The following is a 57,671-nucleotide window of genomic DNA, read 5'->3' as shown; positions in this document are numbered from 1 at the left end:
ATGGTTTTTATAACGCTTTGATACTTAAACTTAAATTTCATCGTTTGAATATCAAATACTAAAATATGAAATCCTTTTATATCTTGTTTCTTTTTGTTGGGTTTTCTTCGTTTGTAATTGAAAAAGATTTTGCCGAAAAACTTTCGGATGCAGCCATTTCAATTACGAAGGACAAAGTTACATATGACCCAAAATATGTTTCAATTCCGTATCCAAATGGCGATGTTCCCAAGGACAGAGGCGTTTGTACGGATGTTGTGATTCGTTCCTACCGGAAATTGGGCATTGATTTGCAGAAAGAGGTTCATGAGGACATGAAAAAGAATTTTTCACTTTACCCTAAAACATGGGGATTGCGAAAAACGGACACCAATATTGACCACCGAAGGGTTCCGAATTTGCAAGTGTTTTTTATCAGAAAAGGAAAAAGTCTACCGGTTTCAAATAAAGCATCCGATTATAAAACAGGTGATTTGGTGACTTGGATGATTAACGATAAGTTGCCTCATATAGGGATTGTGACCAACAGAAAATCCCTCCCCGACGCTTCTGGAGAAAAAAGAAATCTCATCGTTCATAATGTTGGAGCCGGACAGGTTTTGGAGGATTGTCTTTTTCGATATAAGATTACAGGACATTACAAATACAGTCGATGATTATTTCTTTTTGATGTTCTTTAGCATTTTAGAAAAACGACTTGCTGTTTTATCTTGATCATCTACATAATTGTAGGCATTACCATAACCGTATTTGAAGTTATTCATGTCAACATCATTTAAGAGCAATATTATATCTTTGAATCTCTTGTCCTTTTTCAATTTTTCAGCAACTTCAAGTAATCGTTTGTCTAAATAATCTGCCCTAACAACGTATAAACATAAATCGGCAACTGTATTTAAAAGTAATGTATCTGAAACCAAACCTACTGGAGCTGAATCAATAATAACATAATCGTATTTTTCCTTTAGCTGTGTTATCAAGTCGTTTAGACGGTTGTTTTTGATAATATCTATAAAGTTGGGCAGGATCAAACCTGAATTGATTACATCCAAATGTTCAATTCCGTCAATCTTGTTGATGATGTCATCCAAAACCAACTGATCATCTTTGATGTAATGAGTTACACCAAACTTTGAAGTTATTTTAAAATATTCGTCGAGTTTTGGCACTCTTAAATCTAAACCTATAAGTACTACTTTGTGACCAGAAAATGCAAGATTTGCCGCTAAATTTGAAGACACGAATGATTTTCCCTCACCACTAATTGTTGAGGTAATCAATATTGATTTGCATTTTTTTGTATCATTCAAAAGAAACTCCAAATTGGCAACTAATAATCGGAAAGACTCTCCAACAGTAGTTCTATCATTTTTCTTCAATATTATTCTTTCACTATTTTCGCCTCTGGCAATATTTCCTAAGATTGGAATATTAATCAGTTTCTCTAATTGCTTGCTATCTTTTATCTTTGTGTCTAAGACATTTTTGATATAGATAAACAAGAAAGGTATAATGAATCCAATTACTATACAAATTAACAGAATCATTGGTTTGACTGGCGAAACAGCTTTTTTAGCAGTATAGGCATGGTTAATGACTTTTGCAGAAGGGAGTGCTGAAACTGCTGATATTGTTGCTTCTTCTCTTTTTTGAAGTAAAAACAAAAACAAGGCTTCTTTGGTTTGTTGCTGTCTAAAAATATCACGATATTCTCTTTCTTGACGCGGGATATTTCCAATTTTAGAGTTGACGATGTTGTCTTGCTTTTTAAAGTTGTTTAAGGTGATGGTCAATGATGATTTTTGATTTTTAAGCCCCTCAACGATAACTCCTCTTATATCTTCTAGTGTATTGGTAAGTGTAATAACTTCAGGATTAAATTCAGTTGAAACTTTCAGGTAATTTCGCTTTAGTGAAAAAAGTTGATTATGTTTTTCTATATTCAAAACAATGTTAGGTTCCTGGAGTCCAATGTTTGAAGGGATCAATTCATCAGGATTATTATCCAGATAATCTCTCATATACTTAACCAAGCTCAACTGTATTTGGGTTTCATTGATTTTTTTTTCAATTTCTGATTGCCCTAAAATATATTGTTTGGCTTCAGAACTGATATCGGTTAATTTATTTTCAGTTTTAAACTCTTCAACATTTTTTTCTAATTTGGTTAAATCTTCATTTAACACAACAATCCTGTTGTTGATGAACTCGGCTGTCTTTAAGGCAATCCTGTTTTTGTCGTTGATAGCATCATTTATGTAATGAAGCACTATTTTATTGAGGACATCTTCTGATTTTTCGGGTAGATTAGATTTTAATTTTATTAAAATTGAATTTGCGGTTTTACTTATAGGCTCCACTATCAAATCATTTCTTAACACATCTACAACTTCATCAAAATCTTTGATTTCCATTTTAAAATAGCTGCTCTTATACTTTGAAAGCATCAACAAGTTAGGAATTAAAACCATTTTATGGTTGTCCAGATTGAAGCTCTGACCGAATTTCAAATTGGATTCTTTTCCAGATTCGTCAATTAAAACGAAGTTATTCTGGTCTTGAATCTCTATATAGAAAATAAGGTTTTCAATTGACATAGAGTCATTGCTCTTTATCATTAATTCAAAAGGTTTCTGCTTATAAACCTCAACAAATCTTTTGGTAATTTCTGTTCTATTATAATACTTTACATTTAGCTTTAACTCATTGACAACACTCGAAACTACAGGAATAGATTTTATAATTTGAATTTCATCATCGATAAAGCTATTATTTGAACCAAATCCCATATCTGGCATTAGAGTTAAATCAGACAAAACCCCTCCTTTATCTTTCTTTAGAAGAATTGTAGTTGTGGTATCAAATTGGGGTTCGGTATAGCGAATGTAAAAAAATCCAAATATTAGAAAAAGTAGTATACTTAATATAAACCATTTATAGTGAATAGTATATTTTTCAATACTTTCCTTCAAGCTTACATTGCTTTCGGTCTTTGTATTATCTTCAAAAAAGTCCTGATAATCTGTCATATTATATTCTTAACGAAGGTAAGTCGTTTTAAGGTTAAACTCTAGCCTTACTTATTTTACTAAATATTCGAAATATTGCTAATAGCCAAAAGTATAAACATTAATTTTAAGAAAAAAGTAATTTATCTATTAATTACAAGGTATAATAACAAATTAGTGTGCAAATAAAAAAAGCTGTCTTTTCAGACAGCTTTTTAAAAACTTAACGTTAAAATTTATTTTTTAACAACTTTCAAATTATGAACTTTATCACCTTGAATTAGTTGAACGTTGTAGATACCTGCCGCCAATTGATGGCCAAGTCCTGATCGTACTAATTCATTAGAATTAAGTGTTTTTCTTTCAAGAAGTTTTCCACTCATGTCATAGATGTGTATATCTGTAACGGTGTTTGAAACAAGGTTCAAACCTAAACTAAATCCATCAGTAAATGGATTAGGGAAAGCTTTAATTACTAGTTTCTCGGTAGTTTCCGCGGCTGGTCTAGCTCCCAAAGATGGAGTTGTAACTGTACAAGCTGTACCGTATGCAGACCACACATCTCCTATTAAAGAAGCCACTTCAACTTGATAGGCAGTTCCTGGAAGGATTTCCATATCCAAAGCAGAAAGATAGAATCTCATATTTGAAGTTCCTACATATTCTTCCATATTTGCACCTTGAGTTACTTTAAATTTGTAAGCCGTTGCATTTGCAACGTATTGTGCATACATGTTAGCATTTTCAGCTAAAGTAACACCACAGTAAGCATCTCTCAACTTTGTAGTTGGCAATCCTGCTGGTGTAGTAATGCTACAAGTAGCGCCATAAGGACCGAATACTCCACCCACTTCTACTGCAACATCTACAGTAAAAGTAGTTGCTAATGGATAGCTTGCAAGCATAGACATATAGAATTTTGAATCTGGTCTGTCAATTGTTTGCACATTTGCTCCTTCAGTAATTCTAAATCTATATTGAGTCGCACCATTTACATAATCTGCATAGATATTGTCATTAACAGATGCTAATGTAATTCCGCAATAAGCCGTTCTTAATTTTGAAGTTGGAGCTGCAGGAGTAGTAACAGTACATATTGCACCATAAGCTCCCCATGTTCCATTTACAAATACAGCAACATCTACATCATACGTTGTTCCTGCCATAACGCTTGGCAACATTGACATTACAAATCTTGAATCAGGCCTGTCATACGTTTGAACATTCGCTCCATTAGTAACTCTAAATCTGTATTGAGTCGCACCATTTACATAATCAGCATAAAGGTTACTTCCCATAGAAGCTAAGGTAATATCACAAAATGCTGTTCTTAATTTACTTGTTGGTAAAGCTGGCGTAGTTAAATTACAAGCTGGTCCAAAATCAGAATAAACCCCGTTTAATTCTACTTGAGCTTTAATTGAGTAGACTGTATTTCCTGCAAAATTTGCTAGAGTATTCATATAGAAGAATCTTTCAGTAGCTTCTGTAAACTCTTCTACCATTGTGGTCATATTAGTAACACTAAAGCGATATTTTGTTGCTTGAGGAACCCATGTGAAATATACTTTTGAAGTAATTTCAGGCAAGTTTCCACCACATAAATAATGCATTTCGGTAACAGGAGATGCTGTCAAAGTTATCGGACAAGATGTTCCATAAACTCCATATGTTCCTGCTGTTCTTACTCTAACTGAAACGTTATAAGTTGTACCATAGACAATATTAGCTTGACCAAAGTCAGCAAATGTTACATTAGGATCAACTGAAATTGCAGTATAAGTATTTGTTCCATCTGTAATTTGGAACGTATATTCTTGTGCACCTGCTGTTGGAACCGCAGAAAATTCATCATAGAATGCTTCTAATATAGTTGTTCCACAATCTGCTGCATCAATAGTAGTAGTTGGCAATTGAGAAATTGCTAAATCAAACGATCCTCTTGCACCTGCACTGGTTGAGAATACTCTAACAAAATACTCAGTATCAGCAGTTAATGTACTTAATACTAAGTCATTACCAGTCAAACTTGAAGCCCCAACCTGCGTTAAAGCACCACAAACTCCAGAGTAGACAGCAAAACCTACAGCAACTGGAGCAGTAAATGTTGTTTCAAATAATAATGTTGTATTGCTTCCTGAATTGAATGAATACCAGCTATCATAATAAGTGGCAAAACCACTACCTGATGTTGGCACTGCAACTCCTAAACTTGCAGATGAACAAGTGTTGTTTGCTGTCAAAGGTGTTCCTATAGCAACTGCTTCTGGAGCCGAACATTCATCATTGAGAGTTGCTGGAGTACATAATGGAGCACAAGTAAGGGTCAATATGAAGTTTCCAGTTGCACTAAGATTAGTTCCTGATTGGTACCCATGAACAAAAACATAATAATCTGTTCCAGCTACTGCATTAAAATTCACTTCTGATCTCAATCCACTTGCTGCACATGCAGCATCATCATTACCTGCTACACAAGTAAATGTGCCACATGAACCAGAATAAACTGTTAATCGAGAGTCATAACCAACAGCGTTGCAGGTTGTTATAGTAACGCTACTATTATCTCCTATATATTTATACCATACTCCTCTTTCCGTTGCATTTGTTCCAGTAGCACCACAGTCTTGGTAGTTACTATCTACAGTTGAACCTGTGGTAGATCCTGCTACAGTTTGTACACTTCCTGAACAAGAAGGAAGTGTAATTGCATTAGCACAATCATCATTATTTATTGGTCCTGTAAATTCCTTAGGATTATCTGTTGCAGTTGCAACATTGTAATAATTCACAACTGGTCCAGTACATCTTGCATACTCATAAACTCTTGCGTAATAAGTGCCACTTGTCAATCCTGTTACAGTTACACTAGATCCTGTACCATCATAAACGATTTGCTCTCCTGATGTATATACAGTTCCTGCTACAGTTACTGAAGCTGAATCTACTGGATCTGTAAATGAATTTGTTGTATTAACAACAACATATCTTCTACCTCCATTTCCGTTAGTCCATGTTAAGGTAGTACTTGTAAGACCGCTTGTAGCAACGATAGCTGATGCTTGTGTTGTTGGAACTACTGGCCCTTTTACTTCTGAAACTGTTGAATAACCCGATAACCCTGAAGGTGTACAAGTAATTTTTAAACGATATTGAATATCAGTTCCTGCAAATACAGGTGGTGTATAACTTATTGTTGTAGCACCAGTTCCACCAGTTGCGTTAACAAAAGTATCACCTCCATCAGTTGATTCTTCCCATTGATACGTAAAACCTGTAGCTCCTGTCGAAGAACCTGTTACTGTCCTTACACCTGGAGCAGCTCCTGTACACACACTTGACAATGCAGGCGAAACTGTTCCACCAGTAGGAGTATCTGTACAAGGAAGTGGCGGTGTGAATGTGAATTTTTTTCCAACTAGATTAGTAAGCGTTGATATAGTATTATTAGCGGTAGTACTCGAAACTGTTGCAGTTGCTGAATTAGTAACGCTCAAAAATGAACTCATATCGTTTATTCCTATTGAAGCAGAAAGTGCCCCTGCACTAGCCATAGAACCATAAACAAATTCTATAACATTTGTTGTCTCATATATTCTCAATTTATAAGAAGCCTTGTTAGTTGCAGAAGTAGCTCCACTACCCCCAACATTTATTAAATGCCAACCAACTTCTAAGATTTGATTAGGGGTTGTCCCTGAAAGAGCATAACTAACTGGCCCTCCATTAGCATGATTATCATCCCAAAATGGAGCAATTAAAGGCCTTAATGCTGCAGTATTACTTAACGAATTAGTCCATCCAGAAGAAATCGCAGTTCCCCCTAATCTGATCATTCCATTAGTTGTTACGCTAAAGGTAGTGTAATCAACACCTCCAAAATTAAACGTAAAACCAATTGGCAATGCCAAATGTGTACCATCATCACCTGTAGCCGTTGTTACAGTTCCTCCCACTGCCACATAAGTTTCAGTTGATTCTGCAAATGAATATGCACTGGTTTGTGCATTCGAAACGCTTCCTATAAAAAGGAAAAATACTGGCAATAAAACCGACAAAAGCTGATATCGCCAACAATTTTTGGCAAGACCACTTTTTTTAGAATAAAAACCCTCTTGGCTTTTATTCGAATTGTAATTCTTAATCATGTTAATAAATTTTTAGATTGACAGCTAATGTATAATTTAATTTATTATTAACAAAGTATTAATAAATAATTATACAACCATACTTAAAAAAATTAATTATTCTGAATTAATTTCTCTTAAAAACAGTCACTACATAATTTGTGATTTATTAGTATTTTCAATACTTTACAACAAATAAGAGCCTAAAAAAATAGCACAAAAACAAACTTAATTACTTCTTGCTTTTTTTATAACAATATTAAAAACTACTTTCAAAAAGTATTTTATATCCGTTTCTATAGGATTTTTAATATACATTTTTAGATAATTTTCTTCTGAAATCATTATTTCGTCTAAAGTTTTTGGCAAATCCGCATAAAAAGGAGGAAGCAGACCTGGTTTTGTGTTTTTTCGAAGTTCTTGTAACTCAACTTTATAGAGACTTAAATAATGTGGACTCAAGGGACGTACTCCAATGAATTTGATTTCGCCTTTAAAGAGGTTAATAATCATTGGGAGTTCATCAATCCAATATTTACGGAGGATTTTGCCTGGAGTTGATATTCTAAAGTCATCGTTTAATTTACCGCCTTCTTTTAAATTGTTCTTTTCAAAAACATATTGTTGCAAATATTCAGCATAGGGATGCATGGTTCTAAATTTGTAGACTTTTATTGGTTTTCCATTTTTCCCCACTCTATTTAATTTTATCAGTAATCCGTATGTTGGATTTAGATTAAAGCATGGTTCGGCAATTTTTCTTGAAACAAAATAAAGCTTGTTATTGATAACTTCTTCTTTAACAATTTCAAATCCACAGGAATAAAGCCTTCCTAATACTTCCGGTCTGGATATTACCCTTCCTTTCCCTTTGGTAAGAAAAAAATATAAATTTTGAGTGAGTTTCATTTTTGGCGAAACCCGTGTTAGCAATACATCAAAAAAGTAATAGATATAATTGAATGGCTTTGGAAACTTTTTTAGAAGTCGTTTTTTTCTAACAGCATAGGTTTCCACACTGTCAATGAACAATCCCCCAACGGGAAGTTTTTTGTTTACGGATTCAAAATATTTATTGATCCAACGAAAATCATTTACTCTTTTTAGATTGATTATTGTGTTATAGGTACCAACATTTAATGAATCAATATTGAATCTCGTATTAGTAGATGTAATAAAGGTTTGGTCCGAGAACTCAACATTTTGGTTGAGAAACTCGAAAACTTCTTCGCCTACCTGGCTTACGATTAATTCCTTATTGGTATTTAAAACAATATTATTAGTCATTCAAAAGCAGTTGTAAAATTTTTTCAGCAGCAGTACCATCTCCATATAAATTAGCAGCCTGGATATTTTGATTTTTATCAAACCAATAATAGCTTTCTATGATCATCTCAAAATTGGCATCACAAAGACGAGCCGCTCCACTTTCTACGATTTCAACCCATTCCGTTTCTTGCCTTAAAATAATGCACGGTTTGCTGAAAAAGAAAGCTTCCTTTTGAACACCTCCTGAATCTGTAATTATAAGCTTTGCATTTTTTTCGAGTGCTATCATTTCCAAAAAGGAAACTGGTTCAATAATTATAAGATTTTTATTTTCATCCAACTCCTTACTAAAACTTTCATCTAACAAAACCTTCCTCTGTTTCAAAGTTCTGGGATGAAGTGGCAAAACAATTTTCACGTTCTCTTGTCTACTAATATGATGCAGGCTTTTAAAAATTTGCTTCAGCCTCTCCTTATCGTCTGTGTTGTTATTCCTGTGAATTGTGGCAAGGACATATTTATTTTTTTCAAGATCCAAAATTTCAAGAACATTCGAGCTTTCTGCAATTTCAGAAAAGTATAAGCTGTTGTCCAGCATAACATCTCCAAGATTGAATATCCCAGGATTGTCTATTGTGAAGGGTGGATTACTTTCTAAATTAAAACCTTCTCTTTTTAAATTATCTACACCGGTTTGAGTGGGAGGAAAAAGATAAGTCGAAACATGATCGCTGACAATCCTGTTGATTTCTTCAGGCATGCTTTTATTGAAAGACCTCAACCCAGCTTCTATATGAACTACCTGAACATGCATTTTTGAAGCGGAAATAGCCCCTGCCAAAGTTGAATTGGTATCTCCATAAATAACCATGAAATTTGGCTTTTCTGTTTCAAGAATTTCTTCTATACCGCTGATCATTTTTCCTGTTTGATTGCCGTGCTTGCCCGATCCGATATTTAAATTATAATCGGGTTTTGGAATTTGCAGTTCTTCAAAAAAAACTTCCGACATGTTTGCATCGTAATGCTGTCCTGTATGAACAATGACTTCCTTTATTTTTGTCTGGAATTTATTTTTTATTGACCTGCTGATTGCAGCCGCTTTTATGATTTGAGGCCTGGCTCCTATGATGGTTAGAATCTTAATCATTTTGAATGAATTTATTTTGAAAATCGCTTTTAGATTTAAATTCAAGATCGCTTTTAGGAAAATTCGTTATATACCAAAGAATAAAATCATTTACATTAATTTTTTCCGAAAGGAGCTTTTGCTTTCTTTGCTTATAGATGATTTCATTATTATCGTTAGAAACAATTTCATCGATCTTTTCCAGTAGGCCAATTTCATTATCCGGCTTGATACCAAATGTGAGATTATAGTTGTGCTCCAATTCTTCCAAAACTGAAATCCTATTGACAAAACTGCTTACTCGAATATTTGGTGTTCCTAGAATAGCACTTTCAACTGCCATACTCTGACTGTCTCCGATGAAAAGACTGCAATAGGAAAGAATATGATGGATGTCTAAAGGATCTATTTTTAATTTATACTCTGAATATTTTTCATCTAAAAAACCTTCCGAAGAAATCAAAACTTGTCCTTTTACTCTAAGCTTTTTTATGATTTTATCCAATACATCTTCGGATATTCCTTTGGCATTAACATCATGATGTGCTCCTAGATTTGACAATCTCAATATAAAATATTTCTCTTTTAAATTATATTTTTGTACAATTTGATAATCCGGTTGAAAAACATTTGGATGAAGATAGGAGAGTTTTTGATAGCCATGATATTTCACCCCTTTTTTCTCCCATTTTCCTAATTTGCAAACCACAGGAGTTATTATTCTATCTGCAAATGGATGTGCCAGATAATTTAAGATTGGCACAACATCAATATCATCCTCAATAAAAAACAATGATTTTATTCCCATCAACTTTCCAATATGAGTGATTTCTGTTGATGTCCCCACTAGTAAATCTGGTTTGAATTTCCTGCAAATCCTCCAGAGCCTAACATCTTGTTTTAAAAGCCCCAATGCAATAGACAATAGATTATTGTTCCTGCCTTCGGGCAAAATATTTACGTAATCTATTTTCTCATCATCAAGCAAGTTGAGAAGAATATCCTTTTTTGTGGCAATTACTAAAACCTCATTATCCAATTGCGTCTTTTTAATTATATTTTTAAAAAGATGGAATTGTGCAGGATGATGCAAATAAAAAATGATTCTCATATTTTAATCTTCTAATAATTCTTCCAAGTTTTTAAGAATTTTTGCCGGGACCCCACCTACCAAAGTTCTAGGAGGAACATCTTTTGTAACTACAGATCCCGTTGCAACAACTGCCTCATCACCAATAGTAACACCTGGAATGATGGTTACGTTTGGCATAATCCACACTCCTTTTCCTATTATTGTTTTTGATATCGATCTTGGATAAAGCTTTTTCAGTCTTGTTTCTGTTGGTATGTTGGCGTGTGCCGTAATGATTGTTCTGTCGCCAATGGCACTATGGTCCCCAATGTGAATCTGATCTGTAAAAACTCGATCAAAAATAACTTCGTGACCAATGTATACTCCCTTCCCAATATGAACACCTCTCCATCTGTGGATATGGGTTCTCCATGATTTAATTGGACAAATAAAAGCGAGCTTGTCTAAATAAAACCGGATGAGAAATGTAAATCCATATTGTATTTTACCGAAAAAACTGTTCTTATTATAAAACTCAAGGACTTCTTTAGCAGGCATATCTTATTTTTTTAATGTTGAATAATATTCTTTACAAGTGGCAAACTTTATATTCTTTTGACTGAAGAAAATCAATTCTTGTTCAAGAATTGGAAGACCTTTTTCGCCTAAATTCTTGACTTTTAGTTTATGTCTCAATACATCTCCCAAATAATATGAAATGATGTTATTGGTTCTTTTATCAATTTTTTTTCCATCGTATTCCTCATCAATAAACTCATTTGGATGTGTCAAAAAATTGATTGGCCTTTCATTGATTTTAGACTCCAAATACAATAAATTTCTTGTCATCCTGTTGAGTGGTGGGGCAATTCTCATAAAAGTACCGATGTAGGGAAACCCAAATGCCGAAATAGGAATTTCTAAAATTTCTCCATCTCCTTTCTTGAAAATATTATTTTGCTCTGTAAAATAGGGCATTCTTGGAGCAAACAACCAATTCAATTTTTTCAATCCGCCGAAGGACATGAACATATCTAGCCTTTGAGAAGAAACTGAACTATCTATCTTGAATCCAGTTTCGAACAAAGCCCGGGTTGTATTCTTTTGAACCCTTGCAGCTGGTGCTCGAAACGAAATAATTTCATCTCCTATAATATCTTCAATAATGTTTTTTGAAGTTGTGAGGTGTTCAATTTGCTTTTCATAACTCAAAACATCAAAGGCATTTTCAACTTTGTGCGAAAGTCCATGCGAACCAATTTCATGCCCTCTTTCATAAGCCATTTTTACCACTTCGGGCTTTAATTTGGCAATATAACCCGTATAAAAAAAAGTGGCCTTGACATTGTATTTTTCATACAAATCCAATAATCTTGGCATTCCTTGATTCAAGACATATTCTGCCGTTTCATCCCTTAATTTGTGATTTAGGATGGAAGTCGTTTCAACATCATTCGTAAACAATACATTAATCATACTATATTATTTTTCATTTCTGGCTTCCATCTCAAAGAAACTCATTGGTTTTTGCTTGTAGATTCTAGAAATCAACGGTTTTCCATATTTTAAAATCTTTTGAATCATTACAAAATTATTCGGATAGTCCAAGAATGATTTGTTGGGCGAATTCCAAATCTTGAGAAATTCTTCTTGAGAGATATCTAATTTTTTCAAGACATAATTTTTGGTATCCTCTAACTTTTCAGGCGTTTCAAAAGGCTTGCTAATTTGCTCCAAAGCTTGTTCCCTGGTAATTGCATTACTTGCAACTTGGGCCGAAAGATGAATCAAGCGTTTGTCTATTCCGAATTTTTGAGGCAACCAATAGGACATCGCGAATTTTGTGAAAATATTTTCATGATGATGTCCTCCGTAATCCTGCCAATCATAAATCTCCATCAACAATTCCTTGGCTTCTTGTTTTTTATAATCGATATAATAATAAGGTCGGACTTCTTTTATCTTTTTTATATATCCATAATAAACCAAATTAATATTATTTAGGAAAGGAAAAGTCTTGAGCTTTATGCCGCTTCCAAATATTTTATGAACATGTTTCAGTTGCTTATAATCAGAATAGGTCCATTCGCGCGGTTGCTTTCCTTCTGACCTAAAATCATTTCCTCGTAAAATAAATTTTATATTTTCCCTATTGGCAATTTTATACAAAGCCCCTTTTATTGCCATATCTGTTGGCGTATCTATCCATGGCAATGAAGCTCTTACGTAACTTCTCAACAGGTCTTTTATTTCCTGATAATTGATGACGTAGGTTTCTAAATCGATGTTGAGCTTTTTAGTTATTTTCTGGATGTTTTTCACTGCAATATCTGTACTCCAACCATTATCGAGATTGACAGCCAAAGGCCTTAATCCATAAATATTTTTGGCAACGTGCAAAAGATAGGAACTGTCAACACCACCGCTAACACCAATGATGCAATCGTATCTGTTGTTTTTACCCTTCTCCTTAATATCTTCTACAATATTTTCCCATATCTCGGCTCCTTTTTCTCCTCTGGGAAAATTATTTTCCAATATTTTTTGCAAGTGATAATAATTTGAAACACCATCTGAATCAAACTTTATTCCGGGCACCGTATCGTTCCAAATTCCTTTTGTGCAAATTTTTATCATTTTCTCAAAACATTTAATTTTTCTTCCAAAACCGGATAATTTACCAATACTGCTTTTCTTTCTCCATGATATACAAAAAGGCTTCCTGCTGCCAAACCATTAACTGTAGTGTCTTTATGAATTTTCCTCATATCATTCAAATCCTTTGCTCCACCGAGAACCGTTATTGGGATTGTCAATACTGATGAAACTCTCTTTATCAAATCCGCATCATAGCCTGACATTGTTCCATCTTTTTCAATTGACTGAAGAATTATTTCCCCGGCTCCTGCTTGTTCCATTTGAAGTGAAAATTGCTCCGGACTTAAGGCTAAATTCTTTTTGCCTTGTCTGTACCAAACATATTCCTTGCCCCAAAAGTTTTTCCTTACATCTATGCAAACCACGATTGTTGATGATCCGAATTCAGCCGCGGCTTCACTTACAAAGGCTGGATTTTCGCAGGCAATGGTATTCAAAATCACCTTCTCTGCACCAGCTTCAATTATACTTTTTATTTGCTTGATGGTAGAAATTCCGCCTCCAACAGAAAAAGGCATATTGGCTTCTTCGCCAACATCTCTGACAAAATCCAATGAGATACATCGATTTTGAATAGTGGCATCGATATCAATAAAAACCAGTTCATCTGCTTCTAAATCATTAAAAATCTTTACTGCATTTATCGGATCTCCAATGTATCTATGCTTTTTGAATTTGGTTGACTTTACCAATCCTGAATCTCTTAAGAGCAATACCGGAATTATTCTAGGCCTGTACATCTTACTATAAATTTATAAAGTTTTTAAACAATTGTTGTCCTTGACTATGGCTCTTTTCCGGATGAAATTGCACACCAAAAATATTGTTCCTTTCGATTGCCGATACAAATTCATACGAATAATTTGTTGTCGTCAAAACATCTCTCGAATCATTGCATTTTACATGATAGCTGTGAACGAAATAAAAAGATTCTTCATCGGTTATTCCTTCTAATAAACTTGATTTTTTTTGCTTTATAGCAGAATTCCAGCCCGTATGAGGCACTTTAAACGCAAATTTATTGGCCATTTCAAACTTAACGACTTCTGCATCAAACCATCCAAAACCCGAAACATTGCCTTCCTCGCTGCTTTTTGCCATAAGTTGCATTCCGAGGCAGATTCCGAGAACGGGTTTGTTTTTTACCAAAACGTGCTCATTAATTGCATCCCAGAAATTGTTACTTTTTATATTATTTATTGCTGAACCGAAATGACCTACACCTGGCAGGATAATTTTATCTGCAAGAATAATATCATTTGGAGTTGCACTTATCTTGACATCCTTATTTTCTCTCTCTATTTTTCTGTAAATGGACTTTAAATTTCCCATTCCGTAATCTATAATAATGATCATAAATTTTATTTGTTTGTTATTTATGATGGAGCATTTCCTTATAAAGCTCTAAAATTTTATTTGCGATTGAAACTTCATCCAAACCTTTTTCTAAAATTTTGAGCCTGCCTTTTGTTTTTGATTCTGATTTTGCAAAATTTAGTGCTTTTGTCAAATCTCGACCAACTTCTATATCATTATAACTCGTGAGATAACAACCTGAAACATTATGAATTAGATCAGAAACATCTCCCACATCAGTACTTACCAATGGCGTTTTACAAGCCATCGCTTCTTTTATAAATTGTGGCGAACCTTCATTGAAAGAAGTCATAATTGCCACATCAACAGCATTAAAAAGCAAGGCAACTTCATTTCTGCCATATCCATTCAATTCTATAAGTTCTACATTTTTATTTTCTATTGATTCAACCGCCTTTCTTGCCAAATCATAATTTTTGACCTTATTATCAAAACTAGATGAGAATAGAATATAGGTTTTGCTTAATTCCAATTTCATCAACTTTCTACTTTCCTCTTTATCCATCGGTTTAAACAAGGAAACATCTATACCACAAGGAATTACCTCTCCTTTTATATTTCCTGCTTTTTCTTTCAATTTTTGAGATACAAAAATGTTTTTTTTGGATAAAAAAATACTTATTTTGGAAAGCAGAAATGCCTTTTTATCATTGATATCCGATCCATGATACGTTGTTACTACCGGAATTTTTCTTTGCAAAACCGACAATAATCCCGACAAGCCATAATGTGCATGTATTAAATCCGGTTTAAATTCTTTGATAGCTTGAAGCATCAAACTATAGTTTTTCAAATATCCTTTTATACCGCTTCCTTTTATGAGATAAAAAGAAATTTCTACTCCAATTTTCTTCAACGATTCTGCTTGATCTGTAATAAAACAGATGTTCTGTGAGTTTCCGCTGCAAACAATCAAGACTTTCATATCCTTCTAGCTTTAACTTTTTGCAATCTAAAAAACAGACCCAGGATTGCTCCAAGATATATAAAAATGACCATCTTGAACGTAACATGATACATCTGACCTCCAAAAGAGGTAAAGAACGGCAGGAATAAAAAAACTAGAAACAATGCTTTAAACCGATTCAAAACTTTGATGGGAATTTTAGTTTTTATATTTTTGAATTTCAAATAATTGCGATAAACCTCTACAAAAACCATAAAATAAAGCAACAAACCAACAAGCCCAATCGTATTTACGATAAGATTGTAATCAACGTGGAGGTTCCTGTCTCCAAACTTACCCTCTGCATAATTTCCAACTGAATTAAATCCTTCTAATCCAAAGAAACTTTTTATTGGATTTTGAAAGGATAGCGTTTCACTCCATACAAAACCTGTTTCAAGATATCTTGCTTCGCTTTCCAATGAGCCACTTTCAAATCTGCCGGATCTGGCTTCCAATCTTGAAAACAATAAATCTTGGTATAAAGGCATAGAAAGGATAAACACGAATCCTAGTATAAAAAGATACCTTGCTATTCTTTTCAACTGGAAAGTTAGGTACAATTGCATCAACAATCCTAAAACCACACCAACAATTGCTATCCTTTTTATGGAAAGCAATAAAATGACGAAATTGAAAAATGCCAGTGAGAAAACAATTATTGTATTTTTTTTGTTTTTAATGTTTTGAAACAAAAGTAAAGGCACAACCAGAATACTATAGGTAAAAAGATTCCAACTGTCTCTTAAATTCCCCACTAGAAAAGTATCTTCTTCGGAATAGACCGCTTCACCTAATTTAAAAACAGAACTTATTATAAAATTAATCATTAAAATTGCCAATACAATTACCATTGATTCATTGAGCTTTTTTAATCCTTTAAAAGAATTAAAAGTATTGAATCCGATAATAAAGGTCAGCATCGAAATAATAATTTTTAGCGATATGGATAATGATTGAGCTATATCAGTACTAAAAAGAACATTGATCAAGACATAGAAGCAAAAAATTAAATTCCACTTGTAATATTTTGTATTTTGAGGATTCTCGATTGCCAACTTGATAATTATAAACAACAAAAACAAGGCTCTAATGATAGGTATTACACCACCTTTTTCAAAGAATAAAAGCGAAATATCAATCAAGACATTTATTGGGATTATATATTGAATTAACTTTTTAAACATTAAATGATTGATGTTTTAAAGGTTTTGTTTATCATTATTTTAAGCAAGAAATAATTTAAAATCGAACACAAAAACATTGCTACGCAAGAACCTAAAAGTCCAAAATAGTTTGTAAAAATTAACTGCAAAACAACACACAAGATCAAAACCATCAAAGTCCTAATGTTATTTTCCTTATTCTTGCCCATCATTATGAGCATTCCTCCGCTCCAATATACCAATGCAAAAAACAAATAGCCTGTTAGGCAAATTACAAAATAGATGTAGGTACCTGCAAATTCCTCCTTGATAAAACTCGTCACGATTTTATAGGCCATCAACAACACTAAAAATTGTGCACCAACAATATAAAAATTCACCTTCTTAATCTTTCCTATCTTCTCTTTTAATTCTTGGACATCACCTTTTGTCCAAAATTCAGAAACAACTGGATTAATGTTTTGCATAATCAGACCAGGAAAAACGGCCAATGTTTTGACGAAAAAAACTATAAAACTGTATATTCCTAGTTCTTCGATTGGAAGAAAAATTCCAACAATAATGATATCAATATTGGCATTCATTACTGAAACAATTTCTGAAATATAGGTTTTAAGTCCGAAAGCAAAATTCTCCTTCACTTGAGCTCTAGTGAAATTGAAATCAATATTTTTCCTAACAGAGTAGATATTAAAAAAGAACAAACATCCTTCTGAAAACAAAAAGCAATACAATACAACTTCGATACTTTGCCCAGATAAAACTGTTGTTACTACGAATCCTAACAAAAGTAACCATCTCAAAATACGTTCTGTTGCCACTTTCTTCTGATCTCTTTTTCCTGAATAAAATGCCATAAAATTTTTATTGACATTGAAGAAAGGAAGTGCAAAAAAAGGAATAACGATGGCTTGCGAAATTGATTTTATACCCAAAACATTTGTTGCAATTTCATTCAAAAAAATAAACCCCGTACTTAGAAAGGCTGAAACCAAAAAAGTAAAAAATATATTAGATGTGAATAATGTATTCTCTTCATTTAAAGTTTTATTTTTTTCTGCAATTTTCTTTATCAGTGTGTTGTTCAATCCTAAAGCACAAAAAATGGAGGCAATGGTATAAAAAGCCATTGCCTTGTTAAAAAGCCCAAGTCCTGCTGTTCCTGATTTATAAACAATTATAAAATTAAGAAAAAAGCCACAAACAAATAAAACTATTTGTGCCATCAGAAGCCAAACAGTGTCTTTGGAGAATTTACTAACTAATAATATCTTTACATTATCCGTAAGATTTTTGGGTTTCAACATCATTCTACTTTCAAAATATGAAAATTACCTTTTTAAATTTATTTAAACGGATGAATTGCCGGATCTAATTTTACAAAAGGATGATAGTCCCCGTTCAAGGGCGTGATTGTTGCATTCCTTATCAGATGAATAATTTCTATTGATTCCCTTGCTTCTTCAAGTCCAAAGCCAAAACCATCCAAAATATGTTGGTAACTCGTGGTATGCAAATCCTTGAAACCATCACTAAACTCTATTTCTTCTCCCTCCATCTTGATGGATCTGTAAGTAGTTTGACCTTTCTCCTTTATTTCATTAGGCAATGTATTACAATTTATTGAAAGAAACCACCTAACTCTAGCATTTTGAAACTCCATGTATCCGGCAGCCCTATCATGAGTATGCAAATGAACTTTGTTGGTTTTCAAGCTACCGAAAATCCACGATAACATATCATAAAAATGTACTCCTATGTTGGATGCTACTCCTCCAGATTTTGCAGGATCGCCTTTCCATGAAGTATAGTACCAATGTCCCCTGGAAGTAATATAGGTTAAATCAATATCATACATTTTATCTTTAGGACCGTTTTCTATTTTTTTCTTCAGTGCAATGATACTAGGATGCAATCGGAGTTGTAAAATGGTGTACACTTTTTTCTTGGTCTCCATTTCAATCTTTTGCAAACCGTCCAAATTCCACGGGTTAAGAACCAAAGGCTTTTCGCAAATAGCATCAGCATTTTGGCGTAATGCGAATCTTATATTGGAATCATGCAAATAGTTTGGCGTACAGATCGAAACAAAATCCACTGGGCGGTTTTTTTCATACACTAACTTCGAAACGTGTCTGTCGAACCTTTCAAATTCAGTAAAAAAATCTGCATCCGGAAAATAGCTGTCTATAATCCCGACACTGTCAAATTTATCAAGTGCGGCAACTAAAGTATTATTGGTTTCTTTGATAGCTTGTAAATGTCTTGGAGCAATAAAACCTGCTGCCCCAATTAGTGCAAAATTCTTCATAGCGATGTCATTAAATTAAGCTTTTCTAACTTTTCCATTCTCTAGGATATACTCATCTTTCGTTTCCGAACAGACGGCTTTTCCTACGTCATCAAAGATTAATCTATGGCCATACTCGCTAACCCATCCTATTTGCTTGGCGGGATTGCCTACAAATAATGCAAAATCTGGAATTTCTTTTGTAATTACAGCTCCAGCTCCTACAAAGGCATATTGCCCGATGTCATTGCCACAAACTATAGTAGCATTTGCACCAATTGATGCCCCTTTTTTTACAAGTGTTTTTTGGTATTCTTCCTTCCGATTTACGGCACTTCTAGGGTTTATAACATTTGTAAAAACCATAGACGGTCCGAGGAAAACATCATCTTCACAAACAACACCTGTGTAAACAGAAACATTGTTTTGGATTTTCACATTATTGCCGAGGACGACTTGAGGAGAGATCACAACATTCTGTCCAATGTTGCACCTTTCACCGATTATGCAATTTGACATTATATGAGAAAAGTGCCAAATTTTAGTTTCTTTACCAATTTGACAATCCTCATCTATAAATGCACTTGCATGAACAAAGTAGTTTTTCATCATTAAATCAACATTTAAAAATAGTTTTGTTATAGGCAATGTAATAACTTACCTTAAAAACAAATATAATTATTAAATATTAACATTAATGATTTTTATAGAAATATATTTAACATAAAATTCACATTGAATTTACATTAAGCATTTTCTTTAATTTATCATCTGTTTTACCTCATCAAAATTCAATCCTCCATAGTTTCCAGAGCTCATCAAAAGTAACGCAATATGCTCTGAATCAAAATTTAAGCCATATAGAAATTGTTTAAAGGCTTCTGGATTTGTATAGATAATCAAATCCTTCCGATTGAAGGATTGTGCAATTTGTTCGTAAGTCACCTCTTCAAGTTGTTTTATTTTAACAGCATCTGGCGAATAGAAAACAACTGCTACATCGGCGGCATCGAGAGCTCCTTCATATTCTTTCAGGAATTCTGCATTCAAAGAGCTGTAAGTGTGAAGTTCCAGACAAGCCATAAGTTTCTTGTCAGGATATTGATCTTTCACGGCTTTGGTTGTGGCCGAAACCTTGCTTGGTGAATGGGCAAAATCCTTGTAGGCTACGTTGTTTTTGTTGGATGCAATTTTTTCAAGACGTTTTGAAGCTCCTTTGAAACTAGCTATTGCCTCGTAGAAATCAGCTTCATCGACACCCATATTTTGACAAATCCATTTCGCTCCAGCAAGATTATTCAAATTATGAGCTCCAAAAACTTCAATTGGCATTGCTCCATCTGGGGTTTCCAACAAGGTTGTGCCGTTTTCTACAGTATATTTCGGAGTTGAATAAGGCAGTTTTCGGATTGGATTAGTTGAAGCCTCTGCTACTCTTTTCACTTCAGAATCGTCTTCGTTATACACCAAAATCCCTCCATTTGTGATTTTTTGAATGAAGATTTCAAACTGCTCCACATAATTTTCATACGTTGGAAAAACATTGATGTGGTCCCATGCAATTCCCGAAATCAAGGCAATATTAGGCTGATACAAATGAAATTTGGGACGACGGTCTATTGGAGACGACAAATATTCATCTCCTTCCAAGACAATAAAATCGTTCTCTTCTGTGAGATGCACCATCGTGTCAAACCCTTCCAATTGAGCTCCAACCATGTAATCTACATTAATGTTATGGTAGTGCATCACATGTAAAATCATCGAAGTGATTGTGGTTTTTCCGTGAGAACCTCCAATAACGACACGAGTTTTGTTTTTTGATTGTTCGTATAAAAATTCGGGATACGAATAAATCTTGAGTCCAAGTTCTTGAGCCCTCAAAAGTTCTGGATTATCACCTTTTGCATGCATTCCAAGAATAACCGCCTCAATATCCGAAGTGATTTTCTCGGGAAACCAGCCCATTTCTTCCGGCAAAATTCCTTTTTTCTCCAATCGTGTTCTTGATGGTTCAAAAATGGCATCGTCGCTACCGGTAACTTTGTATCCTTTATTGTGTAACGCTAGTGCTAGATTGTGCATCGCGCTTCCGCCAATGGCTATAAAATGTGTTCTCATTTTTTTTGTTTATGAGTTTATGGGTTTATAAGTTTATGAGGGATGAAAAAATGCCTTTTAACCCTATAAACTTCTAAACTTTTAACCTATTTTCAAATTGTTTTTTTAAGTCTTCTGCTTTTTTAGGCTCCTTTAATTTTTTCAAATATAAATCATATAAGTTTTGAAACGAGGTTTTTGAATTTCCAATTTCATGAGCTTTTTTATAATGTTGTTCTGCAACCGTAAATCGCTTGAAGTATTCTGCAATTTTTCCTTTTGCAAGATAGCCGTCAACGGGTGAAAGTTGGTGTAATTCTTCGGCATATTTGGTTGCCTTTTTTTCGCTCCCGCCAACAATTCCGGGAAGTTGCAAATACAATTCTACCAAAGCCCATCTTGCATCAATATGTTTCGGATCTAATTTGGAAGAAGTTAGGAAGGCAGTCTCAATAGCATCAATCATCCCCAATGCCTTGAATTTATTGGCATCTTTAGCTTTCATTCCCATTGCACCACCAAATTTGTAATGGTAATTGGCATTTTTCGGAAACTGATTTTTCAGTTTTTCATAATATTCAATCGCCTTGTCCCAATCTTTGGCATGCCCTGCTATATCGCCAAGATATTCTATTGTCTTGGTATGATTAGGATATGCTTCCAGGTATTTTTCAAAAAGCGATTCGGCCTGACTGTACTTTTGCTGATTGAAGAGCTTTTCCGCCTTTTCAAAATCAGAAGCCATCATTTGGATGGAAAACAAAAAGATAAAAAAGTGTAGAAGCTTCATGTTGCTAAATTGATGGTCAAAAATAGTAAAATGCTGATAGAAAAGATTTATTTTTAGAAAATGTTTAGGTATATTTCCAAACAAAAAAACCGTTTCAATCACTTGAAACGGTTTTTCTCGAATTAATAAAATGAACCTTATTTAACGATCGTCATCTCATCTACAATGTGTTTTGCACCCGAATATTTGTCGATTATCCAAAGCACATAACGGATATCAACATTGATTGTTCTTTGCAATTTAGGGTCGAAGATAACATCTCCAGCCATCGCTTCAATGTTTCCGTCGAAAGCCAAACCGATCAATTCTCCTTTACCGTTGATCACTGGCGAACCTGAATTTCCTCCCGTAATATCGTTATCAGTCAAGAAATTAACGTGCATCGAACCATCTTTGTCAACATACTGGCCATAATCTCTTGCCTTGTTCATCTCAATGATTTTGGTTGGCATATCAAATTCATCATCACCTTTTTTGTATTTTTTCACCATACCGTCCATTGTGGTATAGTTGTTAATTTTGGCATCATTACGTTTGTCAGCCGGCAAGGCCCTTACCTTTCCGTAAGTCAAACGAAGTGTTGAATTGGCATCTGGATACTCAATTGCATTCAGTTTTGATTCACGCAAGCCTTCAACCAACAAACGGAAAGCCTTACCGAAGTCATTTTCCATTTTCGCTAAATCGTCCGATTTCGCTCTCATCTTTGTTTGCAAATCCACAGAAATCAAATACAATGGGTCGTTTTCGATTGTTTCATTCTTAGGATTTTTCATAAAAGCCTCCAAAGCCTCTTTTGAAGCAAAAATACTTTTCGCGAAAGCATCATTTACATCCTTTGTAAAATCGCCATTGTTGGCTTGTTTCAATTTAGCGATGTACGTTGGCAGACCGTAATTTGCACCTTTAGAAGCATACAGGTTCAATTGTGCAATCAACACATCTTTTTCCAACGGAGCATAAAACTCGCCATAATAATTTTCAATTGCACCTTGAATTCTAGGAAGCATTTCGGCTTTCTTCGCATCATTTTCTTTGTTGTAAGCAATCAATCCGTTACCAAGATTTGCCGGAAGCATACCTAAAGTGGCTGTTCTCATCAATTGTTGCAAATAACTGTCGTGTCCAGATTTTAAATCCGTAGCTTTATAATAGTTATTGATTGTAGCAACCACATTTCCGTATTTTGCCTTATTTTCCTTTTTATTTGCCCATTTGTCAAATTTCGCCTCTTGTCCAGCCTTTGTTTTAGCCGTTCCAAATTTTGACAACGCATCAATCATTCCTTGACGGTTTTTCCAATAATTGGCAGTCGAAGCATATTTTGAAGCATACATCAAGTTTACTTTTTCGTCCTTGTCCATATACTTTTTCATCACATCCATACCCGTTTTTGCACCTTCAACCCAAGCAGGATAAGCATATTTCACGTTTTGGTCGATTCCACCAGCCGGCATCCAACGGTTGGTTCTACCTGGATACCCCAAAATCATGGCGAAATCATTTTCCTCAACACCTTTCAAGCTCACAGGCAAATGGTGTTTTGGTTGCAAGGGAACATTCTCTGTAGAATATTCTGCCGGATTTCCATCCTTATCAGCATATACTCTAAACATCGAGAAATCTCCCGTATGACGTGGCCATTCCCAGTTATCGGTATCGCCACCAAATTTCCCAACGCTTTCTGGTGGAGTTCCCACTAATCGAACGTCTTTATAATCTTGGTACACAAAATAATAATACTCATTTCCTTGAAAAAAAGGACGAACAGAGACCGTATATTTCCCGCCTTCATCATTCTCTTTTTGGATTTTTGCTATTTCCTGATTGATGGCTTTTTCACGTTCCAATTCAGACATATTATCGTTTACAACACCTAGAATTCTTTTAGAGACATCATCCATTCGAACAAAGAAACGAACGTACAACGATTTTGGTTTCATCTCCTCTTTTCTGTTCGAAGCCCAGAAACCATTTTTCAAATAATTTTTCTCCTCTGTCGAAAGTTCCGCAATTGCATCATATCCACAGTGATGGTTCGTTAAAACCAAACCTTCTTTCGATACGATTTCGGCCGTACAACCTCCGTTAAATTGAACAATAGCATCCTTTAAACTATGATTGTTGATGCTGTAAATTTCCTCGGCAGTTAGTTGCAGTCCCATTTTTTCCATATCCCTATGGTTCAATCTTTCAATAAACATCAGGAACCACATTCCTTCATTTGCTTTCATACTGGCAGGAAGAGCCACCAAAGAAAGGGTCAGGAATAAAATAATTTTCTTCATTTTTATAAATTAATTAGTTAATCGATAGGCCTTAAAAAATTAAAACCTATTTTTTTTAAGCGTGCTAAGATACTTTTTTTTGAGAACCCAATTCCTATAAAAACATACAAACTAAAACGTTATAGTTGACATTTAACTTTTCTTTTAGAATATTTAGAATTTGGGCGAATGGCCGGGCTGTCCGTTCTATCTTTTCCCTGCTAAAGAAGCAGGAAAAAGGATGCCACTTCCATCCCTATCGCGGTTCTGTGCAAATAAAATGATTTGTTTGAGAAGAGGTAGAATTAAAAAAAAGAATGTTTCCTTAAAAAAAACTTAAGAGTCTAGAATATCCACTTAAATATTGTCAAAAATCCGATGATAGTAGTCAGAAGAATAGCTACTACGATTGATAAACAGCCGAATGGAATTAATTTATCTACAAAGGTTTCCTTATAGCTGTCTTCCGTTTTTGCTTTTTTCTTTTCAGTAGTAAATTGAATGTAGTGGATGAAAGTATCACTATTTTCATCTAGCCAATTTTCATCATCAAAAGGAATACTTAAAGTCGAATTATCGTCCAAATCTCTGGAAGCTTTTAATAGCTTAAGGGCAAATAATTCAATACCTTCCTTATTAGCTTTCACATGGCTTTCATCCGATGCTCCACCATATTGAAAAATCCCAAAAATGGCTTCTTCCCTCAGAACTTCTTCATGGAATTGGTCGATAATTTTTTGTAATTCTTCTTTTGTCAATTTTGTAAGTATCTAAAGAATTTTATTTAAATACCGCATTGAACAATGCCCCCATAAAAGCAAATCCCAAAGTATCACCCGTATTCGAATAATAAAAATTGTCATTTCCTGCCAAAAAGCTACAAACAGGATTGGCAGTCACTCTTTGAGAGGTATAGTTTCCTTGATTCTGAATGTAATCGTAGTTGAAAATGCTGTTCATATCATAGACAGAAACCATCGAAACATCCTTGAAGTGCTTCATATCAACTTTAAAGGTAATATCCGAAACATCCAGTTTGCTCCAATCGTATTTTGATGGCGTGATTTTGAAATAAGTTGAATCCTGAACATTCTGAGAATATCCTGCAAAACCAAACAATAAAAACAATACGATTAGCTTTTTCATACTATGGGTTATTTTCTTCGTTCAACATTTTCCAAAGCTTATCTTTCAATTCCGTCAACCCTTGTTGGGCAACCGAAGAGATAAACATATACGGAATATCTTTGAAATCCTTGTCCAACTGAACTTTCAATTCTGCTTTTAGCTCATCATCAAGCATATCGCATTTTGAAATTACCAGCATTCGCTCTTTGTCGAGCATTTCAGGATTGTATTTTGTCAATTCATTCACCAAGATATCATATTCGGCCTTGATATCCGGAGTATCAACGGGAACCAAGAAAAGCAACGTCGAATTTCTTTCGATGTGACGCAAGAAATAATGCCCGAGACCTTTTCCTTCCGCAGCACCTTCAATAATTCCAGGAATATCGGCAATCACAAACGATTGATAATCACGATAGGCCACTATTCCTAAATTAGGCTTCAAAGTCGTAAAGGGATAATCGGCAATCTTTGGTTTTGCAGATGTCAAAACCGACAGCAAAGTAGATTTTCCTGCATTCGGAAAACCAACCAAACCAACATCCGCCAACACTTTCAATTCCAAAATCATGTCCATCTCTTGAGACGGCAGACCTGGTTGAGAATACCTTGGCGTCTGGTTCGTCGAACTTCTAAAATGCCAGTTACCCAAACCACCTTTTCCACCTTGGGCTACGATTCTTTTCTCGCCGTGTTCTGTAATTTCAAATAAAATTTCATTGGTTTCTTTATCGCGAACTACAGTTCCTAAAGGCACTTCAATAAATTTATCTTCTCCGTCGTGACCTGTACTTCTGTCTCCTCCTCCATCACCACCATGACCGGCTTTGATGTGTCGGGCAAATTTTAAATGGAACAACGTCCATAAACTTTTGTTTCCAACCAAATAAACGTGACCACCACGACCACCATCTCCACCATCTGGACCACCTTTTTCAATAAATTTCTCTCTATGCAAATGCGTTGAACCTTTCCCTCCTTTTCCGGATGAAACATATATCTTAACGTAATCTACAAAATTTCCTTCTGTCATTTTTTTAGTTTTCAGCTCTCATCTCAGTTTTACAACTGTGACTCATAACTATTTATTTCCGCAATGATTTTACCATTACTTTGTCAATCTTTACACCATCCATATCAATAACTTCAAGTTCGAAATGGTTCCAGATTAGTTTTTGTCCTTGTTTTGGAATATAAGACAATTCCGTCATAATCAAACCGCTAACGGTTGTAACTTCGTAATCGTTTATGAGTTCATCAAGCTCGAAATAGGTAAGGAAATCGTGCAACGAATAATGTCCGTCAACCAACCACGTTCCATCCTCTCTTTCCACAAGTTGAAAATCTTCTTTATAAAAATCTGAAGCATCTCCAACCAAGGCTTCCAAAATATCATTCAAGGTAATTACACCTTGAAAAACACCGTATTCATCCGAAACAAAAGCATAATGAATGCCACTTTTCTTGAAATTCTCCAAAGCTTTGTAAGCCGTGGTTTGCTCCATAATAAAAGGTGCATCGGTCATTATTTCATTCAGATTGAAATCGTCCTTTTCGATATTTGCGAAAATATTTTTAAGGTTTACAACTCCAACAATGTCGTCATAATTATCGCCATAAACTGGATAAATCGAATGCAATTCTTTCAGCATCATGTTCCTAACTTGATTCTTATCAGAATTCAAAGGAAGGAAAACCACTGATTTTCGATGCGTCATCAGCGAATTTACTTTTCGATCTCCGATATGAAAAACACGCTCCACAATGTCCTGCTCAATTTCCTGAACCTCTCCGCCTTCGGTTCCTTCCTTGATGATGGCCTTGATTTCTTCCTCGGTTACTTTACCCTCGGCAGATGGCTTTATCATCAAAACCTTTAGTAAAAATTCTGTAGAAACTGTTAGTAACCAAATGAAAGGGGCTGTGATGATCGATATAACTTTCATCGGCAAGGCCACCGCTTTCGCAATTGCTTCGGGATGATTCAAACCAATTCTCTTTGGCAATAATTCTCCTAAGACAAGCGAGAAAAAAGTAAGTATCACAACAACAATCCCAACGGCAATTGAATCTGCATAAGGTCTTAAAGATGTAAATCCTTCTACAAAAACCTTTACATCGGTTGTGATTTTATCTCCAGAAAAGATACCTGTTAAGATTCCGATTAGTGTAATTCCAATTTGAACGGTCGATAAAAATTTATTAGGCGAATTGGCCAATTCCAAGGCCGCTTTCGCACTTGCATTTCCTTTTTTTGCAGCATTTTCCAAACGGTTCTTTCGGGCAGAAATCAGTGCAATCTCTGACATCGAGAAAACGCCGTTTAGTATGATCAGGAAAAGAATTATAAGTATTTCCAATGTATGGATTGTTCGTTAGTACTAGGTTTTTGTATTGAAAATTATAAACTTTCAATCACTTTGCTCAATCGTTCTGTGATTTCCTCGATTGATCCTATTCCGTTTACCGGATAGAATTTATTTTTTCCTTTGTAATAATCCATCAAAGGAGCTGTTTTTTCGTTGTATTCTTGGTAGCGGTTTCTGATTTTTTCCTCGTCTTGATCATCAGGCCTTCCAGAAGTTTTTCCTCTTTCCAACAATCTTTCTACCAAAATTTCATCATCGGCTTCCAAAGCAATTGTAGCTGTAATTTCTTGCTGTTTAGAGCTCAAAAAAGCATCCAATGCTTCTGCTTGTGCAATTGTTCTTGGAAAACCATCAAATAAAAAACCTTTTGCATTTGGATTTTTATCCACTTCGCTTTGCAACATTTTAATGGTTACTTCATCCGGAACCAAATCGCCTTTGTCCATAAAAGTCTTTGCCAATTGTCCTAATTCTGTATCGTTTTTGATGTTGAACCTGAAAATATCTCCTGTCGAAAGGTGAACCAAATTGTATTTTCCTTTTAAAAATTCTGCTTGTGTTCCTTTTCCAGCTCCCGGTTTCCCGAATAAAACTATGTTAATCATTTTGTTGTGTTAGTTGTATGTTGTGAGTTAATTGTTATTCGTTGTAAGTTGTGAGTTATATGTTATTGGTTTCAAATCTAAAATCTAAACTCTAAAATTAATTACTCCGCAAGTTGATAGACATCTGCCAAATTTCTTCCCAGGCCGTCATAATCCAATCCGTAACCAACAATAAATTTGTTCGGGATTCTGATTCCTACATAATCCAGCTTGATGTCTTTTTTATAAGCCTCTGGCTTGAAGAACAAGGTTGCAATCTTGAAATGCTTTACGTTTTGTGCCTTCAGAATATCTTTCAAAACCTCAATTGTGTTTCCAGTATCAACAATATCTTCTACGATAACGACCGTTCTTCCTGTCAGATCTTGGTTCAAACCAATCAATTCATTTACAGAATTTGTCGTTTGAGTACCTTCATACGAAGCCATTTTTACAAAACTAACTTCACACATTCCGCGGTAATGCTTCATCAAATCGGCCAAAACCATAAAGGAACCGTTCAAAACACCTATGAACACAGGAATTTCATCAAAAAAATCATCATCCATTTGTTTTGCCATATTTACCAATGCAAAATCAATTTCTTCTGCCGAAATAAACGGAACGAAGTGCTTGTCGTGGATTTGTATCACAATAAATCGTTTTAAGTATAAGGTGCAAATATACTAAAAACCCGAGCAGCTATTTTATAATTAATTTCACATTTATTATATTTTTATTAATGTTAAAAAATTTCTAATATTCAATCAATTAAAGAGGTAGAAAAAATAAAAGCTGTAATTTCAAGCTTGAAAAAGAATAAACCCCTAAATTTTCACAAGCTATGAAAATCAAAACACTACACTTTTTGTGTTTGTCCGTTTTGGCATTTGCCTCCTGCAACGGACAAATTTCGAAAGATGAAAAAGAAAAAGCCTCCAAACAAGGACCTACTACCGTGAAAACTGCCGTTGGCGACATCACGCTTCCAGCTCCTTACTCATCAAAATCTGTAACCAAACGAAGTGGCATGAAAGATTGGCCAGACGGCAGAACCCCAATCGCTCCCGAAGGCTTCACGGTTACCAAGTTTGCAGGCGATTTAAAGAATCCTCGTTGGACTTATATAGCTCCAAACAACGATGTTTTTGTCGTAGAAAGCAACACCTTCAACAGTGCAAACCGAATTACCGTTTTCCGAGATGCCGATAAAGACGGTACTTTCGAAACCCGAAAAATCTTCAAGGAAGGTCTCGACATGCCTTTTGGAATGCTTATCTTGAAAAACTCTTTTTACATCGCAAATACCGACGGATTATACCAATTCCCTTATAAAGAAGGCGATTTGAAGCTCCAAGGAGAAGGGAAAAAGATCGTCGAACTTCCTGCCGGAGGCTACAACAACCACTGGACAAGAAATTTGCTTTCCAATGCCGATGGTTCAAAAATCTACATCTCGGTTGGTTCTGCAAGCAACAATGCCGAACACGGAATGGAAGTCGAAAAACGCCGGGCCAATATCCTAGAAATCAATCCTGACGGAACCGGTGAAATCGTTTATGCAAGCGGATTGCGAAATCCCGTAGGAATGGATTGGAATCCGGCAAACGGTGAACTTTGGACAGCCGTTAACGAACGTGACGATTTGGGCGACGAACTTGTTCCTGACTATATCACAAGCGTCAAAAAAGACGGATTCTACGGATGGCCTTACTCCTATTTCGGTCAGATTCACGATCCTAGAATGAAAGGTCAAGGGAAGGATTTGGTTGCAAAAGCCATCGTTCCAGATGTTTCCGTAAATGCCCATACGGCTTCGCTTGGTTTAGCATTTTATGACAAAGATGCTTTTCCAACTCAATATAAAAACGGTGCTTTCGTGGGCCAACACGGTTCTTGGAACAGGTCGAAATTGAGTGGCTACAAAGTGCTTTTTGTTCCTTTCAAGGACGGAAAACCTTCTGGAAAACCACAGGATTTCCTAACCGGATTTATTGCCGATGAAGAAAAAGCCGAAGTCTTTGGTCGTCCAGTTGCCGTAACCGTCATGAACGATGGTTCGCTTTTGGTAAACGACGACAGCGGAAACACGATTTGGCAAGTTAGAGCGAATAAATAATTGTAGGAGCGAATCGCTCGGGCAAAAAATAATCCATATTCCTGCTGGATGCACTATCTTTTGTTCTGAACCCCAGAACAAAAGGATAGTTGCAACCATCAGGGCTATTTAGTCATTCATAAACCAGAAACAACCCAAAAAAATGCCCAATAAATATTTCATTTGGCTATCATTTATCTCTTTAAACCTTTTTGCACAGCAAAAATCCACCGACACCATTCCTAAGTCACAAGTCCTCAAGGAAGTAACAATAAGCAATTTCCATATCAACGACAGTTTGCTCAATGCTCCAGCTTCAATAGGAATTCTCTCCGAAAAAGAACTACAAGCCAATAACCACACTGATATTTCCGTTGCCTTAAACCGAATTCCTGGCGTTTATATGCAATCGGCAAACATGACAACCAACAGAATTTCCATTCGCGGAATTGGAGCGAGGACACCCTACGGAACAAACAAAATTCGAGCTTTTTACGGCAATATTCCGCTGACTTCAGGCAACAGCGAAACCACCATCGAAGACATCGACTTAGAAAACATTAGCCAAGTTGAAATCATCAAAGGACCACTTTCCAGCATTTACGGAGCAGGTTTGGGTGGAGCGATTTTGATTTCACCAAAAAATAATCTGCATCAAAATACAGCTTCAATCAGTACGGTTCACGGTTCATTTGGATTGGTAAAAAACACTTTAACTTATGGATTAAACACCAATTCCTCCAGCCTCAACATCAGCTATCACAATCTAAAAACCGATGGCTGGCGGGAAAACAGTTCCTACAACCGCGAAGGAATCACGTTTGCAGGCGAATTATTTCGAAAGGAAAAAAGCAAGTTCAGCTATTTCTTCAATCATACCTACTTGAAGGCGTTTATTCCGAGTTCCATCAACAAGGAAATGTTTGACAATAACCCACAAGCCGGTGCTCCAACTTGGGTAGATTCAAAAGGTTTCAAGCAATATAAATCGGTTTTGGGAGGACTTTCATATGAATTTGAAATCAACAAAAACTTTAGAAATGCCACTTCGATTTTCATAAATTACAAAGACAATAATGAGCCGAGACCTTTTGATGTGTTGCGTCAATATAATTTTGCTTATGGAGCCCGAACAGCTTTTACAGGAAATTTTAATATCGGAACAATCAAGAGCAATTTCAATTTCGGAGCAGAATATTTTCGGGATGATTACACTGGAAAAACATTCGAAAATCTATATGAAGAAAACAATAATTTAGGAAGCTTACAAGGCAATCAACTGACACAGAACTACCAGAAGCGGAATTTCTACAATGCTTTTGCCCAAATGCGTTTTGCTTTTTCCAATCAACTCGAGCTCCAAACCGGATTGAATGTCAACAAAACTGAATTCGAATTGGACACTACTTTTCCGACCGAAGATGTCTTTGCCGAAACTTATAGTTATGACGCCATCTGGTCGCCTCAAGTTTCGCTTTTATACAAACCAAGTTCCTTAAAAACGATTTACATTTCGGCAAGCCGAGGATTTTCGCTTCCAAGCGTTGAAGAAACTTTAACAGCAAATGGAACGATCAACTCGAACATCAAACCTGAAAGCGGTTACAACTTTGAATTGGGTGGAAAGTTTTATTTCTTAAACAGAAAACTATACACGGAATTTTCAATGTATTCGATGCAAATCAACGATTTACTAGTTGCTCAAAGAATTGGCGATGATCAATATGTTGGTATAAATGCAGGCGAAACTTTGCATCAGGGGATAGAATTTTCAGCAGATTATACGATTAAGATGAATGATTTCCTGACTATAAATCCTTTCGTTTCTGCCTCAATTGGAAACTATGAGTTCAAAGAATTTATTGATAACGATAATGATTTTTCGGGAAATGAATTGACCGGAATTCCGTCGAATAAAGCAAATGCAGGAATAACTTTCAACACAAAAATAGGATTCTACCTTTCAGCCGATTATCAATTTGTGGATGAGATTCCGCTGAACGATTCTAATTCGGTTTACAGCGAAAGCTATGAAATAATCAATTTAAAAACAGGTTATAATTTTGAATTATTCAAAGGATTTACTTCCAAGATTGCTTTTGGAGTCAACAATATCGGAAATGAAAAGTACGCCTCGATGGTTTTGGTGAATGCAACTGCTTTTGGAAACGCAACGCCAAGATATTACTATCCCGGACTTCCTGTGAATTATTATGGGAATGTTAGTTTTGAATATACCTTTTAGGAAAATATCTTTACTTTTACTGTTCTAACCAATCCTGATTTGCAACAAATTTCAATCTTCATACAAGCATTAGAAAACAGCACGGCACATCGACCAATTCGCGATAGATTGTCGGGAGAAGTCATTGATAATCTCGAACTGTTACCTGTTTTGATGGAAATTGCTTTTGATATTAACAACAAAAACCATTACAAAGCCTGTTGGACATTGGAACTTGTTCTGGAACACAACATCAATTGGCTGTCGGAATATTTGGATGATTTCTGCGAAAAGCTTCAGCACTACAAACATGAAGGTGCCATTCGTTCCATTTCGAAAATTTGTATGTTTTCGGCAAAGCAACATCTGAAGGACAAAAAGAAAGGTGGTGATTTTCTTACCGAAGACCAATCCCAACAAATTATTGAAAATTGTTTTGACTGGCTCATCAACGATGCGAAAGTTGCTTCGAAAGTATATGCCATGAGAACCCTTTTTGAATTCGGAAAACTTCACGATTGGATTTATCCTGAACTACAAGAAATACTTCCCAAAGATTTTGCATATCATTCGCCAGCCTATCATTCGGCTTCCAAGGAAATTTTACAGAAGATAGCGAAGACAGGATCTAACAAGAAATAAAAAAAACCTCCTAAAGAAAACTTCCAGGAGGTCATCATGACACATTAACAAAAACCACTTTATCCTGTATCTTGATATTTTTATAATTTGATTTACTAAATTTCAGCAAACAAATTTCGACAAACTACATGTGCTTCATAAAAATATCGTGGAAAATTGCGTGACAGGATTTGGGAAATAGCGTGATTATCAAAATAAAAAAGATGGCTAATTTTTTCTTTATTAAAGAACTTATCAAATTCAACTTATTCCTTTTTAGGTAATACTCAACCTAAAACAAATTTTTAATTTAATTTAATAATTGACAGCCTAAAATTTTACTAAATTTGAGAAAATCAAAACCCTTATCAAATGGACAGTTTCACATTTCAGGAAGACGTTAAAACCTATTGCGTAACGGCAAGCAGTTTCCCAGAAGGCATTCAAGCCGCTCACGAAAAATTACAAGCATTGCTTCCGCAAAATGATCGCAGAAATTATTATGGTGTTTCATGGAAAACCCAAGACGGATCCATCATCTATAAAGCCGCCGCCTCTATTATGGATACTGACGGAACTGAACTATCAAACCTTGAAACCTTCACGATCAAAAACGGACCTTACAATAGTTTCTTCATAGCCAATTATGCCGAAAACCTAGACGGCATCAAAAGAGCTTTCGATTTGCTGCTGGAACAACACGAAGTAGATCCAAACGGATATTGCCTGGAATGGTATATTGATAGGGATGTAAAATGTATGGTGCCTCTGGGAAAAGAATATCAGTCTTTTACAGGGTTGAATAAGGAGTAATAACCAATATTCGGCAGTTCTTCATAAGCATTGAAGAGTCTGTCCTTCTTTTTGCGGGAGACGTTCAAACAATTCTAATCCTCAATTAAATCAAGGAATCAAAACAGCTGTTTTGATTTTTATAGGAAAACAATGAAAATAAAAATGAAAATAAAAGACATAATTGATGTCCTCGAAGAAATGGCACCATTGGCTTATGCCGAAGATTTTGACAACGTTGGATTGCTTGTTGGTGACCAAAACGAAGAATGTCAAGGCGTTCTAGTCTGTCACGATGCATTGGAAAGCGTAATTGAGGAAGCCATTACTAAAAATTGCAATTTGGTAGTGTGTTTTCATCCGATATTATTTTCAGGTTTGAAGAAAATTACGGGGAAAAATTATGTCGAACGTTCGGTCTTGAAAGCCATCAAAAATGATATTGCGATTTATGCCGTTCATACAGCATTAGACAACCATAAAGAAGGCGTCAACAAGATATTTTGTGATGCTTTGGGATTGATTAATACCAAAATTTTAATTCCGAAAACCAATTTCATCCGAAAACTCATTACTTATACAACACCCGAAAATGCCGACCAAGTAAGAAATGTACTTTTCGAGGCTGGAGCTGGAACAATCGGAAATTACGATAATTGCAGTTTTAATTCTGAAGGAACTTTTACTTTCAAGGGAAATGAAAACAGCAATCCCGTTGTTGGTGAAAAAGGAAAATTGCATACCGGAGCCGAAATCAAGATAGAAGTGATTTTCGAAAAGCATTTGGAAAATAAAATATTGAAAGCACTTTTTTCCAATCATATCTATGAAGAAGTCGCTTATGAAATTTACGATTTGCAGAACTCCTATCAAAACATAGGTCTCGGAATGATTGGCGAGCTCCCAACTGCTTTAACCGAAAGGGATTTTATGCAATTTGTAAAAGATAAAATGCAGGCAAATGGCATACGCCACAGCGAATTTCTAAACAAGGAAATCAAAAAAGTTGCCGTTTTAGGAGGTTCAGGAAGTTATGCGATAAAAAATGCAATTCAGGCTGGAGCCGATGCTTTTTTGACTGCCGATTTGAAGTACCACCAGTTTTATGAAGCCGAAAATAAAATTTTATTGGCCGATATCGGACATTTTGAAAGTGAACGTTATACAAAAAATTATATTGTTGATTATCTTATCAAAAAAATGCCTAATTTTGCATTCATTTTATCAGAAGAAAATACAAATCCAGTTAAGTACTTATAGAATATGGCGACTACAAAAGAATTGAGTGTTGAAGACAAGTTAAGAGCAATTTACGATTTACAGTTAATTGACTCCCGAATTGACGAAATCAGAAATGTTAGAGGTGAACTTCCTCTTGAGGTGGAAGATTTAGAAGATGAAGTTGCCGGGCTAAAATCTCGTTCTGAAAAATTAAAAGCAGATTTGGACGTTATCGAAGAGCAAATCAAAGCAAAAAAGAATGCTATCGACGAGCACAAAGAAGCAATAAAAAAATACACAAAACAACAGGAAACTGTTCGTAACAATAGAGAATTCAACTCTTTGACTAAAGAAGTTGAGTTTCAAGAGCTAGAAATCCAATTGGCTGAAAAGCAAATCAAGGAAATGAAAGCTTCTATTGAATACAAAAAGCAAATCATTGCAACATCATCTGAAAAATTGGCTCAAAAATCATCTCATTTAGAGCACAAAAAATCTGAACTAGATGCGATTATGGCTGAAACTGCTAAGGAAGAAGCTTTCCTGACAGAAAAATCAGCTGAATTCCAAGCTCAAATCGAAGAAAGATTATTGGCTGCCTACACAAGAATTAGAACAAGCGTGAGAAACGGTTTGGCAGTGGTTTCAATAGAAAGAGGTGCTTCGGCAGGTTCTTTCTTTACCATTCCACCACAAACGCAAGTTGAGATTGCGGCAAGAAAAAAAATCATCACCGATGAGCATTCTGGAAGAATCCTGGTTGACAGTGTTCTTGCAGAAGAAGAAAGAGAAAAAATGGAAAATTTATTTTCTAGTATCTAATACCACGAACCACGCCAAAAGCGTGGTTTTTTTTTTATCTATGAAAAAATTAAAGTATTTCATCCTAACCAAATCCATCGGGTTGTATATCAACTCGCTGAGTTACATCCGTCCGAAAAAAGCTTCGCATCTCGCCTATCGTTTGTTTAGCGAACCTAGGATTGGTAAACTCACCAAAGAAAAATTGCCCTTAGCCTTGCAAGATGCCAAAACGGAAACGTTCTACTTTAATGACAACCAATTTGAATCCTATTTTTGGCAAGGAAACGAGAACGTAATTTTACTTATTCATGGTTGGGAAAGCAATGCTTCTCGTTGGGAAAAATTGCTTCCTTATCTTAAAAAAACAGGAAGCACAATTGTCGCCATTGATGCTCCAGCCCACGGACTTTCTGCCGGAAAGGAGTTCAACGTTCCAACTTATGCCGCCTTTATTGACGTTGCCGTACAGAAATTTCAACCCAATTTTCTAATCGGACATTCCATTGGAGGTGCCGCTTGTGTCTATTATCAGCACAAATACCAAAACAACAATCTCAAGAAAATGGTCTTGCTTGGAGCTCCATCCGATTTAAAGACGCTCATTACCAATTATGTAGCGCTTTTGAGCCTCAACAATAAAATGGTGCAACTACTCGAAAATCATTTCCTGCAAAAATTCAAGTTCAAGTTTGATGATTTCTCAGGACAAATTTTTGGCAAAAGTCTTACTATCGAAGGCCTAATAGCTCATGATATTGACGACACCATCGTTGCATTCGACGAAGGAAAAAAAATTGCCAGTTCTTGGAAAAACGCCACCTTCATCGAAACCAAAGGACTCGGACACAGCATGCACGACGACGAATTGTATCAAAAAATCACCTCTTTTCTAGTTGGAGCAAAACGTTAGGGCATTTTAGGAATCGTTGTTCCGGCTGTCCATTGCAATCTTTTCTTTTTTTAAAGAAAAAAAAAGAAAAGGATTTCCATTACCATCCGGGCTAGAGGAAAATCCATTTTCCCTAAATAATCATTTCAAAAAAATAAATCATACTTTTGCAGTATGGAAGAAAATTTGAAACGCTTAAACAAATTCATCGGGGAAACCGGTTTCTGTTCCCGCCGTGAAGCCGACAAATACATCGAGGAAGGTCGTGTTACCATAAACGGAATCGTTCCTGAACTTGGAACAAAAGTATCACCAACCGATGAAGTTCGAATTGACGGTAAACTCATCCGTGAAAACAACCGTAAGCCTGTTTATTTAGCCTTCAACAAACCTGTCGGGATTGAATGCACCACCAACCAAGATGTACACGATAATATTGTAGATTACATCAATTATCCCGAAAGAATCTTCCCAATCGGACGTTTGGATAAAGCCAGTGAAGGCTTGATTTTTATGACCAACGACGGCGATATCGTCAACAAAATCCTCCGTGCAAGAAACAACCACGAAAAAGAATATACCGTAACTGTAAACCGTCCAATTACCGACCGTTTTATCGACAAGATGGCAAATGGTGTTCCGATTTTGGATACTGTTACTCGAAAATGCAAGGTGGAACAAATCAGCAAATACACCTTTAAAATCATTCTTACGCAAGGACTTAACCGTCAGATTAGAAGAATGTGTGAATATTTAGGGTATGATGTTACAGCTCTGAAAAGAATCCGAATCATCAATATTTCACTTGATTTGCCTGTTGGTAGATACCGTGATTTGACCGATGCCGAAATCAAGGAACTCAACCAACTGATAGAACCATCAAGCAAAACGGAAGAAGCAAGCTTGCCGAAAGCCAGAATCGAGCCAAGAGAACAACGCATCCAGCAATCACGAAGCAGAAGCCAGGAAACAAGAGCTACCCGACCAAATCAGGATTTTAATCCGCAAAGCAGAATCATATTGGGAAAATCAGCCCGTTCTGAATCAGTAAACAACAACGATAATGCTTCTAAACCTTCAGAAACAAATTCAGGTAGAAAAGTAGAATTCATTAAGAAAGACGATCCGAACTACAAAAAAAAAGGGGATTATTAATTTCCTGAAATCAAAAAAAAGCCTTAAACTTTCGTTTAAGGCTTTTTAATTTTTATTTTCTAGCTTCTCTTCTTTGTTCCCTTGCCAAAAGCGTGTTTTTCAGTAACATCGCAATCGTCATTGGTCCAACACCTCCAGGAACTGGTGTAATGTGGGAAACTTTCTTGGAAACATTTTCAAAATCAACATCTCCTGTAATCACATATCCTTTTTCTGAATCATCGGCAACACGTGTAATTCCAACGTCAATTACAACAGCTCCGTCCTTTACCATTTCGGCTTTTAGATAATTTGGAACTCCTAAAGCTGTAATGATAATATCAGCTTGGGTTGTAATTTGGGCAATATTTTTTGTGTAACTATGTGTCAAAGTCACGGTTGAGTTTCCAGGAAAGCCTTTTCTTCCCATCAAGATACTCATCGGACGTCCAACAATATGGCTTCTTCCAATAACAACAGTGTGTTTTCCTTTGGTTTCAACTCCATAACGCTCTAATAATTCTAGAATTCCAAATGGGGTTGCTGGAATAAAAGTGGTCATATCCAAAGCCATTTTCCCGAAATTCTCTGGGTGAAAACCGTCAACATCCTTACTTGGATCGATTGCCATCAATACTTTTTGAGTATCAATTTGTTCGGGTAATGGAAGTTGCACGATAAAACCATCAATATTGTCATCTTCATTAAGTTGCTTGATTTTTTTTAGCAATTCTGTTTCAGATGTTGTGCTTGGCATTTTCACCAAGGTAGATTCAAAACCTACTCTTTCGCAGGCTTTTACCTTGCTTCCAACATAGGTTAAACTTGCTCCATCATTCCCCACGATAACTGCTGCAAGATGTGGCACTTTTTCGCCGTTTTTTTTCATCAAATCGACTTCGGCAGTAATTTCGAGCTTGATGTCTTCAGAAGTTTTTTTTCCGTCTAGTAGTTGCATTTATTTGTGTTTAGTAGTTGTTGTCGGTTGTCAGTTGTCGGTTCTCAAACTGAGAACTGACAACAGATAACTGCTTATCGCATTCCCTTCATTCCACCCATCATTTTCATGAGGTTTTTTCCGCCCGGACCTTGCATCATCTTCATCATTTTGCTCATTTGGTCGAACTGTTTCATCAGTTGGTTCACCTGCTCTAGCTTTGTTCCGGAACCTTTTGCGATTCTGGTTTTTCTTTTCATATCGATAATGGCTGGTTTTGATCTTTCGATTGGTGTCATCGAGTGAATGATGGCTTCGATATGCTTGAAAGCATCATCTTCAATCTCAACATCTTTCATCGCTTTTGAAGCACCTGGAATCATTCCTACCAAATCCTTCATATTACCCATTTTCTTTACTTGCTGAATCTGGGTCAAGAAATCATCAAAACCAAATTCATTTTTTGCAATCTTCTTTTGTAGTTTTCTGGCTTCTTCTTCATCAAATTGCTCTTGGGCTCTTTCAACCAAGGAAACAACGTCTCCCATTCCGAGGATACGTTCGGCCATACGAGAAGGATAGAAAACATCAATTGCTTCCATTTTCTCACCTGTTCCGATGAATTTGATTGGTTTGTTTACAACTGATTTAATCGAAATTGCAGCACCACCACGAGTATCACCGTCTAATTTGGTAAGGATCACACCATCGAAATTCAATCTGTCGTTGAAGGCTTTTGCCGTATTCACAGCATCCTGACCCGTCATAGAATCCACTACGAAAAGTGTTTCCTGTGGCTGGATTGCTTTGTGAACATTTGCAATCTCGTTCATCATTTCCTCATCAACGGCCAAACGACCTGCTGTATCGACGATTACAACATTGAAACCATTTTCTTTTGCATATTTGATGGCGTTCAGCGAAATTTCAACTGGATTTTTATTTTCTGGTTCAGAATAGACCTCAACGCCAACTTGATCTCCCACAACGTGCAACTGATTGATTGCCGCTGGACGATAGATATCACAGGCTACCAAAAGAGGCTTCTTGTTCTTTTTTGTTTTAAGATAATTGGCTAGTTTTCCTGAAAAGGTTGTTTTTCCAGAACCTTGCAAACCTGACATCAAAATGATTGACGGGTTTCCTGAAAGATTGATTCCGGCCGCATCGCCACCCATCAATTCTGTCAGTTCGTCTTTTACCAACTTTACTAACAATTGTCCTGGTTGAAGCGTTGTTAATACATCCTGACCAATTGCTTTTTCTTTTACTTTGGTCGTAAAATCTTTTGCAATCTTGAAGTTAACGTCGGCATCAAGTAATGCACGACGAACTTCTTTTAGGGTTTCGGCTACGTTTACTTCGGTAATTTTACCGTGACCTTTTAATATATGGAATGCTTTGTCGAGCTTGTCGCTTAAATTATCGAACATAATTGGTGTATCTTTTATTGAAGTGCAAAGATAAACTAATTAGAGAATTAGGCAATTGGATAGGAGTATTATTCAATGAATTAATTTGAAATCTATTCGATTGCTAGTAATTAGGATTATCCTTTTATTTTAATAAATTAACCAAACGCTCTTCATTTGAAAAAGCCGCATATTCAAAGGCAGTTTTACCTAAATTGTCCCTTATTTTTCTATCAGCATTATAATCCAGAAGTAATTTCACGAGTTCAAATTTTCTAAATTGTACTGCATAGATCAATGCTGTGTTTCCTTCGGCGTCTTTTATGTTGGGATTTGCTTTCTTTTCTAATAAAAGCTTTGCTATGATGCTATTGCCTTTTATAGCACAAGTCATTAGGGCTGCACCAAAATCATTTGAAATGTTGACATTCTCAAATGTATTTATCAAATAATTGGCCACCTCATCATTGCCTCGCTGACAAGCTAGAATCAGCGGAGTAAGACCTTCTTTATTATTCTTATTTGCAAGATTTGGATTGTCTTTTAAAGTCTGAATAATTTCTTCAACACTTCCTTTTCTGGCAATTTCAAAAATATCGTTATGCGAGAAAGCATTTTTGGACACAAAAAAGAACAATGCCTTATAAATTAGCTTTTTCATGGTGTTATTTTTTTATGATTTTTTTAATCAAAGAAGTGCCATCTTCAAAATAAAAAGCTACAAAGTAAATTCCTGATTGAAAATTGCTTACATCATAATTTTCAGCATTAGCATCTGTATTGGAGAACGCTTTTAGTTCTTGTCCAATCGAATTTATAAAGACAATCCTTTCGGCTTTCAATCCAGTATGGTTTTGTATGAAAATATTTTCGTGAACAGGATTGGGGAATACACTAATCTTTTTATTTTTATCAACATCCTCAACACCAAGAGAACTGCTATATTCAACAACATAATACAGCTGATTAGTAGAGCTCACATCGTTCCACTGTCCTGCATTTCCATTTGGCCAATTGATAATTGCCATACCTAATGCATCTTGTCCTGCTGGACCGGCTCCTAGCCAATTATCGGGTTCTAACCCCCAGTTGCTGTATTGTCCTGGCGTTAATGTTCCAGAAGCGGTTCCTGTCCAAAACGGAATTGTTACTGCATCATTATTACCGTTCCAAACCCAATTGCCTTCGCTTGCAATATCATTTCCTCCAAGCCAAACGTAGGATCCGAATCCATCTGAGGCATGAGTATTAGCCGTATTTAAATTCAAACTTAAAATTTCAGAAAAAATAGCTTGCTGTTCCGAAGCGTTATTGATTTCTGCCAAATACCCCCCTTTTGCAACAGCACATGCCGCTGCTTCAACCCATGTCTTTTTTTGAGAAACAATTTCATAGGATTTGCCATTATACTCAAATACATATCCTTCAGCACATTGTGCAACTGCTTTGTTTTCTAAACCAAAAATAGCAGTCATTACTATTATTAAAAGTACATTTTTCATCATGAGTTTAATTATTAAATTTATATTGAGTTACATCTATATCCTATAAAGAAGTTCATTTGGGAAATACCCTAACTATCAATGTGATATATTTATACAAGCCTAATAGCTATTGGGATTGCAAGTATTGTAAACAAAAAACCAGCCTCGAAAGACTGGTTTTCATAACAAAAACTATATAAAGAACCACCTAAAAATTAATTTTGAGAAAATCCAACAGATATAAAAGGTAACAAATAAACGTTTGGAAAATCGTCTCCTGTACCACCACCATAATATTTAGAGCTATAGATTGTCAGGCCATTGCTTGTGGCTGGCAAGATTGGATCCAATCCTTCTATTCTGCTTACAACTTTACAAAGACCTCCACTTCCATTTGGATTCCTTCTTCTGATGATGTATTTTTGATTGGCTTGAATGTTTACTGGAGTGATTGAGATATGTGTCAATTGATCAGCTTCAAAAGTGTGGAAACCTGAATAAAGAACTGTTCCATCTTCTTTTAATACCTCCATCATATAGGCTCCTCCAATAGTGGGAGAAATGTAACCGATTGTACATATGGTTGCATCAGTACTCTTAGAAAAAGTATATTCATGTGTAACAGCGCTCCAAACTGTTCCTTCCATTACACCTTCAACATTAGCAAGGCTATCGAAAAGCGTGGTAAATGCAACATCACTTCCCTGACAGAAATCCTCGATTTCATAACAAAAATTTATCGCTTGTGCTATGGCTTGTTGACATTCACTATTACTGTTTATGGTAATCGTTTCACCTGCTTCATTAACAGCCGAAACAGGATAGTTAATAGCATAATACTCTGTTGCTGAAAGGCTGGCAAGAAACAAAAACAACTCTTGATCACTATTGATGGTATACGTTTGAGCTTGCTGAACCGCACTAGCATAACCACTAATTGTTATAGGATAGACAAGATTAAAGCAACTTACAGGTGCATCGAAAACTGGCCCTGGTCCTGTTGCAGTACATCCATTTGCAAGAACATCAAATTGCTCTTGACTGTTCACCGTTACCTCTGAATAATCTGGATAAATAATAGTAATTGGGAAAAGAAATTTAACGCAATCATTATCATTTCCATACTGATTAAAAATAGCTTCTACTGCAGCAAAATCTTCTTCAGAACTCACAAAAACAGGTTGGTTATTCACTAATACTTCTACAGGAAGTTTTACTTTGAAACAATCTGTACTGTCAATAATGTTATCACTTGTGGCATCAGACATTGCAACACGACTCAACAAGTTAGTTAATGGTGCAGCCGCCGTTAGGGTTTCTTCTTGATTTTGAACGATTTCCGACTCTTCGTTCTGACAAGATGCAAATAGAACAGAAACAATTCCTGCAAATAAGAACAATTGTATTTTTTTTGACATTTTCATAATTTTAAAAATTTATTGGTTTGATAGTAAAACAATTATCACTTAAAAAACCCTACCGCAAATGAAAACTTTTTTATTTAAAAACTATATTTGATTAAATTTAAAAAAATCTACTTATAAAAGTAGGGTTTTTAATTATACGGCTGTTACATTAGATACAATTGTCTGTTTTAATGAAAGAAATGAATAAAATAGGAGTTTGTGAAGAAAGGGTTTATTCCCGTTTCTTCCAGTCGAACGTAAAAGTTTTACGTAATCATCTGCTGTATAAGTTTGGCAACGAAGAGCAAGCCAACGATATGGCCCAGGAAGCTTTTATCAAATTATGGGAAAACTGTTCAGAAGTTCCTTTAGAGAAAGCCAAATCCTTCATATATAAGGTAGCCAATAATGCAACCTTAAATAAAATTGCCCATCAGAAGGTTGTAGTGGCTTTCGCCCAAAAAACAAATCCTATGCACCATACTAACGAGAGTCCTGAATTTATCTTAGAACACGAACAATTCAAGACCAAGTTAGAAAAAGCAATCCAAAACCTTACGGAATCACAACGAACTGCTTTCCTACTGAACAGGATTGACGGAAAGAAATACAGCGAAATTGCCGAAATACTCGATATAAGTGTGAAGGCAGTCGAAAAAAGAATAAGCGGAGCCTTGTTTTCTTTAAGAAAGGAAATTAGTATTTAGGATTATAGGATTTGGGAATTGGGATTTGGCCCCGATCCCGAAATTTCGGGATGGGATTGGGATTTGGGATTTAAAAAATTGGAATTTAAACATTAGGGTTTATAAAGAGTTAGTTGTTTATATAAAAAATGCATCACAAAATGGAAGAGCAACACGATTTAGCGAAATGGTTGGCTGGCGAAATGACAAAAAGCGAATTGGAAGCTTTTGAAAAATCGGCAGATTTTGAAACCTACAATAAAATAAAAGAACTATCCTCTCAACTGGAAGTACCTGATTTTGATACGCAAGAAATGTATCAGAATATAATAGCACGCAAAAAGAAGAAAAAAGTCATCAGGCTTCAGGATTTGTGGTACATGAAAATTGCCGCCATCTTGGTTCTGGTTTTTGGAATCACTTTTTTAGTTAGACCTTATGTTCCAACAACCGAATATGCTTCGGTTGGAGAAAAGAACACCTTTTTGCTTCCTGATGATTCTGAAATTGCATTGAATTCAGATTCAAAAATCAACTATAAAAAGTGGAATTGGGAAAATGAAAGAAGCTTGAAATTAGAAGGCGAAGCTTTTTTTAAGGTAGCCAAAGGCGAAAAATTCACTGTCAATACCAATTTAGGAGAAGTAACCGTTGTGGGGACTCAATTCAACATCAAAGCCAGAAACAAGAATTTTGAAGTGGAATGCTATGAAGGAAAAGTGAAAGTGGTTTTCAACAAAAAAACAGTTTTCCTTACCAAAGGACAAAATATAGTAGTGCAAAACAACACCAAAATAGAAGCCATACCATTGACCGATTTACAGCCTGCTTGGTTGGGCAACGAGATAAAATTCAACAATAATTCATTAGCAGATGTTATTGAAGAATTGGAAAGACAATACAACATAACCATAGAAAACACTAAAGATTCCAGTGAATCATTTACAGGGACTTTGCCTTTAAAGAATTTGGATACGGCTTTGCAAATCATCAGCAAGACCTTTCATCTTAAATATGAAAAAGCAACCAACGAAAGGATTATTTTGACAGAAGAATGATAAAACCCCAAAAGCTATTATGGTTGATTTTAATTGTTTTTAGTCTTTCTGGAAATGTTTATTCCCAACAAAAAAAAGGAATACAGCCGTTAAAAGAAATCCTCAAGGCAATTTCAAAACAACATAATGTTCAGTTTAACTATATCGAAGAGGAGGTTTCCGTTGTAAAACTGGAGCCTCCTGTTCGTGCTTTGGCATTGTCCGAAAAACTGGATTACCTGAATGCAAGAACCACACTGGAGTTTGAAATCATCAATACCAAATACATTGCCGTATCTTCAAAAAAAATCACTGCAATACCTAGCCAACCACTGGATACAATTCTTCCGATTGACTTGAGCGAAATCAAAATTGAACGCTATCTCACAACGGGAATGTCCAAGAATATCGACGGAACTTTTACTGTATATCCAAAGAAATTTGGAATCCTTCCCGGACTTATTGAGCCAGATGCCCTGCAGACAATGCAACAGATTCCAGGAATCTACAGTGCCGATCAAACCATCTCGAACATCAATGTTAGAAGTGGCACACACGACCAGAATTTATTCTTATGGAATGGCATCCGGATGTTTCAAACCGGTCATTTCTTCGGATTGATTTCGGCTTTTAATCCTGCATTGGCTCAAAAAATCAACATTTCCAAGAACGGAAGCTCCGCTTTTTATGGCGAAAGCATTTCGAGCGTTATTGATATTTCATCCGTTTTTGAGGGCATCGAAAATTCCAATTATGGTGTGAATTCCAATCTTATAAGTGCCGCGTTCAATGCAAAGGTCAAAACTTCAAAGAAGTCGAGCTTTCAAATATCCGGACGACGTTCCTTTACTGATCTGGCTTCGTCCCCAACCTACCACAGCTACTACGACAGGATTTTTCAGAACACGATGATAAAAAATATCAATACGAATGAAAATGTCAATTACAAAACAGATGAGAAGTTCTACTTTTATGATTTCACAGCTCAATACCACCAAAAAATAGGTTACCGAACTGAACTTGTTTTAGATGCGATTGGCATCAACAATTCCTTGGAAATAACACAAAATAGCGACGATGCTTCTCGAAAAAGTAATTTGGAGCAACAAAATTTCGGAGCGAATGCGATGTTGAAAACGAAGTGGAACGAAAGAACATTTACTAAAATCAACGGTTATGTTTCCTATTATAACCTTGATGCCAGGAACGAAGCCATCGAAAATAATCAAATTTTATCACAACAAAATACCATTTTTGATTATGGTTGGAGATTGGAAAACAAACATATCATCAGTGATAATTTAACTTTCAACAACGGATACCAGTACAATGAAATTGGGATTGCCAATCGCGAACGGATTAATAATCCTAGGTTTAGCAAGAAAATAAAGGAAGTTATCCGAAGCCACGCCTTGATTCTAGAAACTGAAGTCAAGAACACTGATGGCACAATTTTTTTAAAGGCAGGTTTACGCAACAATTATATCGAAGACTTTAATCGCTTGCTTCTGGAACCTCGTTTGCAATTCAATTATGCCTTTAGCAAAAAGTTCAATATTGAAATTCTTGGTGAACACAAAAGCCAGATCACATCGCAAATTATTGATATGCAACAGGATTTTCTTGGGATTGAAAAAAGGCGTTGGACTTTAGCAAATGATGAAAATATTCCGATCCAGAGAAGCAAGCAAATTTCGTTAGGGTTTAGTTTTAAAGATAGAAACTGGCTCTTTACCTTGGATAATTACTACAAGAAAGTAACTGGAATTTACAGTCCGAGCCAAGCGTTCCAGAACCAATTGGAGTTTGTGAGAATCAATGGCGATTACTCGGTTATAGGTTCCGAAGTTTTAATTCAACGCAACCTAAAGCACTTTTACACTTGGCTAAGCTATGGCTTATCGAACAGTGAATATACCTTTAGCGAAACGCTTCCAGAACAATTTGCAAACAACTTTCAGATTGTTCATACCATTTCTTGGGCAGGAACCTATGAATGGGAGAACATGAAAATTGCCCTTGGAACACAGTGGCATTCGGGCCGACCTGAAACTTCGCCCTCAACAAGCAATCTGGATCTTAGCATTCCTTCGAAACCACAAATTATTTACAACAACCCTAACAACACGAATCTGAGTGAGTTTTTTGAAGTGAACCTTTCAGGGAATTACAATTGGATGCTTAGTCCAAAATCGAGCCTTCAGTTTGGAATTTCTGTATTGAATATCCTAAACAGGAATAATATCGTGAACCGTTATTATAGAGTGAACACAACAAACCAATCTATTGAAAGTGTGAATACGCTTGCACTAAAAAGAACACCAAACTTGAGTGTAAAGTTCAATTTTTAATAAAAAAAGAGCCCGAATTACCGAGCTCCTTCTTTAAATTAATTGCATTACTTCACCCGCTCCCAATACTGAGTCCTTCCTAAAAGGGAAATCCCAACATAGCCACGGAGTTTGAGCTTGTCTTTGTTTTCCAAACTTAAAGTACATTTATAGACCTTCCCTTTTGTAGGATCCAAAATCGTTCCGCCTTCCCACGAAGAACCATTCTTTTTTGCACCTTCCAAGATGACCATCCCTTTAACGGGCTTGTTTTTCTTATCACCTTCACATTTATCGCAGAGGTTTTTTTCTTTGGTCTTATCGAAAATCGTGATGACTTTTCCATAGACTTTTCCATCTTGTTCATAGATTTCTACCACCGATTTTGCTTCGCCTGATTCATCATCAATGGTTTTCCATTTGCCCACTACGCTTTGGGACTGGCTGGTCTGAACTATCGAAAAGACCAGCATCAAACTGATATAGAGTAGCTTTTTCATTTTCCGAAACTGTATCTTACACCAAAATTAAATCCTAGACCGCTGGCATTTACATACTGCGTTGGTATTTTTCGAGCCTTCGTTGGGTCTTCTGCTCCTTCGGTGTAGGTGTCTTCAAACTCAAAGTGGGTTTCGTTTCTTGGCATATCTGCCAATTGCATTCCCGGCACCAGAGAAGTTCCCTGAGGTGTAATGGCAGTGGTTTCGTATTCCTTGATTTCGGCCGACTTGCTCTTGATGCTCAAGCTTTTCATCTCGACCTCGCCGAAGATTTGAAACTTTGGTGAAATAGGATACGACACACCCAGTGCTCCTGCAAAACCAACGCTGAAACGTGATTCTACCTCTGTTTTGGCTTTTACATTAATATCAACCCCTTCGCCACCGCCGTTTGGTGCATAGGCCTGGCTGTCAATATGGAGTTTGCCCGCTGCGGGAATCAGCAGTCCCATCCTTGCATAAGGATTAAGCTTTGCAAAACCTGGCGTTAGGAAGATGGCCGGCATTATATCCAACCCTTCAAGGTAGGCTTTGGCTTCGGAACGCATAAGGGGGCTGTTAAGCTTCCCGATGGTTTTCTCCTCGCCTGTAAAATAGTTGAAGCCCAGCTCGGCTCCAATGTATTGGTTGAACATATACCCCACGGTCAAGTTTCCTTTAAAACCGCTGCCAAGGGTTCCGTTTAGGGACTTAATATTGGCCGAACCGTCAGGGTTTACCGTGATGTCGGTGGATTGCCGAATCATTGTGAGGCCGTTTGGGTCGGCATTGTTGAATTCGGTGCTTGCATTTTCGATGGAATATCCTCCACCCCCTCGGATGTAGAACTCCTGGGCATAACTTTTTGCCGAAGCAAGGGCAAAAACCGCGGTAGATAATAATAGGCATGCTTTTTTCATAGTAGGTTTTTTTAATTAATATTTTATAGCAATTCTTTTTATAGCTATTTTAAAGTTAAGGACTTTTGGCTCGAAAGGGTTGTTAATTGAGGAAACGTTAACAGAGCTGGGGCAGTGAGATTGTTTTAAGTTCAAGTTTTATTTGTTTTTTTTGAAAAAATAAATGAAACAATTTAAATTTTGACAACTAAACTTGTATTTTATTCGGAACTAAAAATTTCCACAAACTTGTCATTCCGAAGAATGAGGAATCACATAATCTAAATACACAATACGGGACTACTTTATGAGATTCCTCATTCTTCGGAATGACAGATTGTAGCTATTTTTTACTGTCCCTCGACTGTCGTTCAGGATGAAAACGGAATATATGAAAACTACTCATTTGTAGGTATTGTTTTATGGAGGATAAACTTATAGATTTGCTATCTAATCATTTACCCTAAAACCCATTATTTATGAAAACAAAACTACTTGTTGCTTTTTTAAGCATTGCCTTCTTTTCTAATTCCTATTCACAACAGGAGGCTTCGAGCTATTTATCGAACTTAGTTGACCCTTCGGGAATCATCAATCAGGGGAATATGCTTTATGTTCAGGGTCCTAAAAACTTATACCAGATAAATACTGAGGCGGACAATCCGACTCCAAACATGGTTTATGCCTCTGGAACTGATTTCTATATGTCGAACCTTGCCGTTGAAGGCACTACGCTGTATGTTTCGGAAGAAAATTACAGTGAAAGTGAGGATGCTTTTTTGGGATGCAGGATTATTGCTTTTGATTTGACCAGCCTGTCCACTCCTCCAAGCGTGATCTATTCCACTACACAGTATGTTTCCTCTTTGGCGGTTAAGGATGGTTTTATCTACTTTTCGTCGGAGACTACCCCAACTGGAGATGACAATTTTACGGTTGAAATACATAAGATTGATACTACAGTACCAAGTCCTGTTGCTACAGTGTTGATTAGCAATTTGACAGAGGACAATGACGTGAGCGATATGTCTTTTTATGGTAACGATTTGCTGCTATCGGTTGGCGGAGATGCTAAAATTTACAGCTATGATGTGACAAGTGACGCTGCAACTGAACTCCTGACTGGTCTCACTTTCAACAAAGGTATTTTTGTGAGCGGGAATGCATTGTTTACTGCCGAAGGCAACTCGATTAAGAAAAGACTGTTTGATGATGTTTCTAACCAGACTTGGGTTGCTCAAAACACCACTTACCAAGATAGTAATGGTGGGGCACCTTTTAATGCCAACTTCCGAGATGTTGTTTTGATTGGCGATACTCTTTATATGACTTTGCAAAACCAAGGAAGGGTGATGATGGTTCAAGACGAGAGTTTATCGGCTGGGGAATTTAGCGGAGATTTGAAGGGTATTTCTATTTATAACTCTAAAACCCAACTGAATGTTACCGGTTTGGAAAACAGCCAGACTGCAATGGTTTATAATTTATCTGGACAGTTGTTGCTGAACAAAGAGGTTTCGGCTAATGAAAATGCAATGGACATCAGTTCGTTTAGCGAAGGGGTTTATTTGTTGACATTGGATAATCAGAAAGTATTTAAGTTTATTAAATAGTTTCTATACTTATAATTACGAAAAGACCTAATCGTCCCGGAGCTTTGGGATGGTTGGGTCTTTTTGTTTATACCTACAAGGTTTTGAAAATCTTGTAGGTGTTTAATGATACCTACAAGATTTTGAAAACCTTGCAGGAGAGGACGAAGACGTGCTAACAACTTCTGCTATTATCTAGTAGGCTCTTTTTGCCACAGATTGCACGGATTTTACGGATTTTTACAGATTGATTTTAAATCTGTGGTAATCTGTGCCATCAGTAGTTGAATGGGTAAGAATTGGGGTTCCTATTTTGAGTTTCTGGAAAAATGGTTTACCTCATAGCCCTGATGGTTGCTACTATCCTTTTGTGGCGGGGTTCGCCATAAAAGATAGTGGCATCCAGCAGGAATATGGATTATTCTCTGCCCAAGCGATTCGCTCCTAAAAATTAACGGCATAGGGCTGAAATACTTTTTAATATCTCGAAATATTTGGGTAAGTTTGCCCCTTATTTCAAAAAAATGCAGAAAGAAATAATTGTGATCATCGGCGGACCTGGAACGGGCAAGACTACTATTATTGATGGGTTGATTGCGAGAGGCTTTTGCTGTTATCCGGAGATTAGCCGGGAGGTGACGATGGAGGCCAAGAAACAGGGCATCGAGCAGTTGTTTTTGGAGAATCCGTTGCTTTTTAGCGAACTTTTGCTGGAAGGCCGGGTAAAGCAATATAAAAACGCCTTGAACGAACCGCACGAAAATGTGTTTTTGGATCGCGGTATTCCTGATGTTTTGGCTTATATGCATTATATTGGCGACAGCTATCCGGTTCATTTTGACGAGGCTTGTCGCGATAATATCTACACTAAAATCTTTATTCTTCCGCCTTGGGAAGAAATCTATACGAGCGACGACGAGCGTTATGAAAACTACGAACAGGCAAAACTCATTTACAACCACTTGACGGAAACGTATGAAAAATATGGCTACAACTTGATTGAGGTGCCAAAGGATACGGTTGAGGGAAGGATTGAGTTTATTTTGGAGCGAATTAGTTGTAAGTTGTAGGTTCTGGGTTGTAAGTTGTGCGATATTGACTTTACTTGTTTTGCTTATTATTTCGGGTAAGTTTTGTAGATTTAGCGTTCAAACCTACAATGTAAAACTTACAACGTATAACTTATAACTTACAACTCACAACATGTCCACTCCCCTTTCTATTCTTCAAAAATACTGGAACCACGATGCTTTTCGGTCGGTTCAGGGCGAGGTTGTGGCTTCGGTTTTGGACGGGAAGGATACGTTTGCCTTGATGCCAACGGGTGGCGGGAAGTCGATTTGTTTTCAGGTTCCGGGGATGATGAAGGACGGGATTTGTTTGGTGGTTTCGCCTTTGGTGGCCTTGATGAAGGACCAGGTGATGAACTTGCAGAAACGAAACATCAAGGCTATTGCATTGACTGGCGGAATCCAATCGGACGAGATGATCGAACTTTTGGACAATTGTCAGTTTGGAAATTACAAGTTTCTTTATCTGTCGCCTGAAAGATTACAGTCGGACTGGATTTTGGAGCGTATCAAAAACCTGCCTATCAACCTTATCGCTATTGATGAGGCACATTGTGTGTCGCAATGGGGTCATGATTTCCGACCTGCCTATTTGAAAATTTCGAGTTTGAAGACACATTTTCCAAAGGTTCCTTTTTTGGCCTTGACGGCTTCGGCAACCAAAAGGGTTCGGGAAGATATCGTGACGCAATTGGGATTGGAAAGTCCGGTGGTGTTTCAGAAATCTTTTGCACGAGAGAATATTGCCTATATGGTTTTTGATGTGGAGGACAAATTGTTTCGGATAGAACAGATTTTAAAGAAGAATCCTGAACCTTCCATCATATATGTGCGAAATAGAAAATCGTGTTTGGATGTTTCGTCGCAATTGCAGACGCTGGGTTTTAAGGCGACTTTTTACCACGGTGGTTTGGATTCGAGGGAAAAGGACAAGAACATGAAGCTTTGGATGAACGAGGAAGTGCAGGTTATTGTGGCTACAAATGCGTTCGGTATGGGAATTGACAAGGCGAATGTGAAAACGGTGATTCATATTCAGCTTCCAGAAAATCTCGAAAATTATTATCAGGAAGCAGGGCGATCTGGAAGAAATGGCGAAAAGGCGTATGCGGTTTTGTTGAGCAGTCAGTCGAGCGTGATTCAGGCGAACAATCAATTTATTGATGTTTTGCCCGATAAGGAATTCTTGAAAACAATGTATGTGAAACTGTGTAATTATTTTCAGATTGCTTATGGCGAAGGAATCAACGAGGTTTTTTCGTTTAACCTGAATCATTTTTGTGTGCAATATCAATTTCCGATTCTGAAGACTTTTAATGCAATGCAGTTTCTAGATAGACAGGGAATCATTTCGCTTTCGCAGGAATTCTCGGAGAAGATTACGGTGCAGTTTATTATTTCGTCGAAGGAAATTATTCGATACATGAGTTTGAATCCGTCGGATGAAGAAATTATTCTGACGATGGTGCGAAACTATCCGGGGATTTATGAGGTTCCGGCTTCGTTGAATATTTCGCTTATCGCAAAAAAATCGAAGACAACGGAAGAAGTGGTTTTGAAAGTGCTTCAGAAATTGAAACAAAAAGAAATCATCGAATACCATGCAAAAAACAATGATGCCACTTTGATTTTTAACGAGGTTAGAGAAGACGAACGAACGATAAACCGAGTTTCGAAATACTTGGAAAACCAAAACACGCTGAAGAAAGAGCAGTTGAAATCGGTGATCGACTATGTGACGGACAAGGAAAAATGCAAGTCGAAAATCATCCTGGAGTATTTCGGAGAAACCCAAACCAAAAATTGTGGAATTTGTTCCTATTGCATTACCTTAAATAAAAAGCAGGTTGATGTTTTGACTTTGGCTGAAAAAATAAAGTTCTTATTGAGAAATCAGTCGTTGAGTTCGAGAGAAATTCAAATCAGCACCCAAGATTCCGCAGACGATGTTATCTTTGCGCTTCAGGAATTACTGGACAATGACATCATTAGAATAGAATCCAATAATAAATACAGCTTAAATATATAATGAAGAAGTTAAGAATCGTTTTTATGGGAACTCCAGAATTTGCCGTTGGTATTCTGGACACCATCATCAAAAATAAATATGAAGTGGTTGGTGTGATCACAGCTCCGGACAAACCTGCAGGACGTGGCCAGAAAATAAAATATTCGGCCGTGAAAGAATATGCTTTGGAGAACAATCTGACGCTTTTGCAACCGACGAATTTAAAGAATGAAGATTTCCTTTCTGAATTGAAAGCCCTGAATGCTAATTTGCAAGTTGTGGTTGCCTTTAGGATGTTGCCGAAAGCCGTTTGGGAAATGCCCGAATTGGGGACTTTCAACCTTCATGCTTCACTCCTACCGAATTACCGTGGTGCAGCTCCTATAAATTGGGCCATCATTAATGGTGAAACTAAAACAGGTGTTACGACTTTCTTTATTGATGATAAGATTGATACCGGAGCGATGATTTTGAATTCGGAAACTTCAATTTCTGAAAATGAAAATGCAGGTGAGCTACACGATAGATTGATGGATTTGGGAAGCAAGACCGTTATAGAAACACTTGCCTTGATTGAAAAAGGAAATGTTTCTACTACAATTCAAACCGACAGTCCTGAAATTAAAACGGCTTATAAATTGAACCGAGACAATTGCAAGATTGATTGGAGCAAGTCGATTGAAGAAACTCATAATTTAGTTAGAGGACTTTCACCTTATCCTGCCTCTTGGTGTTTTTTTAGGGATAATGAACAAGAGTGGAATGTGAAAGTTTATGAAGCGAAAATAATTGAAGAAAGCCACACACTAAGCATCGGACAAATCATAGCTTCTAAGAAAGAACTAAAAGTAGCGGTAGATGGCGGATTCATCCAAATTATGAGTTTGCAGTTTCCCGGAAAGAAGAAAATGACGGCCCAAGAATTTTTAAACGGAATGAGTTTTTCGGAAAATGCGAAAGCGTTGTAAGGTTGCGTGAACACTGATTTGAGCGGAATTTTGAAAAAAACAACTTAGTTTATCAACAAAACACCCGAGTTATCAACAAATCGATGAAAAACATCGCAAAAGTCTTGCACAGTAAGGAATTCCTATTAAATTTGTTATAAGTAACATAATGTTTAACCAACAATTAATAACTATTATTATGAACAAATCAGAATTAATCGATGCTATCGCTGCAGATGCAGGAATTTCAAAAGCAGCTGCAAAATTAGCTTTAGAGTCATTTTTAAACAATGTAGGAGCTACTTTGAAAAAAGGTGGTAGAGTTTCTCTAGTAGGTTTTGGATCTTGGTCAGTTTCTGATAGAGCTGCAAGAGACGGAAGAAACCCACAAACAGGTGCTACAATTAAAATTGCTGCTAAGAAAGTAGTTAAATTTAAAGCAGGAGCTGAATTAGAAGGTGGTATGAACTAATTCATTACCAGATATAAATTAAAGTCTTCCCATTCGGAAGACTTTTTTTTTATAAAAATCGTAACATTTTTTTGGGTGATTCAGATTTTTATGATTAAATTTAAGAAAATTTCAGCAAAATGATATCAGACAAACTTAAAAAAGGACATTTGCTAATTGCAGAACCTTCAATAATAGGTGATCTTTCATTTAACAGATCGGTAATACTTTTGGCTGATCATAACGATGAAGGTTCGGTTGGGTTTATCATCAACAAGCCTTTAAAATATACCATCAACGACCTTGTTCCGGAAATTGATGCTACTTTCAAGATTTATAACGGAGGTCCAGTTGAGCAGGATAATTTGTATTTCATTCATAATATCCCAGAACTCATTCCGAACAGTATCGAAATTTCAAACGGAATTTATTGGGGTGGTGATTTTGAATCTACCCGGGACTTGATCAACCAAGGAAAGATAAACAAAAACAATATTCGTTTTTTCCTGGGTTATACCGGCTGGGAAGCTAATCAACTGGAAAACGAAATGTCATCGAACTCCTGGATCATTACCAAAAATGTATACGAGAATAAAATCATCGGAAAATCGACAACACATTTCTGGAAGGAAAAAATAATGGAATTGGGTGGCGATTATCTTATTTGGTCGAATGCTCCCGAAAATCCGCTACTGAATTAACCGAATCTCACTAAAGTGTTCAGCTTGACGATTAAATCACTGGCCAATTTATTTCCAAACTCTTTCTTTCGGTATTTTGTGATGGGTCGGATTCCTGTTATGATGTTTGTTATGAACAACTCATCGGCTCTTTGCAAATCAAATGGAGAAACCACTTCTTCAGCCACTTCTAAACCTTCAATTTTTTTCGCCAAAGCCAAAACTTGTCGTCTCATTACGCCATTGTGGCAACCTTCTGCTACGGGAGGAGTCGTCAATTTGTTCCCCATTAGCATAAAAATATTGCCGTTTAAGGCTTCAATTACATTCTTGCTATCGTTTAGCAACAAACAGTTATCCAAGCCGTTTTCATCTGCAAAAATACTTCCCGTAATATTGATTAATTTATTGGTGGATTTTATTGTGGAAAGCAATTGTTTGGTAACGTAGAAATCCTTGTACAAGTCAACTTCATAGGTGTTTTTTTCAATCTTATAAATCGCATTTTCCAACGGAACAACGTTAACAAGAAAAGAAATGGTTTTGTCCTTTGGAAGGTAATAGCCTCCGTCGTTTCTATAAACCGTTACTCTGGCTCTACCTGAAGCTTCACAATCATTGGCTTTCGCCAAAATCAGTACTTGCTCTTCGAGATATTCCATTGTAAAATTCATCGGAATTTCCATTCTCACAACACGCATAGACGACATCAACCGGAAATAATGGTCCTCTAAAAAGAGAATTTTGCCATCTACGATTTTTAGGGTTTCAAAAACACCGTCGCCATAAAGAAAGGCACGGTTGTTTACTAGTAAATTCTCATCGGGGGAAACGATGTTTCCATTAAAATTGATCATATAAAAAAAGTCACGCTAAAAAGCGTGACAAATATAAGGGTTATAAATAATTTTATACCGATCCGATGACGTGTTTTAGGTCAGAAATTTGATTTTCCCATAACAAAGTAGCCTCTGCAACCTCATCTTCTTCTGCATAATCGATAACCATCAAGGAAACATCCTTCGTGATTTCGTCCTCTAGGATTCTCAATTCAAAGAAATAATCTGTATCCACATCATTTTCATCAATCCATCTAAATTTTATTTTCTCTCCCGTTTTTTTTGACGCCACCCTTGCTTTTTCCTCCGAATCATTCCAGATAAAAGTGAAGAATTCTCCTCTTGAGTTTACATTGTCAGCAAACCATTCTGATAGTCCAGAAGGAGTAGATATATATTGATATAATAATTGTGGTGATGAATTTATTGGAAACTCCAGTTCATATTTTATTTTAACTTCCATATAATGTAACTATTTTCGAGATATGAGGTGTTTAATTTTTTGGAAATATATAGAATATTAATTCAATAAAAAAGCATTTTGAAAAATAATTTATTTTCTTCGATTTAAATTTGCAACATCTGAATTTAGTTTTATATTTGCACCCGCATTCAAGGATGCCTATAACCAAAAAAAGGCGAGGTAGCTCAGTTGGTTAGAGCGCAGGATTCATAACCCTGAGGTCACGGGTTCAACTCCCGTCCTCGCTACTTGAGGAAACACAGCAATTGCTGTGTTTCCTTTTTTTATGCACTTAATTTTTTGTAAAACAATTAGTTACAAGGCACACGATAAGTGTTCGATTTTGTCGAATAATTGGCAGTGGGAACGGAAGGTTTGAACCTTGAAAAGCCTAGTATTTCATATACAATGCCGGCTTTGCTAATGTTCGAAGTTTACTTAAGGTAAAAGGTTATTTACCACAATCAGTTTTTTTATAGGTCTTTGCAATGAGATAAAGCAGATCAAGAATTATAATCGCTTCATCAGTATTTACTTCAATTCTGTTTTTTTCCAATATAGTAATGGCACTCTTTACCGATACTTTCTTTTCCTGAAATTTCATGAGAATGTTGAGTTTAGTTTTTTAAATTATCTCCTCAGTAAAACCTTAGACAAAGCACTACTTAATTCCAGATAGAGCTCACCTGTTTGAAAATTGATTTTACTTGGCGGAATCAGGCTCACTAATTGTTTTTTATCACTTGTATTCAGTGATTGAAAATTTCCAAATATGTTTTTAAAAGACCGAATGACCTGAACTCGATTAATAATTTAGGCTAAAAATATTGTACAAAAAGGTAAAATTTAGTATATTTAAATCTCTGACAATTAAATATTTAAACTAAA

53 protein-coding genes and 1 tRNA gene are annotated in these 57,671 nt (G+C 36.1%); 20 read left to right on the top strand and 34 right to left on the bottom strand.

Translation table 11 applies throughout. From position 1 onward, the window contains the following. Positions 1-65 precede the first annotated feature (65 nt). Positions 66-656, top strand: coding sequence for a DUF1287 domain-containing protein (locus J2X31_RS09200; RefSeq protein WP_310026245.1), 591 nt, complete (start codon positions 66-68; stop codon positions 654-656). On the opposite strand, the gene J2X31_RS09195 is transcribed toward J2X31_RS09200, so the two are convergent. The 24 genes from J2X31_RS09195 to hpt form a co-directional block, all read right to left on the bottom strand. After that, positions 657-3,029, bottom strand: a complete 2,373-nt coding sequence (locus J2X31_RS09195) for a GumC family protein (RefSeq protein WP_310026244.1) — start codon at positions 3,027-3,029, stop codon at positions 657-659. A gap of 215 nt (positions 3,030-3,244) precedes the next feature. Then, positions 3,245-7,156 carry an NIDO-like domain-containing protein gene (locus tag J2X31_RS09190; RefSeq protein ID WP_310026243.1) on the bottom strand — a complete coding sequence of 1,304 codons (3,912 nt, stop codon included), beginning with the start codon at positions 7,154-7,156 and terminating at the stop codon, positions 3,245-3,247. A gap of 207 nt (positions 7,157-7,363) precedes the next feature. Then, positions 7,364-8,422, bottom strand: a complete 1,059-nt coding sequence (locus J2X31_RS09185) for a sugar transferase (protein WP_310026242.1) — start codon at positions 8,420-8,422, stop codon at positions 7,364-7,366. Next, positions 8,415-9,554 carry a non-hydrolyzing UDP-N-acetylglucosamine 2-epimerase gene (gene wecB, locus J2X31_RS09180; RefSeq protein WP_310026241.1) on the bottom strand — a complete coding sequence of 380 codons (1,140 nt, stop codon included), beginning with the start codon at positions 9,552-9,554 and terminating at the stop codon, positions 8,415-8,417. Before wecB ends, J2X31_RS09185 begins: the two co-directional genes overlap by 8 nt. Beyond that, the gene (locus J2X31_RS09175; RefSeq protein WP_310026240.1) at positions 9,547-10,644 is read right to left on the bottom strand and encodes a DUF354 domain-containing protein; all 1,098 of its coding nucleotides are present in this window, start codon (positions 10,642-10,644) and stop codon (positions 9,547-9,549) included. The genes wecB and J2X31_RS09175 overlap by 8 nt, the downstream gene beginning before the upstream one ends. A gap of 3 nt (positions 10,645-10,647) precedes the next feature. Beyond that, positions 10,648-11,163, bottom strand: coding sequence for an acyltransferase (locus tag J2X31_RS09170; RefSeq protein WP_310026238.1), 516 nt, complete (start codon positions 11,161-11,163; stop codon positions 10,648-10,650). A 3-nt stretch (positions 11,164-11,166) separates the two neighbouring features. Beyond that, on the bottom strand, positions 11,167-12,081 hold the full coding sequence (locus J2X31_RS09165; protein ID WP_310026235.1) for a polysaccharide deacetylase family protein: 915 nt from the start codon (positions 12,079-12,081) through the stop codon (positions 11,167-11,169). 6 nt (positions 12,082-12,087) lie between these two features. Further along, a complete protein-coding gene (locus J2X31_RS09160) occupies positions 12,088-13,242 on the bottom strand; it encodes an N-acetyl sugar amidotransferase (RefSeq protein WP_310026232.1) in 1,155 nt (384 codons plus the stop codon). Further along, entirely contained in the window at positions 13,239-14,003 is a 765-nt protein-coding gene (locus J2X31_RS09155) for an AglZ/HisF2 family acetamidino modification protein (RefSeq protein WP_310026230.1), read from the bottom strand. Before J2X31_RS09155 ends, J2X31_RS09160 begins: the two co-directional genes overlap by 4 nt. A 4-nt stretch (positions 14,004-14,007) precedes the next feature. Continuing rightward, positions 14,008-14,619, bottom strand: a complete 612-nt coding sequence (gene hisH, locus J2X31_RS09150) for an imidazole glycerol phosphate synthase subunit HisH (RefSeq protein ID WP_310026229.1) — start codon at positions 14,617-14,619, stop codon at positions 14,008-14,010. A gap of 16 nt (positions 14,620-14,635) precedes the next feature. After that, positions 14,636-15,565 carry a glycosyltransferase gene (locus J2X31_RS09145; RefSeq protein ID WP_310026228.1) on the bottom strand — a complete coding sequence of 310 codons (930 nt, stop codon included), beginning with the start codon at positions 15,563-15,565 and terminating at the stop codon, positions 14,636-14,638. Further along, a complete protein-coding gene (locus tag J2X31_RS09140; protein ID WP_310026227.1) occupies positions 15,562-16,773 on the bottom strand; it encodes a hypothetical protein in 1,212 nt (403 codons plus the stop codon). Before J2X31_RS09140 ends, J2X31_RS09145 begins: the two co-directional genes overlap by 4 nt. Next, complete coding sequence (locus J2X31_RS09135; protein WP_310026226.1) at positions 16,773-18,059, bottom strand: oligosaccharide flippase family protein; 1,287 nt, start codon at positions 18,057-18,059, stop codon at positions 16,773-16,775. The genes J2X31_RS09140 and J2X31_RS09135 overlap by 1 nt, the downstream gene beginning before the upstream one ends. Positions 18,060-18,097: 38 nt before the next feature. After that, entirely contained in the window at positions 18,098-19,063 is a 966-nt protein-coding gene (locus tag J2X31_RS09130; protein WP_310026225.1) for a Gfo/Idh/MocA family protein, read from the bottom strand. Positions 19,064-19,078: 15 nt separating this feature from the next. Further along, entirely contained in the window at positions 19,079-19,651 is a 573-nt protein-coding gene (locus J2X31_RS09125) for an acyltransferase (RefSeq protein WP_310026470.1), read from the bottom strand. Between the two features lie 150 nt (positions 19,652-19,801). Next, complete coding sequence (locus J2X31_RS09120) at positions 19,802-21,163, bottom strand: UDP-N-acetylmuramate--L-alanine ligase (protein WP_310026224.1); 1,362 nt, start codon at positions 21,161-21,163, stop codon at positions 19,802-19,804. Positions 21,164-21,236: 73 nt separating this feature from the next. Next, on the bottom strand, positions 21,237-21,932 hold the full coding sequence (locus tag J2X31_RS09115) for a tetratricopeptide repeat protein (protein ID WP_310026223.1): 696 nt from the start codon (positions 21,930-21,932) through the stop codon (positions 21,237-21,239). Between the two features lie 137 nt (positions 21,933-22,069). Next, on the bottom strand, positions 22,070-24,220 hold the full coding sequence (locus J2X31_RS09110) for a S46 family peptidase (protein ID WP_310026222.1): 2,151 nt from the start codon (positions 24,218-24,220) through the stop codon (positions 22,070-22,072). A 323-nt stretch (positions 24,221-24,543) separates the two neighbouring features. Next, complete coding sequence (locus tag J2X31_RS09105; protein WP_310026219.1) at positions 24,544-24,957, bottom strand: hypothetical protein; 414 nt, start codon at positions 24,955-24,957, stop codon at positions 24,544-24,546. 22 nt (positions 24,958-24,979) lie between these two features. Beyond that, positions 24,980-25,345 (bottom strand): hypothetical protein, encoded by a 366-nt coding sequence (locus J2X31_RS09100; RefSeq protein WP_310026215.1) that lies wholly within the window; start codon positions 25,343-25,345, stop codon positions 24,980-24,982. A 1-nt stretch (position 25,346) separates the two neighbouring features. Beyond that, a complete protein-coding gene (gene obgE / locus J2X31_RS09095) occupies positions 25,347-26,360 on the bottom strand; it encodes a GTPase ObgE (protein WP_310026213.1) in 1,014 nt (337 codons plus the stop codon). Positions 26,361-26,412: 52 nt separating this feature from the next. Next, a complete protein-coding gene (locus J2X31_RS09090) occupies positions 26,413-27,687 on the bottom strand; it encodes a hemolysin family protein (protein ID WP_310026211.1) in 1,275 nt (424 codons plus the stop codon). Positions 27,688-27,728: 41 nt separating this feature from the next. Further along, positions 27,729-28,301, bottom strand: a complete 573-nt coding sequence (locus J2X31_RS09085; RefSeq protein WP_310026208.1) for an adenylate kinase — start codon at positions 28,299-28,301, stop codon at positions 27,729-27,731. Between the two features lie 101 nt (positions 28,302-28,402). Beyond that, positions 28,403-28,933, bottom strand: a complete 531-nt coding sequence (gene hpt, locus J2X31_RS09080) for a hypoxanthine phosphoribosyltransferase (protein ID WP_310026206.1) — start codon at positions 28,931-28,933, stop codon at positions 28,403-28,405. A gap of 191 nt (positions 28,934-29,124) precedes the next feature. Here hpt and J2X31_RS09075 point away from each other — a divergent pair, with 191 nt between their 5' ends. From J2X31_RS09075 to rluF, 8 genes are all read left to right on the top strand, one after another. Next, entirely contained in the window at positions 29,125-30,399 is a 1,275-nt protein-coding gene (locus J2X31_RS09075; RefSeq protein WP_310026204.1) for a PQQ-dependent sugar dehydrogenase, read from the top strand. 142 nt (positions 30,400-30,541) lie between these two features. After that, complete coding sequence (locus tag J2X31_RS09070; RefSeq protein WP_310026202.1) at positions 30,542-32,623, top strand: TonB-dependent receptor; 2,082 nt, start codon at positions 30,542-30,544, stop codon at positions 32,621-32,623. 39 nt (positions 32,624-32,662) lie between these two features. Beyond that, entirely contained in the window at positions 32,663-33,244 is a 582-nt protein-coding gene (locus J2X31_RS09065) for a HEAT-like fold family protein (RefSeq protein ID WP_310026200.1), read from the top strand. 351 nt (positions 33,245-33,595) lie between these two features. Next, on the top strand, positions 33,596-34,036 hold the full coding sequence (locus tag J2X31_RS09060) for a hypothetical protein (protein WP_310026197.1): 441 nt from the start codon (positions 33,596-33,598) through the stop codon (positions 34,034-34,036). A gap of 144 nt (positions 34,037-34,180) precedes the next feature. Continuing rightward, complete coding sequence (locus tag J2X31_RS09055) at positions 34,181-35,275, top strand: Nif3-like dinuclear metal center hexameric protein (protein WP_310026195.1); 1,095 nt, start codon at positions 34,181-34,183, stop codon at positions 35,273-35,275. 3 nt (positions 35,276-35,278) lie between these two features. Further along, the gene (locus tag J2X31_RS09050; protein WP_310026193.1) at positions 35,279-36,058 is read left to right on the top strand and encodes a zinc ribbon domain-containing protein; all 780 of its coding nucleotides are present in this window, start codon (positions 35,279-35,281) and stop codon (positions 36,056-36,058) included. A gap of 40 nt (positions 36,059-36,098) precedes the next feature. Next, positions 36,099-36,950 carry an alpha/beta hydrolase gene (locus tag J2X31_RS09045; RefSeq protein WP_310026190.1) on the top strand — a complete coding sequence of 284 codons (852 nt, stop codon included), beginning with the start codon at positions 36,099-36,101 and terminating at the stop codon, positions 36,948-36,950. A gap of 153 nt (positions 36,951-37,103) precedes the next feature. Next, complete coding sequence (rluF, locus tag J2X31_RS09040; protein WP_310026188.1) at positions 37,104-38,084, top strand: 23S rRNA pseudouridine(2604) synthase RluF; 981 nt, start codon at positions 37,104-37,106, stop codon at positions 38,082-38,084. Between the two features lie 52 nt (positions 38,085-38,136). On the opposite strand, the gene J2X31_RS09035 is transcribed toward rluF, so the two are convergent. The 5 genes from J2X31_RS09035 to J2X31_RS09015 form a co-directional block, all read right to left on the bottom strand. Further along, positions 38,137-39,021: a bifunctional 5,10-methylenetetrahydrofolate dehydrogenase/5,10-methenyltetrahydrofolate cyclohydrolase gene (locus J2X31_RS09035; RefSeq protein WP_310026185.1), complete on the bottom strand. Its 885-nt coding sequence runs from the start codon at positions 39,019-39,021 to the stop codon at positions 38,137-38,139. A 74-nt stretch (positions 39,022-39,095) separates the two neighbouring features. After that, complete coding sequence (gene ffh / locus J2X31_RS09030) at positions 39,096-40,433, bottom strand: signal recognition particle protein (protein ID WP_310026183.1); 1,338 nt, start codon at positions 40,431-40,433, stop codon at positions 39,096-39,098. A gap of 124 nt (positions 40,434-40,557) precedes the next feature. Then, on the bottom strand, positions 40,558-41,073 hold the full coding sequence (locus tag J2X31_RS09025) for an ankyrin repeat domain-containing protein (protein WP_310026181.1): 516 nt from the start codon (positions 41,071-41,073) through the stop codon (positions 40,558-40,560). A 4-nt stretch (positions 41,074-41,077) separates the two neighbouring features. Beyond that, positions 41,078-41,917 carry a T9SS type A sorting domain-containing protein gene (locus J2X31_RS09020; protein ID WP_310026179.1) on the bottom strand — a complete coding sequence of 280 codons (840 nt, stop codon included), beginning with the start codon at positions 41,915-41,917 and terminating at the stop codon, positions 41,078-41,080. Between the two features lie 194 nt (positions 41,918-42,111). Continuing rightward, on the bottom strand, positions 42,112-43,314 hold the full coding sequence (locus J2X31_RS09015) for a hypothetical protein (RefSeq protein ID WP_310026178.1): 1,203 nt from the start codon (positions 43,312-43,314) through the stop codon (positions 42,112-42,114). 179 nt (positions 43,315-43,493) lie between these two features. Here J2X31_RS09015 and J2X31_RS09010 point away from each other — a divergent pair, with 179 nt between their 5' ends. The 3 genes from J2X31_RS09010 to J2X31_RS09000 all read left to right on the top strand — a co-directional run bounded on the left by J2X31_RS09010 (position 43,494) and on the right by J2X31_RS09000 (position 47,376). Then, positions 43,494-44,009: an RNA polymerase sigma factor gene (locus tag J2X31_RS09010; protein ID WP_310026175.1), complete on the top strand. Its 516-nt coding sequence runs from the start codon at positions 43,494-43,496 to the stop codon at positions 44,007-44,009. 128 nt (positions 44,010-44,137) lie between these two features. Further along, positions 44,138-45,046 (top strand): FecR family protein, encoded by a 909-nt coding sequence (locus tag J2X31_RS09005; protein ID WP_310026173.1) that lies wholly within the window; start codon positions 44,138-44,140, stop codon positions 45,044-45,046. A gap of 23 nt (positions 45,047-45,069) precedes the next feature. Beyond that, on the top strand, positions 45,070-47,376 hold the full coding sequence (locus J2X31_RS09000; protein WP_310026170.1) for a TonB-dependent receptor plug domain-containing protein: 2,307 nt from the start codon (positions 45,070-45,072) through the stop codon (positions 47,374-47,376). A gap of 47 nt (positions 47,377-47,423) precedes the next feature. On the opposite strand, the gene J2X31_RS08995 is transcribed toward J2X31_RS09000, so the two are convergent. Beyond that, positions 47,424-47,855 carry a DUF2147 domain-containing protein gene (locus J2X31_RS08995; protein ID WP_310026168.1) on the bottom strand — a complete coding sequence of 144 codons (432 nt, stop codon included), beginning with the start codon at positions 47,853-47,855 and terminating at the stop codon, positions 47,424-47,426. Then, on the bottom strand, positions 47,852-48,754 hold the full coding sequence (locus J2X31_RS08990; protein WP_310026166.1) for an outer membrane beta-barrel protein: 903 nt from the start codon (positions 48,752-48,754) through the stop codon (positions 47,852-47,854). Before J2X31_RS08990 ends, J2X31_RS08995 begins: the two co-directional genes overlap by 4 nt. 458 nt (positions 48,755-49,212) lie before the next feature. Between J2X31_RS08990 and J2X31_RS08985 the strand changes: the two genes are divergently transcribed. From J2X31_RS08985 to J2X31_RS08955, 7 genes are all read left to right on the top strand, one after another. Continuing rightward, positions 49,213-50,346, top strand: a complete 1,134-nt coding sequence (locus J2X31_RS08985; RefSeq protein ID WP_310026163.1) for a T9SS type A sorting domain-containing protein — start codon at positions 49,213-49,215, stop codon at positions 50,344-50,346. A gap of 250 nt (positions 50,347-50,596) precedes the next feature. Further along, on the top strand, positions 50,597-50,773 hold the full coding sequence (locus tag J2X31_RS08980) for a hypothetical protein (protein WP_310026161.1): 177 nt from the start codon (positions 50,597-50,599) through the stop codon (positions 50,771-50,773). A gap of 76 nt (positions 50,774-50,849) precedes the next feature. Further along, positions 50,850-51,395 carry an AAA family ATPase gene (locus J2X31_RS08975; protein ID WP_310026159.1) on the top strand — a complete coding sequence of 182 codons (546 nt, stop codon included), beginning with the start codon at positions 50,850-50,852 and terminating at the stop codon, positions 51,393-51,395. Positions 51,396-51,528: 133 nt separating this feature from the next. Beyond that, the gene (locus tag J2X31_RS08970; protein WP_310026156.1) at positions 51,529-53,424 is read left to right on the top strand and encodes a RecQ family ATP-dependent DNA helicase; all 1,896 of its coding nucleotides are present in this window, start codon (positions 51,529-51,531) and stop codon (positions 53,422-53,424) included. Next, positions 53,424-54,371: a methionyl-tRNA formyltransferase gene (fmt, locus tag J2X31_RS08965; protein ID WP_310026153.1), complete on the top strand. Its 948-nt coding sequence runs from the start codon at positions 53,424-53,426 to the stop codon at positions 54,369-54,371. The genes J2X31_RS08970 and fmt overlap by 1 nt, the downstream gene beginning before the upstream one ends. 178 nt (positions 54,372-54,549) lie before the next feature. Beyond that, on the top strand, positions 54,550-54,822 hold the full coding sequence (locus J2X31_RS08960; RefSeq protein WP_026706350.1) for an HU family DNA-binding protein: 273 nt from the start codon (positions 54,550-54,552) through the stop codon (positions 54,820-54,822). Between the two features lie 119 nt (positions 54,823-54,941). Beyond that, complete coding sequence (locus J2X31_RS08955; protein WP_310026149.1) at positions 54,942-55,502, top strand: YqgE/AlgH family protein; 561 nt, start codon at positions 54,942-54,944, stop codon at positions 55,500-55,502. Here J2X31_RS08955 and J2X31_RS08950 read toward each other — a convergent pair. Then, positions 55,499-56,338, bottom strand: coding sequence for an aminotransferase class IV (locus J2X31_RS08950; RefSeq protein ID WP_310026146.1), 840 nt, complete (start codon positions 56,336-56,338; stop codon positions 55,499-55,501). The genes J2X31_RS08955 and J2X31_RS08950 overlap by 4 nt on opposite strands. Before the next feature lie 52 nt (positions 56,339-56,390). Continuing rightward, on the bottom strand, positions 56,391-56,783 hold the full coding sequence (locus J2X31_RS08945; protein WP_310026143.1) for an START-like domain-containing protein: 393 nt from the start codon (positions 56,781-56,783) through the stop codon (positions 56,391-56,393). Positions 56,784-56,957: 174 nt separating this feature from the next. On the opposite strand from J2X31_RS08945, the gene J2X31_RS08940 reads away from it, so the two are divergent. Beyond that, a tRNA-Met gene (locus tag J2X31_RS08940) sits at positions 56,958-57,031 on the top strand. A 203-nt stretch (positions 57,032-57,234) separates the two neighbouring features. On the opposite strand, the gene J2X31_RS08935 is transcribed toward J2X31_RS08940, so the two are convergent. Next, positions 57,235-57,387: a PTS sugar transporter subunit IIBC gene (locus tag J2X31_RS08935; protein ID WP_310026140.1), complete on the bottom strand. Its 153-nt coding sequence runs from the start codon at positions 57,385-57,387 to the stop codon at positions 57,235-57,237. Positions 57,388-57,671: the final 284 nt, after the last annotated feature.

The sequence above is a fragment of the Flavobacterium arsenatis genome (assembly GCF_031456785.1).
Taxonomy (GTDB): domain Bacteria; phylum Bacteroidota; class Bacteroidia; order Flavobacteriales; family Flavobacteriaceae; genus Flavobacterium; species Flavobacterium arsenatis.
The sequence above is the reverse complement of the archived record's forward strand: the minus strand, read 5'-3'. Positions and strand labels throughout refer to the sequence as shown.

Bases quoted from the DNA above. Each gene is read 5' to 3' on its own strand.
- J2X31_RS09200 (WP_310026245.1), top strand. From the start codon at position 66: ATGAAATCCTTTTATATCTTGTTTCTTTTTGTTGGGTTTTCTTCGTTT.
- J2X31_RS09195 (WP_310026244.1), bottom strand. From the start codon at position 3,029: ATGACAGATTATCAGGACTTTTTTGAAGATAATACAAAGACCGAAAGC.
- J2X31_RS09190 (WP_310026243.1), bottom strand. From the start codon at position 7,156: ATGATTAAGAATTACAATTCGAATAAAAGCCAAGAGGGTTTTTATTCT.
- J2X31_RS09185 (WP_310026242.1), bottom strand. From the start codon at position 8,422: ATGACTAATAATATTGTTTTAAATACCAATAAGGAATTAATCGTAAGC.
- wecB (WP_310026241.1), bottom strand. From the start codon at position 9,554: ATGATTAAGATTCTAACCATCATAGGAGCCAGGCCTCAAATCATAAAA.
- J2X31_RS09175 (WP_310026240.1), bottom strand. From the start codon at position 10,644: ATGAGAATCATTTTTTATTTGCATCATCCTGCACAATTCCATCTTTTT.
- J2X31_RS09170 (WP_310026238.1), bottom strand. From the start codon at position 11,163: ATGCCTGCTAAAGAAGTCCTTGAGTTTTATAATAAGAACAGTTTTTTC.
- J2X31_RS09165 (WP_310026235.1), bottom strand. From the start codon at position 12,081: ATGATTAATGTATTGTTTACGAATGATGTTGAAACGACTTCCATCCTA.
- J2X31_RS09160 (WP_310026232.1), bottom strand. From the start codon at position 13,242: ATGATAAAAATTTGCACAAAAGGAATTTGGAACGATACGGTGCCCGGA.
- J2X31_RS09155 (WP_310026230.1), bottom strand. From the start codon at position 14,003: ATGTACAGGCCTAGAATAATTCCGGTATTGCTCTTAAGAGATTCAGGA.
- hisH (WP_310026229.1), bottom strand. From the start codon at position 14,619: ATGATCATTATTATAGATTACGGAATGGGAAATTTAAAGTCCATTTAC.
- J2X31_RS09145 (WP_310026228.1), bottom strand. From the start codon at position 15,565: ATGAAAGTCTTGATTGTTTGCAGCGGAAACTCACAGAACATCTGTTTT.
- J2X31_RS09140 (WP_310026227.1), bottom strand. From the start codon at position 16,773: ATGTTTAAAAAGTTAATTCAATATATAATCCCAATAAATGTCTTGATT.
- J2X31_RS09135 (WP_310026226.1), bottom strand. From the start codon at position 18,059: ATGTTGAAACCCAAAAATCTTACGGATAATGTAAAGATATTATTAGTT.
- J2X31_RS09130 (WP_310026225.1), bottom strand. From the start codon at position 19,063: ATGAAGAATTTTGCACTAATTGGGGCAGCAGGTTTTATTGCTCCAAGA.
- J2X31_RS09125 (WP_310026470.1), bottom strand. From the start codon at position 19,651: ATGAAAAACTACTTTGTTCATGCAAGTGCATTTATAGATGAGGATTGT.
- J2X31_RS09120 (WP_310026224.1), bottom strand. From the start codon at position 21,163: ATGAGAACACATTTTATAGCCATTGGCGGAAGCGCGATGCACAATCTA.
- J2X31_RS09115 (WP_310026223.1), bottom strand. From the start codon at position 21,932: ATGAAGCTTCTACACTTTTTTATCTTTTTGTTTTCCATCCAAATGATG.
- J2X31_RS09110 (WP_310026222.1), bottom strand. From the start codon at position 24,220: ATGAAGAAAATTATTTTATTCCTGACCCTTTCTTTGGTGGCTCTTCCT.
- J2X31_RS09100 (WP_310026215.1), bottom strand. From the start codon at position 25,345: ATGAAAAAGCTAATCGTATTGTTTTTATTGTTTGGTTTTGCAGGATAT.
- obgE (WP_310026213.1), bottom strand. From the start codon at position 26,360: ATGACAGAAGGAAATTTTGTAGATTACGTTAAGATATATGTTTCATCC.
- J2X31_RS09085 (WP_310026208.1), bottom strand. From the start codon at position 28,301: ATGATTAACATAGTTTTATTCGGGAAACCGGGAGCTGGAAAAGGAACA.
- J2X31_RS09075 (WP_310026204.1), top strand. From the start codon at position 29,125: ATGAAAATCAAAACACTACACTTTTTGTGTTTGTCCGTTTTGGCATTT.
- J2X31_RS09070 (WP_310026202.1), top strand. From the start codon at position 30,542: ATGCCCAATAAATATTTCATTTGGCTATCATTTATCTCTTTAAACCTT.
- J2X31_RS09060 (WP_310026197.1), top strand. From the start codon at position 33,596: ATGGACAGTTTCACATTTCAGGAAGACGTTAAAACCTATTGCGTAACG.
- J2X31_RS09055 (WP_310026195.1), top strand. From the start codon at position 34,181: ATGAAAATAAAAGACATAATTGATGTCCTCGAAGAAATGGCACCATTG.
- J2X31_RS09050 (WP_310026193.1), top strand. From the start codon at position 35,279: ATGGCGACTACAAAAGAATTGAGTGTTGAAGACAAGTTAAGAGCAATT.
- J2X31_RS09045 (WP_310026190.1), top strand. From the start codon at position 36,099: ATGAAAAAATTAAAGTATTTCATCCTAACCAAATCCATCGGGTTGTAT.
- rluF (WP_310026188.1), top strand. From the start codon at position 37,104: ATGGAAGAAAATTTGAAACGCTTAAACAAATTCATCGGGGAAACCGGT.
- J2X31_RS09035 (WP_310026185.1), bottom strand. From the start codon at position 39,021: ATGCAACTACTAGACGGAAAAAAAACTTCTGAAGACATCAAGCTCGAA.
- ffh (WP_310026183.1), bottom strand. From the start codon at position 40,433: ATGTTCGATAATTTAAGCGACAAGCTCGACAAAGCATTCCATATATTA.
- J2X31_RS09025 (WP_310026181.1), bottom strand. From the start codon at position 41,073: ATGAAAAAGCTAATTTATAAGGCATTGTTCTTTTTTGTGTCCAAAAAT.
- J2X31_RS09020 (WP_310026179.1), bottom strand. From the start codon at position 41,917: ATGATGAAAAATGTACTTTTAATAATAGTAATGACTGCTATTTTTGGT.
- J2X31_RS09015 (WP_310026178.1), bottom strand. From the start codon at position 43,314: ATGTCAAAAAAAATACAATTGTTCTTATTTGCAGGAATTGTTTCTGTT.
- J2X31_RS09010 (WP_310026175.1), top strand. From the start codon at position 43,494: ATGAAAGAAATGAATAAAATAGGAGTTTGTGAAGAAAGGGTTTATTCC.
- J2X31_RS09005 (WP_310026173.1), top strand. From the start codon at position 44,138: ATGCATCACAAAATGGAAGAGCAACACGATTTAGCGAAATGGTTGGCT.
- J2X31_RS08995 (WP_310026168.1), bottom strand. From the start codon at position 47,855: ATGAAAAAGCTACTCTATATCAGTTTGATGCTGGTCTTTTCGATAGTT.
- J2X31_RS08990 (WP_310026166.1), bottom strand. From the start codon at position 48,754: ATGAAAAAAGCATGCCTATTATTATCTACCGCGGTTTTTGCCCTTGCT.
- J2X31_RS08985 (WP_310026163.1), top strand. From the start codon at position 49,213: ATGAAAACAAAACTACTTGTTGCTTTTTTAAGCATTGCCTTCTTTTCT.
- J2X31_RS08975 (WP_310026159.1), top strand. From the start codon at position 50,850: ATGCAGAAAGAAATAATTGTGATCATCGGCGGACCTGGAACGGGCAAG.
- J2X31_RS08970 (WP_310026156.1), top strand. From the start codon at position 51,529: ATGTCCACTCCCCTTTCTATTCTTCAAAAATACTGGAACCACGATGCT.
- fmt (WP_310026153.1), top strand. From the start codon at position 53,424: ATGAAGAAGTTAAGAATCGTTTTTATGGGAACTCCAGAATTTGCCGTT.
- J2X31_RS08960 (WP_026706350.1), top strand. From the start codon at position 54,550: ATGAACAAATCAGAATTAATCGATGCTATCGCTGCAGATGCAGGAATT.
- J2X31_RS08955 (WP_310026149.1), top strand. From the start codon at position 54,942: ATGATATCAGACAAACTTAAAAAAGGACATTTGCTAATTGCAGAACCT.
- J2X31_RS08950 (WP_310026146.1), bottom strand. From the start codon at position 56,338: ATGATCAATTTTAATGGAAACATCGTTTCCCCCGATGAGAATTTACTA.
- J2X31_RS08945 (WP_310026143.1), bottom strand. From the start codon at position 56,783: ATGGAAGTTAAAATAAAATATGAACTGGAGTTTCCAATAAATTCATCA.
- J2X31_RS08935 (WP_310026140.1), bottom strand. From the start codon at position 57,387: ATGAAATTTCAGGAAAAGAAAGTATCGGTAAAGAGTGCCATTACTATA.